16 protein-coding genes (1 of these 16 running past the window's edge) are annotated in these 51,088 nt (G+C 51.5%); all 16 read right to left on the reverse strand.

Annotated features, from left to right (window positions below):
• A protein-coding gene (locus JI741_RS33090) for a carbamoyltransferase family protein (protein ID WP_202011979.1) crosses the window boundary here: on the reverse strand, positions 1-316 show its start. It extends 1,439 nt beyond the left edge of the window; the window shows 316 of its 1,755 coding nt (coding positions 1-316); its start codon is at positions 314-316; the stop codon falls past the left edge of the window.
• A gap of 36 nt (positions 317-352) precedes the next feature.
• Entirely contained in the window at positions 353-1,606 is a 1,254-nt protein-coding gene (gene fabD / locus JI741_RS17700) for an ACP S-malonyltransferase (RefSeq protein ID WP_202011981.1), read from the reverse strand.
• Between the two features lie 9 nt (positions 1,607-1,615).
• On the reverse strand, positions 1,616-4,765 hold the full coding sequence (locus JI741_RS17705; RefSeq protein ID WP_202011983.1) for a non-ribosomal peptide synthetase: 3,150 nt from the start codon (positions 4,763-4,765) through the stop codon (positions 1,616-1,618).
• A gap of 17 nt (positions 4,766-4,782) precedes the next feature.
• Positions 4,783-10,287, reverse strand: coding sequence for an SDR family NAD(P)-dependent oxidoreductase (locus JI741_RS17710; protein ID WP_202011990.1), 5,505 nt, complete (start codon positions 10,285-10,287; stop codon positions 4,783-4,785).
• Between the two features lie 63 nt (positions 10,288-10,350).
• Positions 10,351-13,503, reverse strand: coding sequence for a non-ribosomal peptide synthetase (locus tag JI741_RS17715; protein WP_202011992.1), 3,153 nt, complete (start codon positions 13,501-13,503; stop codon positions 10,351-10,353).
• 21 nt (positions 13,504-13,524) lie between these two features.
• The gene (locus tag JI741_RS17720) at positions 13,525-18,612 is read right to left on the reverse strand and encodes a condensation domain-containing protein (RefSeq protein WP_202011994.1); all 5,088 of its coding nucleotides are present in this window, start codon (positions 18,610-18,612) and stop codon (positions 13,525-13,527) included.
• Between the two features lie 57 nt (positions 18,613-18,669).
• A complete protein-coding gene (locus JI741_RS17725; RefSeq protein WP_202011996.1) occupies positions 18,670-20,661 on the reverse strand; it encodes a MupA/Atu3671 family FMN-dependent luciferase-like monooxygenase in 1,992 nt (663 codons plus the stop codon).
• 15 nt (positions 20,662-20,676) lie between these two features.
• Positions 20,677-25,143, reverse strand: a complete 4,467-nt coding sequence (locus JI741_RS17730; protein ID WP_369411819.1) for a non-ribosomal peptide synthetase — start codon at positions 25,141-25,143, stop codon at positions 20,677-20,679.
• A gap of 49 nt (positions 25,144-25,192) precedes the next feature.
• A complete protein-coding gene (locus tag JI741_RS17735; RefSeq protein WP_202012000.1) occupies positions 25,193-27,985 on the reverse strand; it encodes a condensation domain-containing protein in 2,793 nt (930 codons plus the stop codon).
• Positions 27,986-28,057: 72 nt separating this feature from the next.
• Positions 28,058-31,333 carry a non-ribosomal peptide synthetase gene (locus JI741_RS17740; protein WP_202012002.1) on the reverse strand — a complete coding sequence of 1,092 codons (3,276 nt, stop codon included), beginning with the start codon at positions 31,331-31,333 and terminating at the stop codon, positions 28,058-28,060.
• 50 nt (positions 31,334-31,383) lie between these two features.
• Complete coding sequence (locus JI741_RS17745; RefSeq protein WP_202012004.1) at positions 31,384-33,318, reverse strand: methylaspartate mutase subunit E; 1,935 nt, start codon at positions 33,316-33,318, stop codon at positions 31,384-31,386.
• A 72-nt stretch (positions 33,319-33,390) separates the two neighbouring features.
• Complete coding sequence (asnB, locus tag JI741_RS17750) at positions 33,391-35,271, reverse strand: asparagine synthase (glutamine-hydrolyzing) (RefSeq protein ID WP_202012006.1); 1,881 nt, start codon at positions 35,269-35,271, stop codon at positions 33,391-33,393.
• An 86-nt stretch (positions 35,272-35,357) separates the two neighbouring features.
• A complete protein-coding gene (locus JI741_RS17755; RefSeq protein ID WP_202012008.1) occupies positions 35,358-38,645 on the reverse strand; it encodes a non-ribosomal peptide synthetase in 3,288 nt (1,095 codons plus the stop codon).
• Positions 38,646-38,708: 63 nt separating this feature from the next.
• Entirely contained in the window at positions 38,709-41,996 is a 3,288-nt protein-coding gene (locus JI741_RS17760; RefSeq protein ID WP_202012010.1) for a non-ribosomal peptide synthetase, read from the reverse strand.
• Positions 41,997-42,084: 88 nt separating this feature from the next.
• Entirely contained in the window at positions 42,085-47,367 is a 5,283-nt protein-coding gene (locus JI741_RS17765; RefSeq protein WP_202012011.1) for a condensation domain-containing protein, read from the reverse strand.
• 54 nt (positions 47,368-47,421) lie between these two features.
• Positions 47,422-51,088: non-ribosomal peptide synthetase (locus JI741_RS17770; protein WP_202012013.1), on the reverse strand; the 3,667-nt coding region annotated here is incomplete at its 5' end.

Consider the following 51,088-nt stretch of genomic DNA (forward strand, 5'->3'; position numbering starts at 1 on the left):
CTTCGCGTATCTGTTGTTCGGGGCGCTTCGGATCGAGGCGTCCATCAAATTCTTCGGGGCCGCAGCCATAGCCGCTCCACAACTGGCGCGCGAGTTTCTTCTCGGGGCGTTCGTAGTAGGCCAGGCAGTCGATGTCGGTGATCGTCAACCCGGCTTGTTCAAGGCAATAAAGAAAAGCCTTGGCGGGCACAGCAGGATCGTGTTTGATGCGGGTGAAACGTTCTTCCTGAGCGGCAGCGGTCAACATACCATCCTGCAACAGGGCACAGGCCGAGTCGTGGTATAATGCGGAAATTCCAATGATGTTAAGGCTCACACGTAAATTATTTTAGTAGAAGATAAATATTCAAAATCAGGCTTGCGGCTGGTCGATGAACGAAGGCATTGCGTGAAACAATTTTATGGTGCCCGTTTCCGTGAAAAGCTGTTCGAGGCGTTGCGTCTGCTGGTGACGATCGAGGCGCTTTGTTTGCATGATGCAACAAAGCATCTCGATGGTCTGTTTCATTTCGTCGACGGTGGGAAGCATCTTTCTCGATTCGATCTGTGCCTGAAGTTCTTTCATTTTATGATAGGGTTCCACAACACCGCGTTGATACTCGTCAGCGTCCCAGTTTGTGTTCCTGACACTGACGGCAATGGCCATGGCCTTGGTGACCACACTCGACAAATTTTTCACATCGTCGGCCAGGGCCTGACGAAGAAGCTCTTCGTCCGAAACATCGTCCATCGCGAAGGCTTTTACCCTGGCATCTTTCCGGATCAGGTTTCGCAAGGTTTTGCCAGGGCCAAGCTCTATGCAAAATTTCACATTCTGCTGCACGAGATAGTCGAACGATTGGTGCCAGCGTATCGGCTGTGTCATTTGCTTTGTCAATGCCTCGACGATGTCTGATGATGCATGAGGATTTCCCGTGACATTGGAAAGTATGGTGCACGCCGGTGTACTATAGGTATAGTTCGACAATTCTTTTTTCAGACTATCGGCGGCGGTGGCCATTAACGGGCTGTGAAAGGGTGCGCTCACTTTTAGCCGCACGGCCTCACCTCCCCTGACGATGCTTTCCGTTTCGGCCTGCTGCACCGCTGCGGTATGTCCCGAAATAACAATCTGTGTTGTGGAGTTATAGGCGGCCACCACCACCACGTGTCCGGGCCGGGCAATGGTCGCGCAAATGTCTTCCACGGTTTTTGCATCCAGGCCGTTGATGGCCGACATCGCGCCGGCACCTTCTGCCAGCGCTTCGCTCATCAGCCGCGCGCGAACCCCGACAATCGACAGGGCATCGCGAAAGGTTAACACGCCCGCGCAGGCAAGGGCCGAAAATTCGCCCAGGCTGTGACCGGCCATGTATTGAGGAATGGGCAACGTGTTTTTATAATATTCATAGCACGCCACGCTGGTGGTGAAAACAGCAGGCTGTGTATACAAGGTGTTGCCAATAACTTCGGGACGTTCTTCGAGACAAAGTTTTTTTACATCATAGTGCAGAATGTCTCCTGCCTCTTCGAAAACTTTTTTCACGCTTGCATTTTCGAACCATCGCTTGCCCATGCCCACGTATTGTGCGCCCTGACCCGGAAATAAAAAAGAAACCTTTTTCATCACGTCGTTTTATTTAGTCTGAACATCCGGCACGCCCACGCCGGCAACATCCGAAAGAAAACCGAAATAGAAATTGACCAGCTCTTCAACAGCGGCGGCATCGAGTCGTGGATTGTATTCTATGTTGCAGGCCACGCTGTCGGCATCGCGATCGTCTACCTCCACCACAAAATCAAAACTATTGAGCGGCAACGCATGGCCTTGTGCCGAATCTCTGCGATAGATGAATGGCACTATTCCGTTTTCATGATTTTCGAAGGTAATGCTCGCGGTCTTTGCCAGGTCGATGGGCTGCTGGCCAGGCTGCGATGCCAATTGCCGAAACAAGTCACCGGGCGATTCGATCGCATCAAAATCAAACCGGTGAGACACCAGTAAATTTTTTGAGTGCCCGTCAACCTGCAAGCTCTGGAGGCAGATGTCTTTCTGTCCCGAAAATTCGTAGAGTGTGTAGGCCAGTGCCGCCTTCAGAATATCCCACACGGCAATCTGTTCGGCCGCAGCAACATTTTTCAGATCGGCAAGAAGGCCATCGCGGATTTCAAATTTGAAATTGGATGTGGCCTGTTCGTCGGCCGTGTCGTCGGGAAAATACAACTGCGGCAGCAGCACCACGGCGTCGGAAATTTTGATCGCCACCGCTTCTTCGTTTGATGAAATGAATGTCGCCAGCTTTTCGATGGTGGTGTGGTTGAAGAGGTCGATAATGTTCAATTCCGGAAACGACTCCGACAGCATGGCGCTTACCTTAATGAGGTATAAGGAGTTTCCACCGAGGCTGAAAAAGCTGTCGTTCACGCCGATGTCTTCCCGTCCCAACACCTCGCTCCACACCTTGCGAATCAAGAGTTCTGTTTCGTTGCGCGGCAACAAAAGCCCGGCGTTGGTGGAACGGATCAGGTCTTTGGGCGACGGCAGTTTCCGGGCATCCACTTTGCCATTCGCCGTCAAGGGCATGGTGTGGATGTAGAGAAAATATTCTGGTATCATGTGGGCGGGCAGCTGATTGGCCATCGCGCCGCGAATCGCTTTTTCGTCGATGCGTTCTGTTGATGTATAGTAGGCAACAATCTTGTTGTCGCCGTTGGCAAACACGCTTGTTGTCACCACGCACTCCTGAATGGATGGGGAGTTTCGCAGGGCTTCTTCAATTTCTCCCAACTCCACACGGTGACCGCGAATTTTTATCTGGCGATCTCTCCGGCCGCGAATAATCACTTTTCCATCTTCGGTCCAGCGGCCATAGTCGCCTGTTTTATAAAGTCGTTCGCCCGCTTTGAAAGGATGTGTCATAAATTTCGCATCCGTCACCTCGCGGTTGTTCAAATATCCTCTGGCAAGACCGCGACCGCCAATGCACAACTCTCCGTCGATGCCAATGGGTGCAAGCTTGCCCCGACTGTCAAGAATAAAAACCTCTGTGTTGCGTATGGGGCGGCCAATGATGGGTGCTTTGGTGTAGTCGTCTATGATGTCGCCTGTGAGCGGGTTGGCAATACATCCCACGGTGGCTTCTGTGGGGCCATAGTGATTTACAAAACGTGTGTCGGGACAAAATGTGCGATAGTTTTCCACGTCTTCCTTGCGAATGAGCTCACCTCCCAAAACAATGAGGCGTAGCGACATTTGCGCAGCCACCTTTTTAAAGTCGGGAACGTGCGTCAGCATATAGAATAGCGACGGCGTGGTTTTGATAAAACTGATGCGCTGCTCAACAATATAGTTCAGCAAACGGTCGGGCACAGCACCATAATCAAGGTCGACCAGGTGAAGTGTGCCGCCTGCCAACAGCGTGCCCCAAAAACTTGTGTAGCCCAGGTCGAATGCCAGAGACGACAGCACAATGGAGCTGTCGGTTGGCACGATGTTGAACGTGTCTATGAACCACGAACTGTAGTTCACAACAGACCGGTCTTCAATCATCACGCCCTTGGGACGACCGGTTGTTCCTGAGGTATAGATCACATAGGCAAGGCTATCGGGCGGTCGCGACGGCAGTTGTTGATCGTTGTTGTTTTCAAACGTATCGATCTGAATGTCGCTAACCAACAGTTCGCCTTCAAACCATCCGAAGTCAAACATCTGGTCGCTTTCCACCAGCAGAATTTCCAACGCGGCATCCTTCACCATGTGCTGGATACGCTCTATGGGCTGCGACGGTTCGATGGGAACAAACGCACTGCCGGATTTTAGAATGCCGAGTATGCCAATGATGGCCCACTCCGATTTTGTGGCCAGCACGCCAATGGTCCGGTCACGGCCGACGTTGCTTTTTTGAATAAGATATTTTGCAAGCCGATCGCTGCGTTCATCAATCTCCCGGAACGTATAGGCTTTGCTCGCCGTGCGAACCGCTACCGCCGATGGTTCGCGCGCGGCTTGCGCGCTGAACATGTCCACCACGGAGAGACTACCTTCGTTCGCTGAGGTTTCTCGGTTGAAAACGGTTTTAACACATTCTGCTTCATCATCGCGAAGCAATGAAATACTTTCGAACGATGCGTCCATGTGTTGACGGATGCGCGCGAGTACGTTGCCAAAATGTCCGAGAAATTGTGCTGCCGTAAACAACGGATAGAGCAATTCGTTGAACTGCAATCGCAGCACAACATGGTGTTCGATATCGGTTGTCACCAACAGATTGAAGCCTGAAGCTTGCGGCGCAGCACTTGCATTTTCCGCCGTGGCATACGCAAAACCATAGCGCAGAATGTCGGCTTCCTCTATTCCCCTGTCGGCAAAACTGTTCCGGAGATTTTCATAGCGATAGCTGCTGTGGTTCAATGCCTGTTGCAGCTCGGCTTGTGTCTTTTGAATGATGGCCTTGAGTGTTTGTGTTTCATCGAACGCACTGAAAAGAAACAACAGTGTGTCGTTTGCCGATTCTGTTCTGGCGCTTCGCGGGCCGGGTGTGGCTATCAAAAATTCGTCGTCACTGAAATATTTCCGAAGAAGCACCTGAAAAACGGTTGCCAACACCAGAAACCCTTCAACATCACGTTCTTTGGTGAGTGCGCGAAAATTGGCCAGCGTCGTTGCTTCCAGTCGCAACGAAACAGACTGCGTTTCGCCGCGCACAACGTTGCCCGTTTGGGCCACCGCCGAAAACTTATTCAGCCAATAGTCGTCTATGATCTTGTTGCGTTTATCGTCTTGCATGGGGTTGGCTATTAATATCAAAAACTAAAATCTACTTCAAGCGTGTGTTGCTCCAGTTGTTGCTCGAACGGCAAGGCGATATGGAGCTCGCGCATTTTTTTCTGGGGATTTTCGGCCACCTGGCCGATGAGTACCTGAAACCGATCGGCCAGAATTTCTATGGTCTCTGTCTTGAACAGCGATTTGCTATACACAAATTGCATTTGCAGCTCGTCGGGACTTTCGGAAACCAACAGCCAGAGATCGGTTTTTGCTTTTGTGAAGCCGGTGTGGTAGTCGTGAATTTGAAAGTCGATATCGAACGATTCTGCCAGTTCGTTCCGCGTGCTCCAGGTCAGCCCCACATTGAACAACGACGACAGGTTGGGATGCCGCTCGAGGATTTGAAGCATCAACACATCGTAGGGATAGGTTTGATGTTGGAAATCGCGAAGCGTGTCGGTTTTCACTTTTGAAACAAAATCCAGAAACACATCGTCGTCGTGAACATGCGTTCTGAGCAACAGGGTGTTCAGGTAAATTCCGATTTGATCTTCCAGGTCGCTGTGCTCTCTTCCGCTCACCGGTGTTCCGATAACCACATCGTCGGTTCCCGTATATTTGGCCAGCAGAACGTTGAAGGCGGCGAGGGTCACCATGAACAACGTGGTGCCTTTCTTCTCTGCGATAGCCGTTAGTCCGCTCAACTCGTTTCCAATCACGCGGAACACCACCTTGTCGGCCTCCGAAAAATGAATGTCAGAGCTTTTGAAATCCGTGGGCAACGCCAGGATATAGTGGCTGTTGTCGAGTCGTTTCGTCCAATAGCCTTTGTGTTGTTCCAGTTTGTCGCCAAACAGCTGGTTGTTTTGCCACGCTACAAACTCCTTATACTGAATGCGAAGCGGAGGAAGTGCTTCCGTTTTCTTGCCGTTAAACATTTTATAAAACTTCAACGCCTCGTTCTTGAGCAACGCAATGGATCGCCCGTCGGAAACGATGTGATGCATGGTGATGACGAAAATAAATTTCTCGTCTTCCAGTTGTATAAGCAAAATTCGCAGCAAGGGTGTTTTGGCGAGGTCGAATGCCTTGCCGGCCTCCTTCTTCACTATGGCCTTGGCCGTGGTGTCGCGCTGCGTATCATTGCGCAAGTCGATGACGGGCAATGCAAACGACACATCGCTGGCAGCGTGCACCTTTTGCATGGGTTCGCCGTTCACCATCTCAAAGCTGGTGCGCAGGCTTTCGTGCCGTTCAATCACGGCAACAAAGGCTTGCTCGAGGGCCAACGGGTTCACTTTGCCAATGAAGGTGTAGGCAGCCGGTACGTTGTAGGCCTCTTTGCCTTCCAACTGATTCAGCAGCCAAAAGCGTTTTTGCGCGTGCGAAACATTATAGTATTCGCGGGCCGGCAGCGGCATGATCGGCTCGAAGGCCGTGACCGCACCGGTGTCGACCAGTGTGTCGATTTTTGCTGCGAGCTTGCGCACCGTGCTGTGATACAATATGTCTTCGAACCCCAGCTCCACACCCAGTGTTTTCTTCACGAGGTTCAGCAGCTGCATGATGTTTAGCGAATGTCCGCCAACTTCATAGAAGTCGTCGTCCAGCAACACGCTGTCCAGCTTGAGCACCTTGTGCCATATTGAAATGACACGGGCTTCTGTTTCGGTAACCTTTTCGTGGCTTATGTTGCGCACCCGTTCGAAGTCGGTGGTGCTATCGATGTTCAGGTTCGCATCGGCAGTTGCCGCGGCGGTGGCGGCGCGACAGTCGGTGATGCCCGCCGGTGTTTTGCGGGTGATGGCGTTTTCGTCTAACACAAAAAAGGGATTGATCGAAAACGACGACAGATCAACCTTGGCCACCGCCACCTGCGGTTGGTTCAAGGCGATCGCACAGGTGATGGCCGCGCGACCTTCCGTGTTGGAAATGCCTTGTATCATCGCTTCACGCGAAGCAACTTCGGCCTCCGATTTTTTCAGCTTCTTCCGATAAGCCAGCCCCGTCTCCTTCCAATCCGACCAGTTGATGGCTACAAAATTTCGTTGTTGCAGTTGCATGGATTCGGCAAACGCTTCCTCAAATGCATTGGCCGCCGAATAGTCAGATCCGTTTCGGGCGGGCACAATGGTGCCAATGGACGAAAACAGAACAAAAAATTCGGGGTTCAGCTCTCGTGTTGCTGTCTCCAGAAAAATGGTGCCGGCAACTTTAGGGCTTAAGGTCGAGCGCACGTCTTGCAGGTTTCGAAGCGCAATGGACACGCCACTGCTGCCAAGGCCCGAAGAATGGATAACACCATCGATGGCGGGATAGGCTGCACGAATTGTTTTCATTGCTTGCTGCACCTGTTCAAAATCGCCGATGTCGGTTTGTATGTAGCGAACGGTGGCGCCGGCCTGCTCCAGTTCGAGCAGGGCATCGATCCGTTCGATCGCACTTTTGTCGGTGCTCTCCGCACGAAATGTTGCCCACATTTCTCTTGGGCAAATGGGGGTGCGACCCAATATGATCACTGTGCATCTGCCGCGTTCGGCCAACATCCGGCTGGCTTCGAGCCCCAGGCCCGTTGCACCGCCCGTCACCACAAACACGCCGTTGTCTTTGAATTGAAAAGAGCGCTGGATAGCCGTTGCATCGAACACCACTTTGGCAAGTTTTGGCACATAGCGTTGTGTTCCCCGAAGGGCCACAAACCGAATGAGTCCCTCGTGCAACACTTCCTTCATAACAGAAGCCGCCAGAACATCGTTGGGATATTCGTCGTAGACCACATCCACACACGTGAGCTTCAACACCGGAAACTCGGTCATCATGGCTTTCAGAAAAACCGACGTCATCTTGTGAAGCGGAAGCATAACGCTTTCCGTCTTGCTGACCCGATGGCCGTTAGACGTTACGGCAGCAAACCGAAATTCAGGTTGTTGCAGCGACTGCTGAAAGGTTTGAATAATACGGTAGAGTGAGATAAATCCCCGCTCTACGCGATCGTTGTAGTTTTGAGGGTTCAGCGCATAGGGCGCCGTGTAGTTATAGAGATAAAAAATTCCGGTGATCTGAACGCCTTGTTCGTCGAGGCTTTCACGAAGCCGTTCATAGTCGTCGGCCGAGGTGGCGTTAAGCGTGTAGTTGCCGGTCGCATCCTGACTGAACGCGTCTGCAAACGAAACAGCAATGCACCGATTGTTCGTGCCCACGTTCTTTATCAACTCGTGGTTGAGGCCATGCTCATCGCAAAAAACGAGAAACACCTGATCGCAGATTTCAACCGCATCGATTTGTGCTACGGCGGGCGTCCAATCCAACGCATAAAACCATTGGTCCACACCTTCAACGATGGGCTTGTAGGGTTCTTCATACCAGCACCTCACCTTTTCGAATGGATAGGTGGGCACTTCGACCCTGCGATGGTGCGCACCGTTGTAGTGAGCAACCCAGTCTATGGAAACGCCGGCATTGTAGAGGCCGGTGAACATGTTCATGAGGGTGTCGTCTCCATGTTGGTCAATGGCCGTTGTGAGTTCCAGGCCTTTTACTTCGTTTTTGCGCGCCTGCAATTTTTGATAGCACACGCCATCGTTGCCCATCTCCACAAACACCGACACCTCTTTGGCAAGCAGGTCTTTCACGGCGCGCGTAAATTTCGTTTCGTCGAAGGCAGCAGCGCCGCTGTAGTGTTTTGCCAGGTCTACGGCTTCGGCCATGCCGATGGTGCCGGTGATAAGTTTGGTGGTGATGTTCCCGATGCCCGTGCCCATGATGGTGCGCACCGGAATGCCATAGGTCAAAAATTGTTTGTAGGTGGCCCATTGTGCCGCCAGCACCGCGATGTTTTCGGTGAGCCCGGAGGGTCCTCCTGCCAACGTTTGTATGTCGGCGAAGGCTTCTTCCATTTTTGGATACTTCTTTCGCAGTCTGGATAACAATGCTTCGTCAACCTGTTCGAGCGAAAACAACAGCACAACCTTCTTTCCCTTTTGCTTCACCGCCGGGAGCGTCTTCAACACATCGGTGTTCAAACGATCGAGAAGACCTTGAAGCAAGGCCGTTTTGTCCTTGCCATGAACGCCGATGCGGTAAGCATAGTCGGCACGTCCACGGTTGAGGGTATATAAAATATCGTTCAGCGAACCGCCGGCTTGCGCCAGGTGTTCTGTTATGCGATTCAAATAGGCTTCGAGCGCGGCAACGGATTTTGCCGATACTTTCAAAAAAAGATCATCATCATTCGAAGCGGTTGTGTGTGCCCCGGCCAACGGTGCTTCCTCCAACACGAGGTGTGCATTGGTGCCGCTCAGGCCAAAGCTGTTGATTCCACAACGCCGCGGATATGCGCCATTATCCCAGGGTATCGCGGTGGTGTTCACATAGGCACCGCTGTTCTTGAAGTCGATGAACGGGTTTGGCTTATCGAAATGAATAGTGGGCAAAATGGTTTTGTGTTTCAACGACACAACGCCCTTCATGACGCTGGCAATGCCCGCCGCATTTCCTAAATGGCCGATGTTGCTTTTGATGGAGCTTACCGCACAGAAATGTCGTTTCGAGGTGAATGTGTTGAAGGCGTCTGTGAGCGATTGAAATTCAATTACGTCGCCCAGTTGGGTGCCGGCACCGTGTGCTTCAACATAGGCGATAGTTTCAGGATCGATGCCCGCGTTATTCCATGCGTTCACGATGGCCGCAGTCTGGGCCACAGGGCTTGGTGCGGTGATGCTGTTTGACCGACCGCCGTCCTGGCTCACGCCAATGCCACGGATGACGGCCTGAATATTATCTTTGTCGCGCACAGCATCGTCGAGCCGTTTGAGCAGGAACATGCCGCCGCCTTCGCCAATGCCAATGCCCGCCGCATCGGCGTCGAACGCCCGGCTCTTTCCATCGCTTGATGTAACACCCAGGTGGCCTCCGCCTGTGCCCTTCTCTACAAAACTAAGTTTCACATTGATGGCGCCCACCAGTGCACAATCGATCTTGCCGTGTGCCAGTTTCTCTACGGCCTCGTTCATTGCAATGAGCGACGACGAGCATCCGGTGTCCACCATCACTGCGGGGCCCGACAGTTGCAGGGCATAGGCCATGCGACCAAACACCATCGAGTTCAATGTGCCGGTGTGGATGGTGGGGTCTTTTTCGGTTATCACTTCATTGATGCGCTGCAAATACAAATAGGGCGTGAGGTTACTCGACGCCATGTAGATGCCCGTGTTGCTGCCCTTGAAATCGTCGAGGCTATAGCCCGCATTTTCAATTGCCTCGCAGGCCAACTCCAGGGCCATGCGCTGCGTGGGCTCCATAAACTCGGCTTCCTTTTTTGAAATCTGGAAGAACTTGTGATCGAACAAATCCACGCGGTTCAAATGACCTGCCGTCTTGTAGTCCTTGTCGGGATCTTCGCCCGAAAAAATCAGGCGCTCGCGCGCAGGCTCGCGCACACTATCTTTCTTGTCACGGAGGTTGTCATAGAATTTTTCCAGATTGGCGGCGTCCGGAAATATTCCGCTAATCCCAATGATGGCGATGGCATGGTTGTTCATTGCAATTCTATTAGAGGTATCTGTTTCAAACCCGCGCGCGGTCTGCGACTGCACGAGGGAAAATTAGAATTCGAAACTGTCGATGGTGTTGTTCACCAGCTCATTTCTCGTCAGATATCTGGCGAGGGTCTGGATGGTGCTGTATTTAAACAAGTCGGCCAACACCACCTGTCCGGGAAAAAGCTGCGACACCTCACGAAAAACTTTTACCAGCTTCAGCGAGTTTCCGCCAATGGAGAGAAAGTTGTCGCTGGTGCTGATCTGCTCGCGCTGCAAAATTCTTTGCCAAAGTTCCAGCAGTTGTTCCTCCGTTCTATTTTTTGGAAGCTCGTGTGTTGATTCGTCTGTTTTTTGCGTCTTCATGGCAAGCAAGGCTGCGCGATTAATTTTTCCATGTGCCAACAACGGAAAGCTGTCGACGATTATAAAATTTGCCGGCATCATATAGTCCGGCAGTTTCTGCGATAGTGTGTTGCGAAGTGTCGCTACATCGATCGCCGTTTTTGTTTCGACGTAGGCCGTCAGGTATGTGTTTTCGGGTGTGTCGTCGTGCAGCAACACCACGGCGTTTTTCGCTGCGCTGTGTTGCAAAATAATTTTCTCGATTTCGGCAAGCTCCACACGATAGCCGCGAATTTTCACTTGGCCGTCGTTTCTTCCCGCCAGTTGAATGCTGCCGTCGGCGAGCCATCGGCCCACATCGCCTGTTTTATACAACACGGTGCCGGGCGCGAAGGGATTGTCAACAAATTTCTCGTCCATCAGTGTCTTTCGGTTCAGATAGCCCTTCGACACGCCCGCGCCCGAAATACAAATTTCTCCGGCAACGCCCACCGGGCAAAGTTGAAGATCGCCGTCCACGATGTAGGCCTTGTTGTTGTGTATCGGTTTGCCGATCACGGGGCGTTGCTCAAAGTGATCGAAATTTTCGCGCGTAACATAATAGCTTGCCGTGCCAATAGTGGTTTCGGTGGGGCCATAGTGGTTGAGAAATTTGGTGGCGGGTTGTGCGTCCAGAAATTTTCCAACGTCTTTTGTCTTGATGTGCTCGCCGCCTAACACGATCAACCGAAGCGCATAGTGTTTCGATGTTGCATCAAAATTCACATCGTCGGTGATGAACGAGAACTGCGATGGTGTGAGCTTTAGGAACGTAACCTTGTGGCTGGTCAATGTGTCGATGAGTCGGTCCGGATCGAGGTGGTCGGCCTGCTCCAGAATGTGAACGGTGCTTCCGCTCGCCAGGGCCGGCCACAGACTGGTGTAGCAAAGGTCGAAGGCGATCGATGCCAGCAGCAACGTGCTGTCGGCCGCGGTTATGCCGCCGATGGTTTTGAACCAGCGGATGTAGTTGGCAAATGAATGTTGCGAAATGATTGTGCCCTTGGGTTGGCCCGTCGAACCCGATGTATAAATGATATAGACATTGTCCGCTAAGCGCAGGTTGATATCGGGATTTTTGTTTGATCCCGAAAGCACAAGCCGTTCGTCAAACAAGATGATCGGTGTTTGCAGGCCATCGACTGAAACAAACTCGTCGGCTATCACGGCCACGGCGCCACTGTCGTCGAGCATGAATTTGCATCGCTCGGCCGGCACACCGCGGTCTATCGGGAGAAATGTGGCACCGGCTTTCATAATGCCCAGAAGTGCAACAAACATTTCCACACCCCGCTTCATCCGAAGGGCCACCACATCGCCGGGTTTCACGCGATGCTGTTCAATCAACAGATTGGCAAATTGATTTGATCGCCGATCAAGTTCGCCATAGGTCAAAACAACATCGCCGGCATGAAAGGCGATGTTGCCGGGTGTTTGTCTAACCTGGTCTTCGAACAACCGGACGAAGGGCAACACGTTGTTGCGTGTTTCGGTGGCATTGAAGTCGTTCAGCAGCAAATGCTGTTCCTCGATGCCAACCTTCATCAACTTGCCGATGGGCTCGTGGGCATTGCTCAACACACGCCCGATGAGCTGTGTCAATTGTTCTTTCCAAAGCGCTATCGCCTGGTGTGTGAAGAATGCCGGTTGGTAGTGCAGGCTAATCTTCAGATCGCTGCCGCGATGCCATACCAAAAGCTTTGCGTTGAACCTTTCGTTGTAGGTGTGCAAGGCTTGCACTGTGAATGCCACGGGCAGCTGTTCCGTTGCATTCGCACCGGCTGCAACGCTTTCGAAGCTCACAGACAAATAGTTTTTTTCGCTCGCGCGTTCGGGCACGGGGTTGTAGTTATCCTGCCATTGGCGAAGGACCTCGGCTTGCGTGGTGAGCTTTTGATACACCTGGCCAAATGTGTCGCTTGCATTGAAGGCACAGCGCATCGGCAGTGTGCGCGCCAGCACGCCGGAAATTTTCTGAAAGCCTTCAAATGTTCTTCCCGATTCCACTTTCCCCATCACAAAACTGCCGGGTGTGGCCAGGTGATGGTATAGCAAAACAGACCAGCATGTCAACAGGAAGTCGGAAGCGTTCTGACCGGAAGCTTCCAGAAAATTATTCAGTTGTTGTTTTACTTTCCGGTCAAGCTCCACGTTCACATGTTGCGGAAGTTCATGTTCTTTGGTGTGATCATAGTGTTGAAAGGGGTGCTTTTCAAACACATCCAGTGTGGCTACCTGTTGCTGCCAGAATTGTGAAGCCTCTTCGTTGGCTTCGTCCAGCATCTCGTTGTGCCACTCTGAATATTGTATAAACTGCAATTGCTCTCCGGCGTCATCGTGCTGTTCGAGGTCGTTGCCATAGGCTGTCTGCACCTCGTCGGCCAGGGCGCAAAGTGTTGCTGCGTCGCTGGCGAGTGTAGATGCATACAGAACCAGCAGGTGTTTTGCAGAGCCAAAGGTGAGCACCCTGGCACGAAGCATGGTCGATTGGTCGGGTGCAAATTTTTCAACCAGCAGCTCTTCCAGTATCCGTGCAACGCAGGGCTTGCGCATGTCGGCGTCGAGGTGAACAACGTCTTCATCCGGATTAAACGGTATGCAATCGCCTTCCACAATTTGCATGGGATAGGCAAGGTCGGCCTGATCGATATAAGATGTTCTGAAAATTTCGTGACGGTTGGCCACGCCCTGCAGCACGGCCGATAGCCTGGATAAATCCAGCGCTCCGCAAACCTTTATACAGAGGATATTATTAAAATCGTAGCCTGCATGTTTTTGCATCCAGATTCTCCTTTGCAAAGGAGAAAGCGAATAGCCATTGACAACTGCGTTCATTCGTGTTGCTGCTCTAGTGGTTTAGTATTTTATTTGACTATGGGCATTGTTCATGGCCACCAGTATTTTTCGGTCGCCTGAAAAACTATTGCGGCCGTGCGCCATCAGCATGTTGTCGAGCAACAGGATGTCACCTTTCTTCCAGGGGAAATAGACCTTTGTTTTTTCGAATGCATCTTTCAGTTCGGCAAGCACCTCGGGTTCGATTTCAGTTCCGTCGCCATAGAATGTGTTGAACGGAAGGTTGTCGCGATCGCCCACAGCCTCGTGAACGCTTTCGTCGAGGTTGATGGCATTGAAAAAGAAGCCGTGATTGAACCACGTCTTTTCTCCCGTGACGGGATGAACGTGAACGGCCGGCCGCGCCCAGCTGATCCGCAGGTTATCTTCGGCAAGCCAGGTGTAGGCAATGCCGCGTTCGCGACAATAGGCTTCTACCACATGCTTGTCGGATGTTTGATATACATCTCTCCACGAAAGTCCCAGACCACTCATGAGATTGCGCACATACAGAATGCCCTTCGCTTCAAACCGGGCGCGCGTCTTCTCAGACAGCAACGCCAACACCTTGCGGCTATCCGCGATCGGTGTTTCTCCTCCGGTGGTTGAGGGATAGAGACAATAAAATAAAATCTGCATCGGCCAGTCGTGCGAATACGACAACTCGTTGTGCATATTGATGACCTGGTCGGCGGGATGGTCGGTCGATGTATAGGTCTTGTCAGACAGTAGGGTTCGTGGCGAAGACTGGTCAACATAGGTCATGCCTTTGTCGCTGAGGGCTGCCACCACTTCCTGGAATGCCTCCATCGTATGAATGCCAAAGTCGCGAAACAGTATGCCGCCCGATTTATGCAGCTGCTCCTGAATGTAGGAGGTATTGTTTCTTACCCATTGCGCCAGGATGAGGCCCGTGAGGTTGGGCTTGACCACCACGGGATAGGACGTGCCCGGAAAAAATGTCTCATTCACCAGGGCTTGCGCGCCCAGGTTGATGGGCACCTTCTTCATGGTCTTGAACCTGTCAAACTTGGCTTCCTTCACTTTCTCATAGTTTTCCATAGTCTTTTCCTTTTGTTTCGACGACAAACTATTCACCAGGTCTTGTATGTTTCTTTCCGAATGTTCGACGAGGAGCGCGGCTAACGATTTGAATTGGTCGACAAGACCATCGATCGTTTCGGGTTTGTAGAGGTCCGTGCTATAGGTGAGCGATATATACAGTTGTCGATTGATCTCCCAGCCGTGAAACCAGAGATCGGTTTTAATCTCCTGATGATCGTGACGGAAGTGCGTCACTTCCAATCCCTGCAAGGAATAGGTTTGACTGCTTCCCTCCGGACCGTCCACGTTTTGCCAGGTGAACCCGACATCAAACAGTGGCGATCGCAGCAGATCGCGGGAGAGATTTAATGTCTCCACCAGCAGATCAAAGGGATAGTCCTGGTGTTCGAACGCCTCCAGTGTGGCATCCTTTATTTTATTGAGGTAGACGCCAAAGTTGCGCTCGGGGTCAACCGTTGTTCGCAGGGCCAGCGTGTTCAGATACAGGCCAATTTGGTTTTCGAGCGCCTGGTGATGGCGACCGGCAATGGGTGTTCCCACGGTGAGCGTTGTCTGCTTTGTGTAGCGATAGAGCATCACGTTTATCATCGCCAGCACATACATAAACAACGTGACCCCTTCTTTGCGGCTCGACTCAACCATGAACTTGCTCTCGTCTTCCGACAGCGTAAAGATGATACGCTTAGCCTTCGATGTCTTTGTCTCCTTCCGGGGAAAATCAATAGGCAAGTTTAACGCGGGTGGTGCATCGCCCAACTGACGCTTCCAGTATTTTTCAAGCGTGTCCACGCCCTGGTGTCTCAGCATTTTGTTTTGCCACGCCACGTAGTCTTTATATTGAATCTTTAATGGTTCGAGGTTTGGTGCAAGGTTGCGGGCGTAAGCATTGTAGAGCTCAAGCGCCTCCTTTATCAATACCCAAAACGACCAGCCGTCGCCAATGATGTGGTGCATGCTGATAACAAACGTGAAGTTTGTCTCTTCCAACCGGAGCAGCGTGGCCTTTATAAGCGGACCTTTTTCCAAATCAAAAACCTGCGACGCCTGTTGTGTGACGAGGGTCTTTGCTGTGACGTCGCGATTATAATCTGTTCGCAGGTCGACCTGCTGCAGCGAAAAATCAAACGTGTTGCTGTCCACAATTTCCTGCATCGGGTGGCCATCCACCATCGTAAACACAGTGCGCAAAATTTCGTGGCGCTGCACAATGGTGCAAAAAGCTTTCTCCAGCAAATCAACCTGCAGCGTGCCCTTAAAGGAATAGGCATCGGTCATGTTATAGGCCGTTCGGTATTCGGGCATGTGGTTGAGAACCCACAGCCGCTGTTGCGCGTGCGACAATTCGTGGTAGCGTTGCGCGGCCACCGGTGCGATCTCTTCGAACACGACGGCGTTTGCTTTGGCCAGGGTTGGCGCCAGGCTGCGCACCGTGGGATAGTTGAAGATGGACTTGAGCCTGATGTTGGTATTGAATGCCCTGTTGAGTCGCGACAGAAGTTGCGTTGCCAGCAGCGAGTGGCCGCCATGCTGAAAGAAGTTGTGGGTGACGCCGATTTTTTCGAGCTGCAAAACCTCTTTGAAAATGGCCAGCAGATTTTCTTCTGCGGCGTTTTCAGGGGCCGTAATTTCCTGTGCGCTTTCGCCGGCAAGATCGGGTTCGGGCAACGCCAGCACGTCGATCTTTCCATTGGGTGTTAAGGTAAACTTTGCAATCTTGATGATGTGCACCGGCACCATGTGTTCGGGCAAGCGGATGGCCAGCAATTTCTTGATGACGTCAACCGAAAGGTCGTGGGCCAGCGAAACGTATGCGCACAACACCTTGTTGCCTCCCTTGAGGGCAATGAGCACCTGGTCGGTTTGAAGAATGTTTTTTATGGCCGATTCGATCTCCAGCAATTCGACGCGATGACCATTTATTTTTACCTGCGAATCCTTGCGTCCGATAAATTCCAAATTCAGATCCGGCCGCAGCCGAACCAGATCGCCCGTGCGATACATTCGCTCGCCCGGAATGAACGGGTGCGGCACAAACTTGGTATTGTTAAACTCTTCGTTGCCCAGATAGCCCCGCGAAAGTCCTTCTCCAAAAACAAACAGCTCTCCAACGATGCCCACGGGCTTCAATTGTAAATCGGCATCCATCACATACAAGCCCGAATTGGAAATGGGTTTGCCGATGGGGATTTTTTCATACTCCTGATCTACCTCAAACGCCGTAGACACAACGCAGTTTTCGGTTGGCCCATAGGCGTTCACGATGGTTAACTTCGGACAGGCCTGCTTCACCAGCTTGACACGCAACGGCGACAACACCTCTCCGCCCACCACCAGTCTGCGCACACTCGAAAACAACGCCGGCTTTTGCGACGACAATTCATGAAAGAGGGCCGACACCAGTTGCAGTATGGTGATGTCGTGCTCCACCATATAGCGGTGCAGCGCTTCGCTGTCGAGCAAACATTCTTTCGACACCAGGCACAACGTGGCACCATTGAGCAGGGCGCCGAATATTTCCATGCACGACGGATCGAACGAAATCTCTGCGGTTTGAAGCCAACGGTCGCTGGGGCGCACATCCAAAAAATCAGAGTTCACCACCAGGCGAATGATGGAGCGATGTTCGATCTGAACACCCTTGGGAATGCCCGTGGACCCCGATGTGAACATGATGTTCGACAACTGGTCGGGTGAGACCTGCACACCACACGGTGTGGCGGGCATGTTGTTCAGCACGAGGCGATCGAATTGCTGTTTATGTTTTGCGATTTGTTTGTCAACATCGCAGCGCGACTTGTCTACCGACAATATGGTGTCGTAGCGAAAGTCGGTGAGTTCGTTTGGAATGGTGAAGATCTTTTCGCTGTGAAAAACTTTGTCGATGCCAGCAATTTCCACGCGCAGGTCGTCAAAGAAGCGCCTGCTCACAAAAAGCTCGTTCGAAAAATCGAGCTTGGTGTTGGCCATGGGGTTGTGTCGCTTAAACTCATGGATGGAGTTGACCATCGCTGCTTTTTTGTCGAGGTCCATCACATCGCCAACAAACACGATGCCTTTGTCGCCCAACAGGTCGTAGCACTTCCGAATGATCTGGCGCAGATAGTTCAACCCGTTGAAGGCCTGGATCACACTGTTGATGATAATGATGTCGAAATCCTTTTCGTCGATCAAATCAATATCGCCCGCGCCCAAACACTTCAGCCGTATGTTGTCGATTCCTTCGTCGGCACACCGTTGTTCGTTGTAGGATATGATGGCGTTCGAAATGTCGGTGCCATAATAACTTTTAACATAAGGCGCAATGCGATACATGGTGATGCCGGAAGCACACCCGATCTCCAATACTTTTTTTGTGGGATCGAGATACGATTGCAGTTTCAGATAGGCATTCACGGAATATTCATCCATCATCTGCCGACTGAACTTTTCCTTTGTATAGCTATTGGTCCAGCCACCGCCGGCGATATCGTCGTCGGCCGTTTCGCCAATGTATTCCCAAAGTTCTTTCTTCATCAACGGGTTTGCCCGTTCTTCGAGATTGTAAAAATCCACACCGTCGACACACAACACGGTTAGCAGGTCGTTGCACAGCCATTGCAGCATGTTTGCTTCGCGGATAAACGCAGTCTCCGAGATCAACACGGATGCCTTTCCCTCGGCGATCATGTTCCGGTTGCGCTCAATGGGATATTCATGGTTGAGGGGAAGATAGGCTCCTCCCGCTTTCAAAATGCCCATGATGGCCACCACCATTTCTATGGAACGATCGAGGTAGATCGCTACCGCGGATTCTTTTTTCACACCGCGACCGATCAACCAGTGCGCCATTTTGTTAGACCGCTCATCCAGTTCACAATAGGTAACCCGAACATCGTTGAGCGCTATGGCCGTTTTGTCGGGATACTTCGCGACCATGTCTTGAAATATATCGACCACACTCTTATTCCTGGGACAGTCGGTTCGGGTGTTGTTTATTTTCTGGTAGAGCTCGGCGAGATCTGCCTCCAACCCAAGTGACTGAAGCTTGATACTTGAAAGTTTCATTTGTTGATGCGTAATAGTCGGGGTATGTTTTTTCAGGATGTAAGGTGCGGCGAACGATTAGAATTCGTCCGTAATCAACGCGTTGAATGCCGCTGCATGTTGATCGTCTGTTGAAAGAACGCCGGCGGCGCCGGCGGCGAGGTATTTCTCCATTTCGATGGCCTCGCTGGGATACTCAACATCATTGCGATTGTTCACAGAATAAAACGAAGGGTGACTTACCATAATTTTTCGTACGGCGCGAAGTCCCTCGCTATTTGCATGCACGCGCAGCTCGTGATCTTCACTGCATCGCACAAGCGATACTTTAAATTTGTTGGTGTGGTTTGTGGAATAGGCGTGTTTGAATTGCGTAAGGTGTTTCAAACTTTCCATGACCTCCGATTTTGCCAATCCGAAATCGATCAGACACGCCAGTTCGGTCACGCCATAGCCTTTCAGTTTTTTCACAATGTTATGACAGCGCTCGGGCGAACCCAGGAGCGCGGCGTTTTCAAAGAAGCGATTGAAGGCCAGCTCAAGCAGTTCTTCAAACAAATCTTCCTGAATGCCCGCTTCGATATGTCCATAGCGACCGATGTTGTCTTTCTTTGTCTGCGACGAGTTGACGCTGCTTTTGGTCATGGTCTCGATGAGGTGAACAGACGATTTAATGTATTCTTTTAACGGCTCCCGGACAGCAGCCCGCACGTTGTCGTCGTCCAGGCCCACAAAGGTGTGAACCATTACCGACACCGTTCGTGACGCGGGGTCGAAGCCGCTTGCCCGAAGCGAGGCCCGATAGGCTTTTATTTTTTCGATAAGCTCATCGGGATCTTGCCAGAGCAAGTGTGTCAGAATGTTTGCGCCAAGCTTTCCGGCATCTACAAACGACTCGGTCTTTCCCGACACGGTGATCCAGATGGGCAACTCCGTTTGCACGGGGCGCGGAAAAATGCGAACATCGATCACTTCGTCCACCCCATTCTTGCAGGGGATCGACTGCCCTGCCCACAACGTTCGCACGTCTTCGATCTGTTTCAGCATGACCTGGTGTCGGTTGGCATAGTGGTCGGGATAAAAAACAAAATCATTCAGTTGCCAGCCCGACGCAAAAGACAACGCGCCGCGTCCTTGCGACAAGTTATCGATCACAGCCCAGTCTTCAGCAATGCGTATCGGATGATGCAAAGGCGACACAATGCTGCCCGTGCGGATCTGTACATTTTTTGTAATCATGGCCAGGGCCGCACCCAACACCGAGGGGTTGGGAAACAATCCGCCAAAGGCATTGAAGTGGCGCTCCGGAGTCCACACGGCCGAATAGCCGTGTGCATCGCCATAGATAACCGACTCTTTCACCAGCGCATACTTGTCGTCCTCTTGTTCTGCTTCGGGCGACGATCCAAAATAAAAAAGACTAAAGTCCATCAACACATCGTCTTCGTCAACCAATGCGTCAGACACATCATGAATGTTTCGTATCACAACGGGGATATATTTTGCCAGCGCCCACAGGGTGTCTATCAGGCAAACGGCAAACGGAACACCTTCCACAATGAGCAAGTGATCGTTGCCCTGCACGGCGGCAGCGTTGGTGAGGTCTGAAAAAATTGTTTGCAGGTCGGCCACCGCAAAAACATTTGTACGCAGACCATTTTCGTCGCGGGTGTATAGCGCCACGGTGGTGCTGGGGTGCCATGCACGTGGTGTTGCACGGCCGGTGGTTGGCGGAAGTTGATCGAGCGTGGTGTCGCCTATGCTCAAGCGCACGTGGTGTTGCTCCACAAGCTCTGCAACATCGTCAGCATTCACCGTGCGATCTATCACCACCACCGGCAGTTTCAATTTCAGACAGGCGATGACCGCGATCACAACCAACTCGGTTTTTTCTGCGCAGATCAACACACTTCCCGCCTGCACGCGGTCCGACAGCTGCGTCACCACCTCGTTCACGCGCGCTGCCAATTCGCCAAAGGTAAAATTCTCCTTTTGTACGGTGGACAGTGCGATTTTCTGATCGTGTTTGGCATGTGCGAAAAACCGCATCGTTTCTGTGTTGATGGCCATGGTGTACGTCTTTATTTAGTTAAACACGGTGGTGTCGGCAAGTTGCTCGCTGGCAACGACGGCTTCGGCATGCACTACGTAGTGGATCAATTCATGAAACACACCGTAGAAATAGTGTATGGTTTCATCGCCGATGCGTTCGTCGTTATGTTCAAAATAAAATGCGATGTCGTCAGCAGTTTCCGAAACAAATAACGTCAGGTCGAATTTAGACGGGTTTCGCAACGCGGGCATGGGTGATACTTCCAGCAACGCATCATCGTTTTTGTGATCGGCCGGCGTCAACAAGGCATTGTAGTTCTTGTAGTCATACATGACGTTGAGCAACGGTTGTCTGCTGGAGTAGCGTTCCTTGCAGAGCTTCTCTACAAGCAAGTTGAATGGATAGTTGGAATGCTCAAGGGCTTCCAGACTGTGAAGACTCACCTGGCGCAACGCGCTCTCGATGGTGGTGTCGTTCGAAAACTGTACGCGAATGGCGAGGATGTTCACAAAAAAACCGATCAGATTTTCAACATCCGGGTGGTTGCGATTGGCATGGCCGACGCCGATAAGAAAATCGTCTTGCCCGCTGATTTTGTTGATGAACAACGTATACACGGTGAGCATCACATTCGACACCGTGGTTTGGTTGGTGTTGGCGAAACGGCGCAATGCTGTGCTCGTTTCTTCGGTAAGGGTCACTTTCCGATAGATGTCTTCGGTGCTCTGTTCGCTCCGCGTCACGGCATCGTGAGGCAGGTTGACCAGCTCCGGCAGGTTAGCCAATTTGCTGAGCCAGTAACGTTCTTCGTCGGCGACCATATGTTTATGCCAGCCGGAATAATCTTTATACTGAATCTTCAACGGCTCCAGCGGATTTTCCTGGCCACGGCCGTAGGCGCTGTAGAGCTCAATCAATTCGTTCATCAACACCTGCATCGACCAGCCATCCGAAACGATGTGGTGCATGGTCAACATAAAGGCGTGCAGCGTATCCGACACCCGCAAAATCTTCACATTCATCAGCGGACCGTTTTCCAACGAAAAAATAACGTTGGCTTCGTCTTTGGCCATGTCGCACGCGATGGCCTCGGGGTCGGGCATGTCACTGAGGTCCAGGAAAGAAATTTTCAGCGTGCAGGTTTTACTGATTTTTTGCTTTGGCTGGCCATCCACACTCACGAAGGTTGTGCGCAGGCTCTCGTGACGGTGCTGCAGCGTTTCGAACGCACGCTCCAATGCGCACACATCCAGCGCACCTTTTATCCAACTGGCACTATGAATGTTGTATGCATTTTGCATATCGTCAAACTGGTGAATAAACCACAATCTTTTTTGCGCGTGGCTCACTTCATAATATTCTGCTTCTGCAACCTTGTCGATGGGCGTGTAGTCGGCCTGGCTATCGGGCACAATCACCAGCATGAGTTGTTTGATGGTGGGGTTTTCGAACACGTCGGCCAGCTTGATTTTGAAACCAAGCTCTTTAAATATTTTTGATACCAGCTGTGTGGCTTTCAACGAATGGCCACCCAGCCTGAAGAAGTCGTCGTCAATTCCAACACGCTCTTTTTGAAGAACGCGTTGCCATATCGCGGCCATGTCGCCTTCCAGGGGTGTGCGTGGTGCAACATACGTTGTCTCGTCCGCCATCGCGTCGCGTTTTGCGAGCAACAGTTTGCGATCTACTTTTCCATTTGCCGTGAGGGGCATTGCATCTACCTGCACCACCGCTGCGGGAATCATGTAGCCGGGGAGTTGGCGTTTCAAAAAATTCTGCAACGCCGTTATATCCACTGGCGCGTCGGCCACCACGTAGCCGGTCAACTGCCATTCCTTGTTTTCATCTTTGTCGGCCAGCACAACGGCATGCTTCACGCCATCGTGTTTCTTGAACGTCTCTTCAATCTCGCCGACTTCGATACGGTATCCTCTTATCTTGACCTGGTTGTCGCGGCGCCCCAGAAATTCAATTTTTCCGTCGGGCATCCATCTTCCGTAGTCGCCGGTCTTATATAGCATGGCGCCGGCATCGAACGGGTTGTTCACAAAGACGGCTTGCATAAGCTCATCGCGATTCAAATATCCCAAGGCCAGTCCGCGACCGGCCACACACAACTCTCCCGAACATCCGATGGCACAGGGGCTGCCGGTTTCGTCAAGTATATAAATGGCGTTGTTGGTGATGGGTCGGCCCAGCACTACTTTTCTTTTAAAGGCATTGAACGCTGCATGCGTTACACGCTCTGCGATGGTTCCGATTGTTGCCTCGGTGGGGCCGTAGTGATGTAAAAACACTACATCGCTTCGGTGTTGAAAATATTTCTCCAGGTCGTCAACCTGCAAAACTTCGCCACCCAGCACAATGAGGCTGAGGTTATAGCGGGCAACATTGGTTTCAAAGTAGGGATCGTTTATAAGGATGCTGAAGTGCGACGGTGTCAGCTTGATGTAGTCGATCCGGTGACGCACCAGCCGCTCGGCCAGCACCGCCGACTCGAGGTATTTCATTTCGGGTAGCACACACAATGTGCCCCCGGTGAGCAACGACGTCCACAAACTCGTGTAGCACAGATCAAATGCAATGGACGACAACAGTAATGTTCGGGCACCGGCAGAAATTTTATTTTCACTGGCAAACCAGTCAACATAGTTGACTAGGGACGTATGAGCAACAATAACACCTTTAGGATTTCCTGTTGACCCCGAAGTATAAATGATATAAACGGGATCAGCACAATTTCGCGCCAGAGCAGGGTCATTCTTTTCATCGTGTAGTGGGGATGAAAAATGTTCGTAAGAGAGCTGTGGCACTTGCAGGCCATCCAGCACATTGTCGGTTATCAGGGCCTTCGCACTGCAGTCTTCCAGAATAAACCGTACACGTTCTTCCGGCACGTTGACATCGATCGGCACATACACCGCACCGGCCTTCAGGATGCCGAGCAGCAACACGATCATTTTTTCTGAACGCGCCACGCGCAAGGCCACCGTTGAACCTGGTGCCACACCGTGGACGGTTTGCAGGGCCCGGGCCACCTGATTGGCGCGCGCATTCAAAGTTTGGTAAGAAAGAACCTCGTCGCCAAATTCAACCGCCGCCGCGTTAGCATAGCGCGCCACCGTTTCTTCAAACAAGGCGACAACGGTTTTGGAAAACGGAATGGTTTGTGCCGACTGGCTGAATTTTGAAAGTATTTTTCCGATCTCGGTTTTGCCTCGGATGTCGATATCTTTCACACGCTGATCGCCATCCGATACGGCCACAAACAACGTTTCCAACTGCGCCATCAATACCGTGATGGCCTCGTCTGTTAACATCTCGCTGTTGTATTCAAAGTCTACCTGAAGCGTGTCGCCCAGGTCGAGACATGAAACCTTCAAATCAAAAATATCATTCAGACTCTTCAGGTCTACGATCGAAAACTGAACGTCGTTTTGTGTGACCGTTGTTCCGGCTACCGACAGGTATTCAAATCCTATTTTAAAATATGGTGTGTCGCTTGTTTGCGGGCGCTCGTCGGGCCATGCAAAGTAATCTTCCAGTGCCACCACCGATTCAACAGCCTGCACGAGCTTGCCGACGAAATTTGAAAACGTCAGCTCCGGATCTACCTCAACAATGACGGGCAATGTTTTTGACAACAAGCCCACCACGGGCTTCAGCTCTTCATAGTTGCGTTCGGTGTTAACAAATCCGATGGTGAACGTGTTGCTTCCGATATGATTTCTCAGCAGCACAGCCAGGCAGGCCAGCATTGTCCTTGATAAGTCAGCCTGAGCCATGTGGGCGACACGTTTCAGGTGGTCGCCCAGGGCTTGGCCGACTTTCAAGGTTTTTACTGAGTACAACAGTTTTTTTGATGGGTCTGGTTTACGGTGGAAGGAGAGCAAATTTTCGTTGCCGCGTTGATAGTCATACTTCTTCCAGAATTCCGTTGCGTCGTCTTCCGGCAAGGCAACCAATTCGTTTTGCCATTCCGAAAAATGGCCATACTGCGCGATCTCCGCATCGTTCAGCAGTGTGTCTTGTCCATAGACGGCGCTGATCTCGCGCACGATGTTGATCACCGACGTGCTGTCGGCCGCGCTGGCAGGCAATGTGATGGTTAATGCATGATCGCTGTGGCTATGCCGTGTAAGTTCAATGTAGAGGGGAAAGTTTTTTTCCGGGCTGTGCGCGGGGAATCCCACGGGCACAGACGGTTGGTTGCTTGCAGCTTGCTTCTTGTCGGCATCGCTGTTGATGACCGTGTCGAAGGCCACGCCGGCCTGCACTTCCTGAAGCGGAAACGAAAATTCCGGCAGCGTGACATATTTCGTGCGCAGCCCTTCGTGTCGTCTCACCACGCGACCGATGCTTTCGATCAACGCCCCCGTGTTCAACGGGCCGGTCAATTGCACTACGCACTGCTGATAGAAATGAAATCTATCCCGAATCACCCACTGACGTCTTTGTTCCGGCGACAGCCGAAATCTTGTCTGCATGTTCTCGCTCATAAAAATCGATGTGAATAAGAATTAGAACCGTCGTGCACAACACGCCGCCTTATCGGCTTGTCTTTTGCAGTATTGTGCGAAGCGAATTGAGATTTTTCGTTTTGATGATCTTGCTGCTGGCCATTTCCAAACGCTGCTGATTATCGTTTAACAAATCGATCAGTGTTTGAATGGTGTGGTCCTGAGGCGCGGCAATATTTTCGATGAGGAATTTTATGTCGGTAAGATATTTTTGCACAACGGGTGCGCGGAACAGGCGGATGTTATAGGAAATGGTAACTGAAAAACCATAGTGCATTTCCATAACCTTCACCCACAGATCTGTCTTCACCAGGTTGAAACCATTTTCAAGCGCGCAAACTTCCACACCCGACAGATTTCTTCCTTGGTGGCCCACCGTCAACGCATTGCCTTTGTCGTAGGTAAACCCCACATCAAAAATAACATTGCGGCTTCTGTCCAGGGGCAAATCAAGATCTTCGACAAGCTGGTTGAACGGGTAGATCTGGTGATCCAACACTTCCAGTACGTGTCTTTTCACGTCCTGAAAAAAATCGTGAAAAGTTCTATTTGGGTCGATCACCGTCCGGATCGGAATGGTGTTGATGTAGTTTCCAATCTGGTTTTCCAATTGATGATGCTCACGGCCCGCCACCGGAAAGCCGATGGTGACATGATTTTGCCGGGCGTGTTTTGCGAGCACAATGTTTAGTGCCGCCACAAATGCCATGAAGGGCGTGGCACCGATTCGCTGACAGTGTTGCTCCAGCCCACGTTTTGTTTCGCCGTCGATGGACACGGCCAGGGTTTCGCTCTCATAGGTTCGCACGGCCGGTCGGGCAAAATCCAACGGAAGGTCTACCGTGGTCGGCTTTCCCTTGAGCTCGTTCAGCCAAAACTGTTTGTGCCTGTTCACCCCTTCGCTGCCATCGGCCAGCTGACGGTTTTGCCAATGCGCATACTCTTTATATTGTATGGTCAACGGCTGCAACGGGTCGGCTTGGTCCTTGGCAAATGCTTCATAGAGCGCCAGCACTTCGTCGATCAGAATCTCCATCGACCAAGCATCGCTGATGATGTGGTGGGTAACAAAGAGAAACTTGAAGCTGTCGTCGGTCAGCCGGAGGAGTGTTGCTTTGAACAACGGCCCCGTCTCCAGGTCGAATATCGTGTTAGACTCCTGCGTGATAATGTTCAACGCCAAGGCCTCGTTCGCTGCCTCGGCGCGAAGGTCGCGGAAGGCAACGCCGTGCACGGGCGCGTGAAAGGGATGTATGAATTGGCGGGGGCCGTTGTCGGCCGCCAAAAATGTGGTTCTCAAAATTTCGTGTCGCTGCACCACGCGTTCTATGGCTTTGCAAAACGCTGCCACTTGCAACGGGCCGTCAAACTGAAAGGCATAGGGCACATTGTATAGCGCCTTGTTGTCGGTTTCATACATGATCCACACGCGCTTTTGCGAGTTGGATAGTTCATAGCCGTCGGCGTGGGGCAGCAAAGGAATTCCCCGGTTCGAAACCGCTGGCGCTTCCTTTTTGCCGGTAGTGTTTTCGCGATCCGATTCTATGATCTCAATATTCCTGTCGCGCAGATATCGCCCCTGTGTCCGTGTTCTCAGGATCAGTTGCCGTTCGGGATTGAGTGGATTTTGTACCCAGTCGCCATCGCTTGTGGAAGATTCATCGGCGTAGTCAGCGCCCTTGAACGGCGTGATGACATAGAGCTCGCCAATTTCTCCGATGCGACAAAGTTTGTTGTTGTTGATGACGGCCACAAACGTGTTGTCGATGGCCTTGCCTGCATGCACCGCCTGATGTGGAGGACCTGACACTTCGCGAACGTGGTGGTATGTGCGCGGAAGCGTGGTGCCCGCCGGACCAAACATGTTTATCAACGCCACGTTGCTTACCTGTGCACGCCACGCCAACACGTCTTCGTTGTTGAGCGTTTCGCCGGCCATCACGATGTGTCTGAGCGAATCAAAACCTGGTGCCTGCGTTTCATCGCGGTTGTGCCATGCGCTGGTCAGCGCTCTGAAAAAAGATGGCGCGCAATGCAGCAGTGTGATCTGCTGCGCTACCAGCCACGTAGAGAATTTCTGAATATCGTTACTTGCCGTCGCATCGGGAATGCAGAGTGTGGCCCCGGCAAACAACGGCAACAGCATGTCGCGCAAAGACGAATCAAAGTTTCCGTGAGCCACATAGGCCATGCGGGCGTCGGCATTCACTTGCAGCGTTGTGGCTTCCCATTGCAGCACGTGGTCGAGGCTTTCATAACTTTCCAGCGTCAATTTGCCCTGGCCGCCTTGCCACGATCCATGCGGCAAATAACCCGCCATGCTAAAGGCCTGACCTCCGCGTTCACGCGCCGTCTGCCACGACAGCAGGTCGCACGGCGCGAAACCGGCCGCGTCACAACGAAAGCTACTTACCTCGCCGTTCTTCACCACAAGCATAATTGCTCCAACGCGCATCCGAAACGACGGGCGCATCATGACTTCATCGGCCGTTTGCTCGTCGGCGATGATGATCTCGCACGGACTCTGTTCAAAGGTTTTATTCTGCCTGCGCGAATGCGCGTCCATGTCAATGGGTGCATACACGGCGCCGACGTTGAGAATGGCCAACGCGGCAGTCAGGTGATCTGCGCCCGGCAACATGGCCACGGCCACGATTGTGCCACGGCGCACAGCCAGTGTTTGCAACGCGTTGTTCAGGCGCATAGCATTTGCATGCAGCGTCTCGTAAGTGACCCTGATTTGGCCAGCGTCTACCGCCACCCGGTTCGGGTAGGCGGCGACGTGACCTTCAAACACCCCAAGAAAAACTGATGAATTCATACTAACCCTGAAAAAGAAAATTACCCGCTATTATTTACTGCCCCGATATTGTCGGTGCCGATGTCTTCTTGTCTATATGCTTAACATGGCCTGCCTAAATTGCAGCGCCTCTTCCTCTTCCTCCGCCGACGAAATCAATTGAATTTCCGATAGCGGCACGTCGCCGTTGTGCAGCACGGTTTGAATAATTTGCACCAGGTTCTCTTTGATGGCATCTGCCGACGCATCGCTAAAAAGTTGGGCATCGTATTCTATTTCTATTGTGCTGGCCTGATCGGCATTCACCATGAGATCGAACGTCAGGTCAACTTTATGATAGTTCCCTTTCACCGCGCTTCGATAGGCTTCAATGCGGATGCCGTCTGTGCTCTGGTCGACAAACGACGGCAACGACTGGCACTGCACCAGCACATCGAACAGCGGTTGAAGATGGTCTGCTCCGGTGGCGCGCACATCGTCTCTAATGAAGCGGTCGGGATAGAGCTGATGTTGGTAGGCACCGAGCACCCCGTCTTTCACTCTGTTGAGAACACTTGAAAACGTTTCGGTCTCATCGATGCGTGTTCTCAGCGGGATGATGTTGACAAAATTGCCAACCACATTTTCCAGGTCGGCGTGGTCGCGGCCAACCACCGGTGTGCCCGTCACCAGATCTTTTCGTCCGGTGTAGCGGTGCAGCAGCACATTGACGCATGTGAGAAACACACTAAAGACAGTGGTGTCGTGTCGTTCGCCGAGCGCAACCAAACCGCGGTGGATGGAGGTGTTCAGTGTGGCAAACAACGCCTTCACGTTCCATGCAGCATTTGCTTTTCGCTCATAGTCTGTTGCAAGATCCACCAACGCCAACTCGCCGGCGAGCATGTTTGACCAATAGCTTTTATAGCGATTGGCGCGCTCGCCCGAAACCGACTCTTCCAGCCAGGCAACATAGTCTTTGTAGTGCACCTTTAGCGGCGCCAGCGATGTTGCCGATCCGTCGAAAATGTTTTTGTAGAGCTTCAGAAAATCGCCCACCATGACGCCCGTCGACCAGGCATCGCTGATCATCAAATGCGTGGTGAACGTCACAAAATATTTGTTGGGACACAACTTGATCGCGGCAACGCTGAGGAGCGGTCCGTTCTCCAGATCAAACTCCTGTCGCGACTCCACTTCAAAATATTGCGCCATGATGGCCTGGTGATCCTGGCTATTGAAGCTTTCATCCAGATACTTCATAGCATAGTGGATGTTGCCGTTCACCTTTTGTTGCATCTCGCCCGAAACCGTGTGAAAGGTTGTGCGCAACGCTTCGTGTCGTTGCACCAGCTGGTCGAGTGCTTTCCGGAGCACGTCTTTGTCGAGGCTGTCGAGCCACACAAACGCCGTGGTGATTTTGTCGGGAATGTTTTCGCCGCGTGCCAGCAGGGTGGCAATGTCTTTTTGCACAAACGACAAAGGATAATAGGCTTGCCGTTCAATGGGCACTATGGGTTTGTATTTGGAAAGGCCGCGGTCGGTCAGCAACACGGCCAGTTTTTTAATGGTCGGGTTGTCAAAAATATCGCGGAGCGAAACATCGATGGAAAATTGTTTGCTGATGCGGAACAACACGCGCGTAACGCTCAGGCTGTGGCCACCCAGTTCGTAGAACGAATTGTTGACGCCTACTTTTTTAAGGTTCAGCACGTCGGCCCAGATCTGCGAAAGCTTTTCCTCCAGCGGATTGTTTGGTGCCTCATACGACAATTGATCGTACAAAAGATCTTCGGGTTGCGGCAATGCCTTGCGATCGATCTTGCCATTCAAATTCAACGGAAACTCATCCAGGTGAATGTAGTATGACGGGAACATGTATTCGGGAAGGTAGTCTTTCAGAAAGGCATGCAGTTTTCCATGGTCAACGAAGGCGTTCGAAATGTAGTAGCATGTCAACACATAGTCGCCGTCCGATCTTCGGACGGGCAACACCACCACCTGGTTCACGTTTGGATAGTTCAGGATAGCGCGTTCCACGTCAGACAGTTCCACGCGATTTCCCCTGATCTTCACCTGGCTGTCTTGCCGGCCCGCAAACACAATGGTTCCGTCTTCGAGGCATCGTCCCAAATCGCCGGTGCGATATACGATGTCTTCATATTCGTTGTGCAGCGGGTTTTGAATAAACTTGTCCTGCGTCATAGCAGGTTCGCGGTAGTAGCCCTTCGAGCGAAAAGGCGTTTTTACATGAATTTCACCAATGGCGTTGGGGTTGCACAACAGACCATCGTCGATGATTAATATCGCTGCATTGGGAAGGGGTTTGCCAAGCGGAATAATTTCGTTGGTTTGATATACTTTATCATGAATGCGATTGCAGATTTTCGCCAGCGTCGTTTCCGAAGGGCCATACAAATTGGCGAGCGATGCTTTGTTGCCCCCAATGGTGCGCCAGTCGGCAAGGTCTTTTCCAAACAGCGCCTCTCCTGCAAACAAAATGTTTTGAAAATGCTGAACGTGTTTTGCCAGATCGGTGTCGTGCAAAATCTCCTTCATCAACAAGCGAAAGATGGAAGGAATAGGGTGAATTAGCGTGATGCGTTTTTCGCCGATCCATTGCAGCAGTTTTATCGGCTGCGATTTTATTTCGGCTTCCGGAATGCAGAGCGTTCCGCCGGCCAGCAGTGGCGCAAACATTTCGCGCAAACTCAGATCGAACGACATGCGCGCCAGCACACAACCCCGCGTGCTAGAGTCCAACTGAAACTCGCCCACTTCCCAGTGCACAAAATGACTCAGGCTTTTATGATAGCCTTCAATCATCTTGGGGTTGCCCGTAGAGCCGGACGTGTTCACCAGATACATGCTGTCTTCGCCGTCTACCACCACATCGACTGCCGTGTCCGGATAGCGGTTTTCGTCCGTCACTCGAAAGTCATCGCCTTCGCGGGTCAGTGCCGTAAACAACGTTCCTTCTTCCGACACCACAATGACACGCTTCACAAATGCGCTCGTGAAAGCAAGTTCATGCAGCAGCACCAGCAGTTTGTCGCGATAGACTTCGTCGGTCACGATAACACCAGGTTTGACATGGTTCAGGATGTACTCCATTCGTTTGATGGGATACTCCACATCGAGGGCCATGTACATTCCACCGGCCTTATTAACACCCAGAATAGTGGTCACAAAGGGGATGCTGCAATTCATAAAAACGCCAACGCCTTCGCCTTTTTTAACACCTTCTTTCACCAGGCAATTTGCCATGCGATTTGCGTCGCCTGTGAGGCGGCCATAGGTTAATTGACCCTTGGGATCTTCTATGGCAATGGCGCCGGGGCGTTGTGCCGCCACCTGATCGAGTACCGAAAATAAAACTTTCTTATCCATTTAGAATTCGATTATGTCGTTTTGATGAATGTGTTGGAAACTGTGGTGCATCAGTTCACATAAATGCCATCGAGCGGCCAGCGCTTGTAGTCGTTTTTCCAAATGCGACTAAGATCTTTTTCAAGAAGCGAGAAAATGCTCGATTCGCGTTCCATGTTTTTTCGAACCATCACCTTCTCCCTGTGAAAGGTTCTCGTGGCTTCGTCAAACGGCAGGCTTCCGAAATCATAAAACCGTATGGCACCGTCAACATCGCGTACACAAACAACCTTGTTCTTGTTGTAGATGTTGGGCGACCACGGTATGTCGATGATGCCCAGTTCGATGGCCTTCACGGCGCCCACGGCAATCTGTCCGTTGCCCAGGTCGCGGATGGCATTCATGATTTGTGTGACCTCGCGGCGGATCAGATTTTTTTCGACTTCAACTTTGTGTTGGTCAATGTTGAATGTTTTGGCCAGCGCGGCGGCTTTCTTCGAGAGGTGAAGCGACCGGGCGTTGTCGAACCGGTCGGGAATTTTGATGGCTTCCACGGCGGTCTTTATCATCACCTTTGTTGCACCGGCAAGCGTTGCCGTGATAGACGAATTGAAAATCAACTCTTCGGCCTTTGCTTGTTCGGAAGGAAAGGCCGCCATAAACTGGTGATAGACCGTTGTGACTTTGCAGCCATAGAACCGGTGTTGCCCGAGATATTTGTTTACCTGTTCTTCCAGCACGTGCACTGCGGCAATGTCTTGTGCCCGGTTGCCTTGTTCGGCATAGCCGGTGGAAATGCTCTTGATGCCCTGTTGCGCACCCACCAACGCCTGTATGATGTTCACCACAATGGCAATGGAGGGTTCGATGAGGGTGGCCGTGAGCACACCAAAGCATTCGCGGTTGATGAGCACGCCGTGCAACTCTTCGTATAGTGCACCCAGGCGATCAATGAACTGCCAGTTTTTTAGTGCCGTGGTCGGGCTCGTTAATTTGTCGTATGGCATCGTGTAGCAGATGAAGCCGCCCTCAAGCCCGGAGATGCCCGAGTTGAGGGCGATCTCGTAGGTGAAACGATGGTCGGGACCACCCGCGCGAAGTTGAAAGGGTTTCCTCACCGAGTTCACCAGCCGTCTCACTTCCTTGGTTCCATAAATTGGAATAGGAAATCCGTTCAGCTGCGAGGTCTTTCGTTCCCGGCTCAGCTCACAACCCAACTGTGCCTTGTCATACATTTTTGCACGCGACGCAGCATCAAGTTGAACCGAGCTCACGTCGCTGCCCTCGCTCTCCAGATACTTCAGTTTGGATATTTGTTGTTCGATGTCGGCCACACCGGTCCTCGGTTGAAAGAGGGGCGCCCGGCCTTCGATTTTATTTTTCCACAGCATTTTGTCAAGCGACTTCACATACCTTCCTGAATAGTTCAGCATCGACACATCGTTGCCTGTGGGCCATTCGCGCAACACTGCTTTTCGCTGAACGTCCATCTCTTCGCGTGTCAGCTTCCGGTTCATAATTCCTTCGTAGTCGAACGTGCGCTCATAGTTGGTGATGCTGTCCTTTTCATTGATGGGACGCTTCGGAATGTCGTGGCGGTGAATATCTTTTTTGATATCGCTCAACACTTCCTGAAAGCCGATGGGCCGGGGGTAGACGTTGGTGAATCCCATGCCCAGAAATTTTTTCTTGATATGAAAATCGGACTCGCTCACCGACAGGCTGCCGCCCAGATACCAGAGCTTTGGCGAATTGTTCGACAGTCTGAACAGCGCCAGTTTGGCGGCAAAATCTTGCAGATACAATTCGGCGTGACCGTTTTTGTTCGAGATCATCATGATGTCGAAATGCGAAGCGAGTTCGAAGAAAAGTTCAGTGTCGTTTCGTATCCCGATGTTCTTGACCTGGAAGTCGGCTTCGCAAAACCCCAGTTCAAGTAGCCGTATGCCCACCGAGTGGGCGTCGTCGCCTATGCCGCCAATAAGAAGCTTGTGTTTGTATGCCATAAATAACAAATAGTCTATAGTCTGCTCTCCAATTTAGTAGCGTATCGATTCCGTATCCGCTATCGGGTGTTGTTATCCGTTGTAGTCGGGCATGTCAAACACTTCGAGGAAAATATTGAAGGTGAGCACCACCATGAGGATGTCGCTGTCGTAGGGAAGATTCAGTTTGAAATTGTCTTTCTGATATTTTTGCTTCAGTCGTTCGATGGTTTCACTATTGAAGTAGCCTTGTCGTTTGATGCGCTCCGGCGACAGCATGTCGTGCACCCACTCGGTCTTATTTTTGAGAAGTTGATTGCTACCCGGGGCCACCCATGCAAATTTTTGACGATTGCTGATTTCGAGCGGCAAAAATTTCTTTGCCAATTGCTTCAGGATATATTTTTCCACCAGGCCCTTAATTTTTACCTGGGGTGGTATGGTGCGCACAAAGTCGATGACGGCGATGTCGAGAAACGGGTAGCGCCCTTCAACAGAATTTGCATAGTTCACACGGTCGGCATGGTCGGAGATCAGGTGATCCGACAAACGCAATTTCAAATCGAGATACGAGCGCTTGTGAAACGAATGACGTCCGTTCAAACGCTCCCGGTTGATCTCCAAACGGTCGAGACAACCGAACGACGGAAAGGCTTTGTTCACGCCCTGCGAATAGAGTGCCTGCGTGGTGTTTCTGAACTCGTGATAGTTGCTCTCGTAAAAGAAATTCGGATCACCCCAAAGCTTTTCACGAAGCTCGTCTTCCAGCATATCGTCGATCGACTTTTCGTCGGGCTTTATACGTCCCTGTGCGTCGAAGCGGTAGCCTACATAGCCTCCAAAAAATTCATCGGAACCTTCGCCCGACAAAATCACTTTCACATCGTGTTTTCTCACCGTTTCCGACAAGGCCAGCGAACAGGTATTGTAACTTTCTTTCAACGCCCCTTCGGAATAGTAGATCGCGTCTTTCAAACGGTCGGCCACATTGGCCCAGTCAAATTCAATTTCAGTGTGAAGCGAATTGAGGTGGGTGGCCATCATCCGTTGATACTTGCGCTCGTCGAGGTCGGCGTCTTCACGACTGGGATAGCCGATCGAAAAAGACTTGTACTGAAAATCAGGGTTAACCTTTTTCATGAGCGCGCCAACAAGCGACGAGTCAAGACCACCACTGAGGTAGAATCCTACGGGAACATCGGCGTTCAGCCGATACTTAACCGACTGAAGCAACAACTCTTCAAGCTGTTCGATATAATATTCGTCGTTCTTAACTTCGGCATGGTTTGCTTCCTGCGGATAGTCAAGATCCCAATATTCATGTTTTGAAATAACACCGTCCTGAACTTTCAGGAAGTGACCGGCCTTCAGATTTTCTACACCTTTAAAAAAAGTAGTCGGGCTCACAATCCCCGGGAAGGAAAAAATCTGATCGAGGGCGGTCAGGTTCACCTCGCGCCTCACGGCCGGATGCTTTAGTATGGCCTTGATCTCGGAAGCAAACACTACGCTGTTGTTCACCACCGTGTAGAACAACGGGCAGATACCAAAATGATCACGAGCCAGAAATAATGCGCGGGCTTTCGAATCGTAGAGACAGAAGGCAAATTGTCCGTTGAGTTTGTCAATGAAACGGATGCCCTGGTCGGCATAGAGGTGAACGATCACTTCTACGTCGCAATTCGTTTTGAAGGTGTAGCCTTTGGCCACCAACTCCTTCCGAAGTTCCTTGTAGTTATAGATCTCACCGTTGCAGATCATAACCACCGACTGGTCTTCGCTATAGAAAGGTTGCTGGCCATGGGCCAGGTCGATGATGCTCAATCGCTTGAACCCAAGACCAAGGTCGCCGTGAACAATGTAGGACGAGTCGTCGGGCCCTCGGTGATTGATGGCATCGGCCATCGACTTCAGCGTTTCGGGCTGGACGGGCTGCGCACCGCTGATATTAAAAATTCCTGTAATTCCACACATATAGAAGAAGTAAGTCGTTCAATGTAGTTCCTGATTCGGCTGTTGCCGGATGGGCAGATCGTGCACCACGATTGTTGCTTTCGCGATTAGAAATTTTCGCTGAGCACTTCCAGCCTGGCACTGGCGCGGGCCGAACGGTTGTGGCTGGTCAGCGACCAGAGCAGGTCGTCGAGGGTTTGATTTTTGTCGTTGATAACCGCGTTGATAAGGTCGGCTACTTCTTTTTTCAAACGTTGAATGGTGGTCGCATCAAACAGCGCCGTGCTATATTCAAACGCGAGCCCTATTTCTTCGTCGTCGTTGATGAAGAACGACAAGTCGAATTTGCTGATGCCTTCGCTGGTGTCGACGGCTTCAACATCCAGCACGTTCGCAACTTTATTTAACTGCTCCCGGGAGCCGAGCAGACCGTCGTTGTTGAACACGATCAACACATCATAGAGCGGGTTCCGGTTGTCGTCGGTCTTTGCGTTCAGTTCTTCCACCAGCAAGTCGATTGGATACGACTGATGTTCGTAGGCCTCGAGCACCGTGCGCCGCGCATGCTGGAGAAATGTTGCAAACGTGTCGCGACGGTCAAGCTGATTTCGAAGCGCCACGCTGTTGAGAAAAATGCCGATCTGATTTTCAAGATCCGGATCGTTTCGGTTGCCGATGGCCGTGCCCACCATAATGTCGCGCTGCCCGGTCTCGCCACACAACACAACGTCGAGAGCGGCCAGGAAGAACATGAACAGTGTCACGTTCTCCTGCGCGCATAGCTCCCTGATATTTCTTGACTGATCGCCGCTGAGGCGGAATCGTATTTTATCGCCGCCGTAGTTGCGTACAGGTTCGCGGGTGCGATCGATCGGCAAGTTGATTACCGGCAAGTCGCCCGACAATTTCTGATGCCAGTATTGGCGGTGTTGCTCCATGGTGGCACTGCTCAGCAATTGGTTGTGCCAGGTTGCATAGTCTTTATAGTGGATGCGAAGGGGACGCAACGGGGTCTCGCTGCCCGCAGCATAAGCGTGGTAGAGTTCAAGCGCCTCACGCATAACAATGCCCAACGACCAACCATCGCTGATGATGTGGTGCATGGTGAATAAGAAGAGATGCCGTTGCCCGGAAAGTTTTATGAGTTTGACGCGCAGCAAGGGTCCTGTTGCCAGATCAAACGGCCGCTGAAATTCGGCCTCGGCCAGCGCGGCCACTATGGCCTTTTCTGAACGACCGTCAACGGCGGCATCGCTTCTTTCAATTTTAAAAGGGATCGTCGGATTGATTTTTTGCATGGGTTCGCCCTGTGCTACCACAATGGTGGTGCGCAGCGATTCGTGCCGCTCGATGAGTGTGCTGAATGCTTTTTCGAATGCAACACTGTCGATGTCTCCTTTGATGATATAGTTGCCCTGCATGTTGTAGGCCACCATGTCGCCCGACGCGGTCTGGTCGAGCACCCACAACATCTTTTGGGCGCGCGACAGCGGGTAGTTTGTTTGCACGGGCAGCGGCTCGATGGCTTGAAACTCGTTTACCGGTTTGCTGCCCAGAAACTCCGAAATTTTGCGGATAGAAGAATAGTCAAAAAAATCTTTGAGACTGATTTTTATGCCAAGATCTTTATATATCCTGGACACGGCACGAGTGGCCGTGAGGCTGTGACCACCCAGCGAAAAAAATGAATTATTGACACCGACTTTCTTCAGTCCCAGAATTTCGGACCAGATGATGGCCAGACCTTCTTCCAACGCATTGGCCGGTGCTTCGAACGAAACTTTTTCGTACAACAGTTCCTCGGGTCTGAGCAATGCTTTGCGATCGACCTTGCCATTGAGATTCAGCGGAAATTCTTCCAGAAGAATGTAGAACGACGGATGCATATACTCCGGAAGATAATCTTTCAGATAGGTGCGAATAAACTCGCCGTCGATGTTGGCTGTGGTGGTGAAATATGACGCCAGCACATCGCTGCCATCCAGTTTTTTGATGGCAATGACAACAGCCTGGTCCACACCGTCGATGCCGCGGATCACGCTCTCAATTTCAGAAAGCTCCACGCGATTGCCGCGAATTTTCACCTGGCTGTCCATGCGGCCCACAAAGGCAATGCGACCGTCTGCCAGATATTGGCCCACATCTCCTGTTCTGTACACAATGTCGTCGTAGTCGTTGTGTAAAGGGTTGGGCACAAATTTTTCAGCCGTCATCACGGCATCGTTGTAATATCCTTTTGAACGAAACGGTGTCTTTATCAAAATTTCTCCGATCGCGCCGATCTTGCACTGCACACCATCGTTGCAAACAATGACCGATGTGTTGGGAAGTGGCACACCAAGGGGAATGATGGCGTTGGGATCGGATGGTGCTTCGCCTATGCGGTTAAACATTTTGGCCAGCGTGGTTTCGGTTGGTCCATAGAGGTTCACCAACTCCACCGATTCGCCCGCCAGTGCGCGCCACGCGATCACGTCTTTTCCATAGAGCGCCTCGCCCGACAGCAGGATGTGTTTCAGAAACCGGAGTCTCTCAAGAAGGGTCCGGTCGTTTTCAATTTCTTTTATGATGACGCGAAACAACGACGGAACAGTATGAATCAACGCCACGCGCGATTCAATGATCCAATCCACCAGCTTTCGCGGATCGGATTTGACGCCGTCTTCCGGAACACATAACGTTCCGCCGGCCAGCAAGGGTGCAAAAATATCGCGAAGGCTCACATCAAACGAAAGCGGCACCAATTGGCTCACGCGACTTTCGGGCGTCAGTCCAAACTCGCTCACCTCCCAGTGAATGAAATGACTCAGTCCTTTGTGGCAACCTTCTATAACTTTGGGGTTGCCCGTTGAGCCGGAAGTATACAACAGATAGTTGCTGTCATTTCCTGACACCTCAACGTCAACGGGTGTGTTCTCAAATTGCTCCTCGCGCGCAGTGTTCAAAACTCCCGTCACATAGTGTTCGATGCGAATGGGCGACCGGTCGTCGGTCAACACCACAATGCACTCAAGCTGTGCGGCGAAGGTTGTGCCCGCGATGTTTGCCAGCAATTGTTCGCGCGCAGCGGCGTTGGTCACGATCACGCGAGGTGCCACCTTGTCGAGCAAATATTGCAATCGCTTCACGGGATACCTTGTTTCCAGCGGCATAAACGCGCCACCGGCTTTGTTGATTCCCAGGATGCCGGCCACATAGTCTGCGCCGGTGCGTAAATAAATTCCCACCGGGGCGTCTCGCTTCACGCCTTCGCCTACGAGGCTGTGCGCAATTCGGTTTGAATATTCCGACAGAGACCGATAGTCTATAGATCTTCCCTGACCTTCAACCGCGGGCCGATGCCCGATGGACTGAGCATGAAGATCAATCAAGGTGTGCAGTACTTTTTTATTCATGTGTCGTAGTGAGCGTTCGTGTCTTTATTATTTGTGCCGGTGCAAAAATGAAATCAATCTTATTTAGAAATCTTCGTGGAGTGCTTGCAGCGTGCTATGTTTCATCTGCTTCTCTGTCTCATCCGAAAGATTCCACACGAGGTCGCTGATGAGCGCATGGCCATCACGAACAACGGTTTTCACAAGACATTCCAAATCGTTGTTCATCCGTTTGATGGTTTCGGGCGCAAACAACAGATTGCTGTATTCAGTTGTGATCGCTATGCCCTCGGCGGTTTCCACAAAAAAGGTGAGATCAATTTTACTGCTCCTGTTCTGAACGCCAACCTCTTTCACACCCAATGTTTTTTCCAGTTCGCGAAGTTCACGATCCCCGCCGGCCAGGCCGGTGTTGTTCAACACCACAACCACATCGTAGAACGGGTTTCGGCCGTCGTCGCGCTGCGCATGCAAATCTTCGACGAGCACATCAAACGGATAGGCCTGATGTTCGTAGCCATCGAGCACCGTTGTTTTCACGGACTGGAGAAATTGCAAGAAGCTCTCATTCTTGTTCAACGTGTTTCGGTGCACCAGAATGTTTAGGAACGTGCCGATCTGATCTTCCAGGTCGGCATCGTTTCTTCCGGAAATGGGGCTTCCGATCAAAATGTCTGACTGGCCGCTATAGCTATGCAGCAGCACATTGATCACCGACAAGAAGAACATGAATGGGGTCACATCCTGCTGGCGGCAAAATTCATGAATGGCTTCGCACGTTTCCTGTTCGAGCGTGAGCACGAGCTTGTCGCCGGTGTAGTTTTTGCGTTCGTCGCGTGCATAGTCTATGGGCAAATTGATCAACGGAAGATCGCCGGAAAGCCTTTGATGCCAATAGTGTCTGTGACGCTCCATGTCGGTTGCACCAAGCTGTGCGTTGTGCCAGGCCGCATAGTCTTTATAGTGGATGCGCAACGGGCGAAGCGAATTTTCCTGGCCGTTCGCATACGCGGTATACAACTGCAGAATTTCGCGCAGCAACACGCCGATAGACCAACCGTCGCTGATGATGTGGTGCAGGGTGCACAGGAATATATATCGTTTAGACGGAAGCGTAATCAATTTACAGCGCAGCAGCGGGCCATTCAGCAAATCAAACGTTTCCTGAAACGCTTCGTCTGCAAAACGCTCAATCAAAATATCTTCAGACGTCTCAAGCTTCGAGGCGTCAATCTCTTCGATGACAAAGATGGTGTGCTCGTGAATTTTCTGTCGAGGCTCGCCTTCCACCACAAAGAACGTGGTGCGCAACGATTCATGCCGGGCGATCAATGTGTCGAAGGCCTTTCTGAAGGCTTCTTTGTTGACGTTGGCATCCAGAAGGCAATAGAGCGGCACATGATAGGCCACCAGATTCACGGTGGTTTGATCTAGAACCCACAACAGTTTTTGTGCATGCGACAATGCATAGTGCGGCTGCGAAGGCAACACCGGAATGTTCTGATAGGCGCTTGTTTGTTTTGATGCAATCAACACCGACAACTCGGCAATAGTGGGGTTTTCAAAAAATTCCTTCAGGCTGATTTCAACGCCAATTTCCTTGAAGATGCGAGACACCACTTTGGTGGCCGTGAGGCTGTGTCCACCCAACTCAAAAAAAGAATTTTGTATCCCGACCTTCTTCAATCCCAGAACAGACGACCAGATGGCGGCAAGCGTTTGCTCGCGACCATTGCGCGGTGCCTCGTAGGATGTTTTTTCATACAGAATATCTTCGGGTTTGGGCAGGGCCTTCTTGTCGATCTTGCCATTGAGGGTAAGCGGAAATTCTTCCAGGCACACCACATACGAGGGATGCATAAAATCCGGAAGCACATCGCGAAGATAATTTCGCAATGCCCGGTCTTCTATGGGGCCCGAGGTGATGAAGTAGGCTGCAAGCACATCGCTGCTGCCTGCCTTCTTAATGGGAACCACCACCACTTGCTCCACACCGGCATAGCCAAGCAACACGCGCTCGATCTCCGAGAGCTCTACGCGATTGCCTCTGATTTTCACTTGCGTATCCTGTCTGCCCACAAATGCAATTCTGCGGTCCGGCAAATATTTTCCCAGGTCGCCGGTTCTGTAAACAATGTCGGCGTGTTCGTTGTGAAGCGGGTTTTGAACAAAGCGTTCGCTCGTCATTGCCGCTTCGGCATAATAACCTTTTGAAGCAAAGGGTGTCTTGATATAAATCTCACCAATCTCACCAATCTGACTCAACACATTGTGCCGGTTCACAATAAGCACCGATGTGTTTGGCAGCGGTGTGCCCAGGGGCATGATGGCGTGCAGATCTTCCGGTATCTCGGTGATCCGGTTAAAGACTTTGGCCAACGTTGTTTCAGACGGGCCATAGAGGTTAACAATCTCCGTCGAAGTGCCGGCCACGGCCCGCCATTCGGCAATGTCTTTTCCATAGAGCGCTTCGCCACACAACAGGAAATGTTTGAGTGACCGCAGTTTAGGAGTCAATGCATTATTTTGTTCAACCTCACGCAACACCGCGCGAAACACCGACGGCACCGTGTGGATAACATTGATCTGTGCGGCCTCGATCCAGTCAAGCAGTTTAGCAGCATCGCTCTTGATGCCGTCGGGAGGAATACACAATGTTCCTCCGGCAAGCAGCGGTGCAAAGGCGTCGCGCAGGCTGGCGTCGGTGTAGAGTGGAATCAGCTGGCTGACCCGTGTGTTGGTAGAAAATCCAAACTCGGCAACTTCCCAATGAATGAAATGGCTCAGTCCTTTGTGGCATCCCTCAATCACTTTGGGATCGCCGGTAGAACCCGATGTATACATCAGGTAGTTGCTGTCGTCGCCGTCCACGACAACGCCTACGGTTGACGACGGAAAAAAATCTTCTTTCCGCAACTTCGTCCCGTTCTCGCCGATGTCGTCTATGCGGATCGATGACGTTTCGTCGGTGATCACAACCACGCGAGTCAGTTTTTTTGCGAACGGTGTTCCTTCAATTCGTTCCAGAAATTCCGAAAGGTGGGTGGCCAGGGTAATGATCGTGGTAGGCATCACCTTGTCCAAAAGTTGTTGCATGCGTTTCACCGGATAGGCCGGGTCGAGCGGCATGAAAATTCCACCGGCCTTGTTCACGCCAAGCGCGGCAGACCAATAGTTGATGGAATTCGGAATATATATTCCAACCACGTTGCCCTTTTCGATATCCTCACCCACCAGGCTGTGCCCAATGCGGTTGGAATATTCTTTCAGCATCCGATAGGAAATCGTTTTACCATGACCGTCGATGGCAGGAAGATTTCCCACCTCATCCGCTTTAACATCGATCAAGGTATGCAGCACCTTTTTGTTCATATCACAATGAATTAATGTGTAGACGTAATAAATAAAATGCAGCCGCCATCAAAAGGGCCAGGGAAGCGCAAAGACGCGAACAACGTCTTTAAAAATCGTCCGAAATCGCCATCGCTATTGACTCTTCAAAGCGGGCATGTTCGTCCAGTTGTGTTGAGCTGAAGAGTTCGCGCTTCAGTTTCTTCACGGCAATGCGCGGCTGGTCGACCGACGTTCTCACCAACACCGCGAAGTCTTCGGCCATTTTGTCGATAGACGATTCAAAAAATAAATCGGTGCGGTATTCAATGTCGATGGTGATTTCGCAATCGACTCTGAAAAAGAAAGTGATGTCGAGCTTGCTCACGGGATAGGCAACCTTGTAGTCAGAAACAGTAAGAGCATGAAAAGCATCGCGGTTTGCCGCGGGAGTGCCCAACACGATTTCATCTGTCTCCATAACCACCATCACATCATAGAGCGGGTTCCGGCCAGCCTCGACGTAAGGCTCCATATCTTCGACCAGAAGATCATAGGGATATAGATGATGCGTGTGCGCCTCCATGGTTGTTCGCTTAACCTGACTCAGAAAATCAGAAAATTTCAGATTGTCGTCCACGTCGTCGAGCAGCACCATGTAGTTCACATAAAATCCGATCTGGTTTTCAAGGTCGCGATGGTCGCGGCTAGCCACCGGCGTGCCAATCGAAATCTCGACCTGATCGCTGTATTTGCTCAGCAACACCTTGACGATGGCCTGGAGATAGTTGAAGAGCGTGCTGTTTTGTTTCGTACAAAAGTCTTTGACGCTTGCGGACAATTGTTCGTTCAACGCAAAACTTTTTGTGTTGCCGCTATACGTGCGAAACGTGTTTCGCGGTACGTCTGTCGGCAACGCCAGGTGCAATGTTTTTTGATTCAGCTTCTCGGCCCAATACTGTTTATGAACAGAAACGACGGCCGACGACAGAAGTCCATTGTGCCACGCCGAAAAATCTTTGTAGTGAATGGCAAGGGCCGGAAGTTCGTCTGTGGAGCCTTGCGCAATGGCATTGTAGGCGGCCACAACTTCATTGAACAGCACTTTCAGCGACCAGCCATCGCTGATGATGTGGTGCATGTTAAACAGCAGAATATGTCGCTCGTCTTCCAGGCGCAAAAGCTTTGCGCGCAGCAAGGGCCCGTTTCTCAAATCGAAGGGCGACATCATTTCCTGTTCGGCTAGCGTGTAGGCCACGCGATCACGATCGTGGTCGCCTCTCAAGTCGATGTGGGTCACGACAAATCCCAGGCCATCGCCATGTATCCTTTGTTTGGGCTCTCCCTGCACCGATGGAAATGTGGTGCGCAGGCTTTCGTGACGAAGTATGATGCGTTCGAAGGCCCGATCGAGCGCAGATGCATCCAGCACACCCTTCAGATCATAGCCCATGAACATGTTGTAGGCAACATGATCTTCTTCCTGTTCGCTCAAAATCCAGAGCCGCTTCTGCGCGTTCGACACGTCAAAGTAGTTCTGGCTTGCCACCGGGCAAATGCTCTCGAACACTTTGTGATACGATTCGTTGATGGCCAACGCAAGGCTCGTTGGGGTGGGCCCGTTCAGAATATCTTTAAGGCCAATGTCGGCATGCAGTTCGTGTTGTATCCTTGATATGATTTGAATGGCCTTGAGACTGCTTCCGCCAAGATCAAAGAAATTATCATTCACACCGATGTTTGCTTTGCCGAGCACCGTCTCCCATATTTTCACGAGTTGTCGCTCAACACGGGTCGCCGGAGCATCGACTGACACCGGGCGTATCGATCTTTTTCTTGTGTATAACGACGCCACATCCACGCCGCCGTTCCGTCGGGGAAGTTGGGGCAGTTGCTCGATGTAGAGTTTATTCTTGAGTTGAGGCAACGCTGCAAGCAGGTCGTCGGCGTCTATTTCGCGATTGGTTTCATAATACACAACACAGTGTTCTGTGAGTGTATCGCTGGCCATCATTTCCTGCATCCACAAGTGCGCATCAAAGTCGCCGTTCAGCAACTGATTTCTCAATTGCAACCGGCCGATCTTGCCGCTGTCTGTGCGTGGAAATTCTGCCATCGACAACGACACAACACAGGCGGGCTCCATGCCAAACGCCGTGCGAAGCGTTGCCCGGATATTTTCCACAACATCGCCCAGCGCATAGATCGGGTCGTTCTGCGCAGCAAAAAACACGGCAAACGATTCGGTGCCGTTTTCGCTATCAGGGACAGCACAGATGGCCACGGCATTGCTCGCAATTCCCGCTACGTCGCTTAGCGATTCTTCCAGTTCATAGCAGTAGTAGTTAACACCATTGATGATGACAAGATCCTTTTCCCGTCCGGTCACCACAAGGGAGTTTTCTTTTATAAAACCCAGATCACCGGTACTAAGCCATCCGTCGGCAAACAGCGTTGCGTTGGCAACGTCGTTGTTTAAATAGCCGCTGGTCACAGCCGTTCCCATGATCTGAATTCTACCCACTTCCCCAATGGAACACAACCTATCTTTTTCATCAACAATCCGGATGGTGACTTCCGGCAACGGGCCTCCCACGGCCATAAATGTCATTTCGTTGGTGCGACGGGCGGCGCATCGAACAGGGTCGGCACCCATCGTGCCCGACTTCATATGATATACTTGATCGTTGGCAAATGTCTTTGTCAACGTCACGGCACCGGCCGCTTCGGTCATGCCGTAGGCCGGTTGAAATTTCTCTTTTGTGGCACCGAACGGTGCTACGTGTTGAAAAAATTTGTCTGCAATGTTGTAATGCACCAGCTCGCCACCATTTTTAAAATACCGAACCGACGATAAGTCCCAGTGACGATCGGCAATGGTTTGCAGTTTGTCGAGTGTGAGCTTGTATGCAAAATTGGGAGAAAACGTGTGTGTTCCTTTATAGCGCTCCAAGGTATCGAACCATGTTAACGGATCTTCGATAAACAATTCAGTAGCCAGATGCACCTGTTGTGCGCCGGTGACTACACCCCGCACATGCATGGTGAGCAACGGTGTGATATGATCGATGGGAAGGATGTTGACGATGACATCGCTCGCGTCTGCATCGATATGCTTTTTCACACCAAAGATGTGCGCAAACGCAGCCTTGTGTTTCACGGGGATGCATTTGGGAATGCCCGTGCTTCCAGAAGTCAACAACAGAAAAGCATTGTCCTCTATAGAACTTTCATGCGCACCGCAGGCCTGATCGCCGTCAAGCGCGGACATGTCGATAATTCGCAGGGCGCCTGTGGCAAATGATGTTTCCATTTCGGCGAGCGGTTCGCGCAGCAAACCATCCGAAAGAATGGCAGGGCGGTTCAATATGTTCCACGCCTGATGCAATCGCGTGGCCAGCGCATTTGATTTTGATCCGACAGCGATCGGGCCAATTGCCAGGGGCGCAACGCCACGCAAAATGCATCCCCAGAAAATGGTAAAAAAGTTTCGCGTGTCTTTAACCTGGAGAATAACATTGTCGCCGGGCAGAATGCGATTCTTTTGCAAGCCGTTTGAAATAATCAACGATTCTTCCAGCAGGGTGGCGTATGACAGAAATTCTTCTTCGTTCTTTTTGTTTACAAACGTGATCCCCTTGTCGGGATATTGTTCGGCCGTACGCACCAGCAGCGCGCCCAGGCTCATGCGGTCCTTCACGGGAATGCCCAGATTTTCGCCGCGCAGAATGGCTGGGTTATCTTCTTTGATAGGCCACTCGCTTCTGTGAGCACCGTTGCCGACCGGGAGTGTTGTGTCTACCGATTCGCGTGCGGCCATGCTGTGTTCGGAGCGGCCGTTTCCGCTAACCTTTTTGAAAACAGAAAATGTTTCGAGGCCGACAGCCTTGAGGGCATCGGCAATGTGTTCAACGACGGCGTCCACCAGGTCAATGCACAACAGTTTGTTGATGTCAACATCGCCGGTGCTCGTCGTGGGCAATGCGGGCAGGGCCACAAACTGCATGCGCGCCCGCCAGGCAGCAGGCACCACGCTGGCTAACCGTTGCCTAAAGGCTTCGCCGGCGACGTCGGTGTGGTGATGTGCAAAAAAACAAACCAGCGTTGTCTTCTCCGCATTTGCTTTCACGAGCACCTTCACATCGCGTCCTGCGTTTGCTTCGGCTAGCACACGATTCAGATAACCTATGCCGGCAATCTGTCCGTCCACAACAACTTCGGCGGGATTGAATTCAACGATCTCCACCGTTTTGTCTGACGAATATCGCGCACGATGGTTTGTCTTGTAGAGAAAAATTTCTCCACCGGCCGGCGACTGCACAGCCACAAACCGTTGCCGGTCTTTGCCATTACCGCCCATGTGTTGACGGACATAAAGACTCCCCACCACATCGGGCGGCACGGGCTTCAGTCGATTGTCTAGAATCACCAGTTGCCCGCTGGCAATGGATTTTCCGATAATGTTGTTTGAGAAGCTATTATTGTCGCGCGTCGATATTCTAATGCACTGTGGCAGTCCGCTGTTAAGAATAGGGAACACTATGGCCACGCCGCTCAGCGCCGGAAAAATATGTTGCAGGCGATCGTTGTCGCCTTTGCTAAGATGGCCGTTGAAATCGTGTGGTTGCAACACCCACTTAATGGCTGCATTTTCTTTGCTATCAAAAAACGGCGCATCAACAAGGCCGCGCAACACACCACTGTTCACCACCACGTGCGTGATGCTATGGGTGACGAGGCGTCCATAATAATCTTGTGAGGTCTCTTCGGGGCTATAGAATGTGATCCGGCTCCCCGATAGAATAAACGGAAGAACATAGTTCACTACAGCAATCGGATCGTTTGTTTCAAACATCCCAGCCGCGGCTGAAGGCGTTATGCTCAATCGTCCTCTCAGGGCTTCGCAGAAAGTTTCTATCTCGGGCAATGCTATGGCCACCTCACGGCTTCCCGATTCTGGATCGATGAACAGCTGGGTCACTACCAGGGCAGCGTCATCAAAAACATTTGTGATCGTTGTGCGTGATTCAATTTTTCCGGAAACGGTGAACATCGAAGAATTCATGTTCACCTTCACGCTCTTCACCTGAGCTATGACCAGGTCGCCATCCGTCACCACCGTGTCGAGACCCGAAGCCTCTATCGCGCAACGTATGTAATCATCATTAAAATGATAGAAAGGTCGAACCTGAATGCCCATTCTCATCAACGACGTCATGGCCGCAACAAGACACACCGGATCGTTCACAGCCAGCGCCACCGGGCCACATGGAGTGGTGCCTTGGGCGAACACCAATTCCATTTTTTTCTGGAACTGCTGCAGGTCACCATACGAGGTTGTGCGGTGGCCATGAACAATGGCAGTGTGTTGCGGATTGTTCCGGATTATATTGTCAAATTCTGAGAAAAGCATTTCGGAATCTTTTTTTATTGCTACGTGTGGTAGTGATGATAAACAGCTTTCGGGTTACAGCATTTCAAAAGCATTTTCCTTTTCTTCCACGAGGCTCAGTTCGTTGAGCGTTGTTTCCGGCTCACGGCTTATGCCGCTCAGCAGGTTTTTAAGACTATCGATCATCCGGTTGATCCGCTCGCCCGTGAACAGATCGACGTTGTATTCCAGGTCAAGATTCAGGCAACCGTCGGCTTCATAGAAATTCAGCAGCAGGTCGAACTTGCTCACACTATAGTCTACGTTGTGGGTCGACACGCGCAGGGCGTGCACCTGCTCGTTTGGAGTGGCGTTATTTTGCAACATCACCATTACATCAAACAGGGCAGACCGGCTGGGGTCGTTCCGCACGTTCAGGTCTTCAACCATCTTGTCGAAGGGATAGAGTTGATTTTCGAATGCATCCAAAACGGTTTGTTTAACACCCAAAACCAAACTGGCAAACGTGTCGTCGCCATCGATCACATCGCGCAGCGGCAACGTGTTCACATAGAACCCGACCTGATGATGCAGGTCCACATGGTCGCGACCCGCGGTGGGTGTGCCCACCACAATATCGTGTTGTCCCGTGTAGCGATACAACAACGTTTTGGTCGCCGACAACAGGATCACAAAAAGACTCACGCCGTGCGCTTGTGCCAGTGCGTTTATGCTCATCGTTTCCGATTGTGTGAAGCTTGTGCTGATGGTGGCACCGGCGTTGGTTTTGATGCGCGGCCGGGGAAAATCCAGGGGAAGTTCCAGCGGCGCAGTCGCACCCGTCAGTTTCTTTTTCCAGTAGGCTTTGGCGCGGTCGGCCGCACCACTGGCCAGGCGTTGGTTTTGCCAGGCCGCAAAATCTTTATACTGAATGTGCAACGGAGGCAACACACGATCTTCTTTTGACATCAGGGCGGCGTAGGTACTCATTACTTCATTTATGATGACGTTCATTGACCAGCCGTCGCAAATGATGTGGTGCATGGCCAGCAGAAACGCGTGACGCTCATCGGCCAGTTGAAGCAACGTTGCCCGCACCAGCGGACCTTCTCCGAGATCAAAAGGTTTTTCGAGGTGCTTTTTGCTGCAGGCTGCCAGGCGCTGCGCTTTGTCGGGCAATGCGCGGATGTCTTCATAGTGAAACACAAACCCGCTGGCTTCGGGGGCGTGAACAATTTGTTTCAGCACGCCATTGTTCAGGGCAAACGTAGTCCGCAATATTTCATGACGTTCGATCAGAACGTTGAATGCTTTTATGAATGCTGCACTATCGAACTTGCCGTCGAAAATTTTCGACACGGGCACAATGTAGGCCGTGCGCTCCGATTCGTGCTGGTCAACCAGCCACAGGCGATTTTGCGCGTGCGACACCTCATAGTGCGGCTGCACCGCTACCTGCGGAATGTGCTCAAAACGTTCGGGCGCCGCCGCCGCAATGACACCGGCCAGTCGCTTGATGGTGGGGTTCAAAAAGAAATTCTTGAAACTTACCGTCACGTGCAGCGCGCTCGAAATGTGGGCGATGATCTGGGTTGCGATCAGCGAGTTTCCGCCGATGAGAAAGAAATTTTCATATCTGTTGACACGGCGGCCCTGCAGAAACATTTGCCAGATGGCCACCAGCTTGCGTTCGATATCATTTTCAGGCGCACCATAATTTTCGTCTGGCGCCTCTGCAATCACAGGATCGGGCAAAGCCTGTAAGTCCACCTTGCCATGGCGGGTCAGTGGCATCGATTCGATCTGTGTAAACGAAGACGGGATCATATAGTATGGCAGGTGACTCGTCAGGAATTCTGCGAGGTGCGACACGTCCACGTTCTCTTTGCTTACAAAATACGCCGCCAGGGTGTCGTCCTTCTTCAACACAATCACATCGTGGATATATTCCAGCTTTCGCAATGTGTTGGCCACTTCGTGAAGTTCGATGCGGTAGCCACGTATTTTCACCTGATGATCATTACGTCCCAGGAATTCGACACTGCCGTCGGGAAGCCAACGCGCCACATCGCCGGTGCGAAACAATCTTTCATTTTCCGCAAATGGATTTTCGATAAACTTGCGTCCGGTCAATTCCGGCAGACTCACATAGCCCCGGCCCACACCATCGCCTCCAATGAAAAGCTCGCCGCTGATACCACACGGCACAGGATTGAGCTGATCGTCCAGTATATAGAGTTTGGTGTTAGATATGCCACGGCCAATGCTCAAGGCACTTGTGCGCCCCTGGCTCACTTCTTCTACGGTCGAGTCGACCGCCACTTCTGTGATGCCATATACATTAAACAGCTTTGTGTTGTTTCCAAAAACAACAGAGAAATTGTCAACGATGTCGTTTGGCAAGCTTTCGCCGCCCACCAGCACATAATCAAGCGCTACATCAATCGACGTTTGCTGAAGGGTTTGCATGACCGTTTTCAGGAACGCGGGTGTTATGTCGATAAGCGAAACACCTTGCTCTTGCAGGCACGACACATACAGGAAAGGATCTTTCCGCACGTTGTCCGGCACCATCACCAACTTCGAACCGTTTGCCAGCGGGGCAAAAAGTTGTTGCACCGAAGCGTCGAAATATATGGGCGCGGTCAACAAGGCCGTCAGCGGTTTCTCTTGCTGACGATAGAGCATGTTGCCCAACCAATGTGTGAGGTTCACGACTGACCGATGTTCAATCTGCACGCCTTTGGGGTTGCCGGTTGTTCCCGATGTGTAGATCACATAGATGAGGTTATTTGCCTGTGCAATAGCCTCCGGGTTATGAATCGGTTGTTTTGTAATTTCCGGATCGTGAATATGGATGACGTCGACTGTTTCAATGGCCGCATCCACATCGTCCGTCAGCAGGGCCTTGATGCCGCTGTTGTTGCTGATAAATATTTTTCGTTCTTCCGGATACTCGGGATCGATGGGCACATAGGCGGCACCCGATTTCAGAATGCCCAGTATGCCCACAATCATCCACTCCGATCGCTGCACCATCAGCCCAACAAGATCGTCGCCCTGCATGTTGTAGTGCGTCCGAAGGTAGTGGGCCAGACGGTTCGATTTCTCATTCAGTTCCCAATAAGTCAGCTCGCGACCTTCGAACACCACCGCCACCGAATCCGGCGTGCGTTGCACCTGGTCTTCAAACAACGCCTGTATCGTCTTCTCTCTCGGATAGTCAGACGCCGTGGCATTAAAGTCGTGCAACAACATGTTCAGCTCTTCTTCCGGCATGTACCTCACTCGGTTCAAAGACGTTTCCGGATGCAACATCGCCGAGGTCAGCAACGCTTCATAGTGTTGCAGCATCCGCTCGATGCGATTGCCCGTGAACAGCGCTTCGTTATATTCAACTTCCATCCACAGCGCGTCGCCTTCCGGATGAAACGAGATCGTTAAATCAAATTTGCTCGCCCCTCCCGACAGCGGGTAGGGTTTCAACGACAGTCCTTCAAGACCACCCAGGTTCGCACCGCTCACTTCTGTGTCCTGCAAAACAACCATCACGTCAAACAACGCCGAACGGCTCATGTCGCGCGATAATCCAAGATCTTCCACCAGCATGTCAAACGGATATTCCTGATGCGCATAGCCGCTCACCAGCTCTTCCTTCACACGGTGCAGCAGCGATCTGAAACTTTGATCGCCATCCAACTGCGTTTTGATCGCCAGCGTGTTCACATAAAATCCAAGCTGATGTTCCAGCTCAACATGGTCG

The organism is Chryseolinea lacunae (assembly GCF_016735595.1).
Taxonomy (GTDB): domain Bacteria; phylum Bacteroidota; class Bacteroidia; order Cytophagales; family Cyclobacteriaceae; genus Chryseolinea; species Chryseolinea lacunae.

Coding starts and splice junctions, on each gene's coding strand:
- fabD (WP_202011981.1), bottom strand. CDS start 1,606: ATGAAAAAGGTTTCTTTTTTATTTCCGGGTCAGGGCGCACAATACGTG.
- JI741_RS17705 (WP_202011983.1), bottom strand. CDS start 4,765: ATGCAAGACGATAAACGCAACAAGATCATAGACGACTATTGGCTGAAT.
- JI741_RS17710 (WP_202011990.1), bottom strand. CDS start 10,287: ATGAACAACCATGCCATCGCCATCATTGGGATTAGCGGAATATTTCCG.
- JI741_RS17715 (WP_202011992.1), bottom strand. CDS start 13,503: ATGAACGCAGTTGTCAATGGCTATTCGCTTTCTCCTTTGCAAAGGAGA.
- JI741_RS17720 (WP_202011994.1), bottom strand. CDS start 18,612: ATGAAACTTTCAAGTATCAAGCTTCAGTCACTTGGGTTGGAGGCAGAT.
- JI741_RS17725 (WP_202011996.1), bottom strand. CDS start 20,661: ATGGCCATCAACACAGAAACGATGCGGTTTTTCGCACATGCCAAACAC.
- JI741_RS17730 (WP_369411819.1), bottom strand. CDS start 25,143: ATGAGCGAGAACATGCAGACAAGATTTCGGCTGTCGCCGGAACAAAGA.
- JI741_RS17735 (WP_202012000.1), bottom strand. CDS start 27,985: ATGAATTCATCAGTTTTTCTTGGGGTGTTTGAAGGTCACGTCGCCGCC.
- JI741_RS17740 (WP_202012002.1), bottom strand. CDS start 31,333: ATGGATAAGAAAGTTTTATTTTCGGTACTCGATCAGGTGGCGGCACAA.
- JI741_RS17745 (WP_202012004.1), bottom strand. CDS start 33,318: ATGGCATACAAACACAAGCTTCTTATTGGCGGCATAGGCGACGACGCC.
- asnB (WP_202012006.1), bottom strand. CDS start 35,271: ATGTGTGGAATTACAGGAATTTTTAATATCAGCGGTGCGCAGCCCGTC.
- JI741_RS17755 (WP_202012008.1), bottom strand. CDS start 38,645: ATGAATAAAAAAGTACTGCACACCTTGATTGATCTTCATGCTCAGTCC.
- JI741_RS17760 (WP_202012010.1), bottom strand. CDS start 41,996: ATGAACAAAAAGGTGCTGCATACCTTGATCGATGTTAAAGCGGATGAG.
- JI741_RS17765 (WP_202012011.1), bottom strand. CDS start 47,367: ATGCTTTTCTCAGAATTTGACAATATAATCCGGAACAATCCGCAACAC.